At 70.5% G+C, this 57,671-nt stretch carries 45 protein-coding genes and 2 pseudogenes (1 of these 47 running past the window's edge); 28 read left to right on the forward strand and 19 right to left on the reverse strand.

The genetic code is table 11. From position 1 onward, the window contains the following. Nucleotides 1-206: 206 nt before the first annotated feature. Nucleotides 207-662, reverse strand: a complete 456-nt coding sequence (locus ACWDR4_RS35740) for an ATP-binding protein (protein WP_450414635.1) — start codon at nt 660-662, stop codon at nt 207-209. A gap of 261 nt (nt 663-923) precedes the next feature. Between ACWDR4_RS35740 and ACWDR4_RS35745 the strand changes: the two genes are divergently transcribed. Both ACWDR4_RS35745 and ACWDR4_RS35750 read left to right on the forward strand, forming a co-directional pair. Beyond that, nucleotides 924-1,754 carry an enoyl-CoA hydratase family protein gene (locus ACWDR4_RS35745; protein WP_450414637.1) on the forward strand — a complete coding sequence of 277 codons (831 nt, stop codon included), beginning with the start codon at nt 924-926 and terminating at the stop codon, nt 1,752-1,754. After that, complete coding sequence (locus tag ACWDR4_RS35750; RefSeq protein ID WP_450414639.1) at nt 1,751-4,123, forward strand: bifunctional salicylyl-CoA 5-hydroxylase/oxidoreductase; 2,373 nt, start codon at nt 1,751-1,753, stop codon at nt 4,121-4,123. Before ACWDR4_RS35745 ends, ACWDR4_RS35750 begins: the two co-directional genes overlap by 4 nt. On the opposite strand, the gene ACWDR4_RS35755 is transcribed toward ACWDR4_RS35750, so the two are convergent. From ACWDR4_RS35755 to ACWDR4_RS35775, 5 genes are all read right to left on the reverse strand, one after another. Continuing rightward, nucleotides 4,107-5,378 (reverse strand): sulfate adenylyltransferase subunit 1, encoded by a 1,272-nt coding sequence (locus ACWDR4_RS35755; protein WP_450414641.1) that lies wholly within the window; start codon nt 5,376-5,378, stop codon nt 4,107-4,109. The two genes, ACWDR4_RS35750 and ACWDR4_RS35755, sit on opposite strands and share 17 nt — an antisense overlap. A gap of 2 nt (nt 5,379-5,380) precedes the next feature. Beyond that, nucleotides 5,381-6,298 carry a sulfate adenylyltransferase subunit CysD gene (cysD, locus tag ACWDR4_RS35760; RefSeq protein WP_450414643.1) on the reverse strand — a complete coding sequence of 306 codons (918 nt, stop codon included), beginning with the start codon at nt 6,296-6,298 and terminating at the stop codon, nt 5,381-5,383. Next, nucleotides 6,295-6,864, reverse strand: coding sequence for an adenylyl-sulfate kinase (gene cysC / locus ACWDR4_RS35765; protein ID WP_450414645.1), 570 nt, complete (start codon nt 6,862-6,864; stop codon nt 6,295-6,297). The genes cysD and cysC overlap by 4 nt, the downstream gene beginning before the upstream one ends. 145 nt (nt 6,865-7,009) lie before the next feature. Beyond that, on the reverse strand, nt 7,010-7,825 hold the full coding sequence (locus ACWDR4_RS35770) for a PaaX family transcriptional regulator (protein WP_450414647.1): 816 nt from the start codon (nt 7,823-7,825) through the stop codon (nt 7,010-7,012). Nucleotides 7,826-7,905: 80 nt separating this feature from the next. Then, complete coding sequence (locus ACWDR4_RS35775) at nt 7,906-9,588, reverse strand: AMP-binding protein (RefSeq protein WP_450414648.1); 1,683 nt, start codon at nt 9,586-9,588, stop codon at nt 7,906-7,908. A gap of 154 nt (nt 9,589-9,742) precedes the next feature. Here ACWDR4_RS35775 and ACWDR4_RS35780 point away from each other — a divergent pair, with 154 nt between their 5' ends. Further along, on the forward strand, nt 9,743-10,882 hold the full coding sequence (locus ACWDR4_RS35780) for an acyl-CoA dehydrogenase family protein (RefSeq protein ID WP_450414650.1): 1,140 nt from the start codon (nt 9,743-9,745) through the stop codon (nt 10,880-10,882). After that, the gene (locus ACWDR4_RS35785; RefSeq protein ID WP_450414652.1) at nt 10,879-11,280 is read left to right on the forward strand and encodes a RidA family protein; all 402 of its coding nucleotides are present in this window, start codon (nt 10,879-10,881) and stop codon (nt 11,278-11,280) included. Before ACWDR4_RS35780 ends, ACWDR4_RS35785 begins: the two co-directional genes overlap by 4 nt. Nucleotides 11,281-11,318: 38 nt before the next feature. Here ACWDR4_RS35785 and ACWDR4_RS35790 read toward each other — a convergent pair whose 3' ends face one another. After that, nucleotides 11,319-11,507, reverse strand: a complete 189-nt coding sequence (locus tag ACWDR4_RS35790; RefSeq protein ID WP_105968663.1) for a DUF5999 family protein — start codon at nt 11,505-11,507, stop codon at nt 11,319-11,321. A gap of 299 nt (nt 11,508-11,806) precedes the next feature. Here ACWDR4_RS35790 and ACWDR4_RS35795 point away from each other — a divergent pair, with 299 nt between their 5' ends. Continuing rightward, on the forward strand, nt 11,807-12,247 hold the full coding sequence (locus ACWDR4_RS35795) for a DUF6299 family protein (RefSeq protein ID WP_450414654.1): 441 nt from the start codon (nt 11,807-11,809) through the stop codon (nt 12,245-12,247). Between the two features lie 39 nt (nt 12,248-12,286). On the opposite strand, the gene ACWDR4_RS35800 is transcribed toward ACWDR4_RS35795, so the two are convergent. Further along, entirely contained in the window at nt 12,287-13,654 is a 1,368-nt protein-coding gene (locus ACWDR4_RS35800) for an aminopeptidase P family protein (RefSeq protein ID WP_450414724.1), read from the reverse strand. Nucleotides 13,655-13,897: 243 nt separating this feature from the next. Between ACWDR4_RS35800 and ACWDR4_RS35805 the strand changes: the two genes are divergently transcribed. The 7 genes from ACWDR4_RS35805 to ACWDR4_RS35835 all read left to right on the forward strand — a co-directional run bounded on the left by ACWDR4_RS35805 (nt 13,898) and on the right by ACWDR4_RS35835 (nt 21,929). Then, on the forward strand, nt 13,898-15,094 hold the full coding sequence (locus tag ACWDR4_RS35805) for an NAD(P)/FAD-dependent oxidoreductase (RefSeq protein WP_450414656.1): 1,197 nt from the start codon (nt 13,898-13,900) through the stop codon (nt 15,092-15,094). After that, complete coding sequence (locus tag ACWDR4_RS35810) at nt 15,091-15,408, forward strand: (2Fe-2S)-binding protein (RefSeq protein WP_450414657.1); 318 nt, start codon at nt 15,091-15,093, stop codon at nt 15,406-15,408. The genes ACWDR4_RS35805 and ACWDR4_RS35810 overlap by 4 nt, the downstream gene beginning before the upstream one ends. Continuing rightward, entirely contained in the window at nt 15,389-16,909 is a 1,521-nt protein-coding gene (locus tag ACWDR4_RS35815) for an FAD-dependent oxidoreductase (RefSeq protein WP_450414659.1), read from the forward strand. Before ACWDR4_RS35810 ends, ACWDR4_RS35815 begins: the two co-directional genes overlap by 20 nt. Before the next feature lie 104 nt (nt 16,910-17,013). Further along, complete coding sequence (locus tag ACWDR4_RS35820; RefSeq protein ID WP_450414661.1) at nt 17,014-17,907, forward strand: dihydrodipicolinate synthase family protein; 894 nt, start codon at nt 17,014-17,016, stop codon at nt 17,905-17,907. Between the two features lie 33 nt (nt 17,908-17,940). Beyond that, nucleotides 17,941-18,942, forward strand: coding sequence for a proline racemase family protein (locus ACWDR4_RS35825; protein ID WP_450414663.1), 1,002 nt, complete (start codon nt 17,941-17,943; stop codon nt 18,940-18,942). A gap of 92 nt (nt 18,943-19,034) precedes the next feature. Beyond that, complete coding sequence (locus tag ACWDR4_RS35830) at nt 19,035-19,706, forward strand: GntR family transcriptional regulator (RefSeq protein ID WP_450414665.1); 672 nt, start codon at nt 19,035-19,037, stop codon at nt 19,704-19,706. A gap of 129 nt (nt 19,707-19,835) precedes the next feature. Beyond that, nucleotides 19,836-21,929: a SpoIIE family protein phosphatase gene (locus ACWDR4_RS35835; RefSeq protein ID WP_450414667.1), complete on the forward strand. Its 2,094-nt coding sequence runs from the start codon at nt 19,836-19,838 to the stop codon at nt 21,927-21,929. Nucleotides 21,930-21,945: 16 nt separating this feature from the next. On the opposite strand, the gene ACWDR4_RS35840 is transcribed toward ACWDR4_RS35835, so the two are convergent. Beyond that, a complete protein-coding gene (locus ACWDR4_RS35840; RefSeq protein WP_450414669.1) occupies nt 21,946-23,343 on the reverse strand; it encodes a lanthionine synthetase LanC family protein in 1,398 nt (465 codons plus the stop codon). 187 nt (nt 23,344-23,530) lie between these two features. On the opposite strand from ACWDR4_RS35840, the gene ACWDR4_RS35845 reads away from it, so the two are divergent. Next, complete coding sequence (locus ACWDR4_RS35845) at nt 23,531-23,863, forward strand: non-heme iron oxygenase ferredoxin subunit (protein ID WP_450414670.1); 333 nt, start codon at nt 23,531-23,533, stop codon at nt 23,861-23,863. Further along, complete coding sequence (locus ACWDR4_RS35850) at nt 23,860-24,447, forward strand: TetR/AcrR family transcriptional regulator (protein WP_450414671.1); 588 nt, start codon at nt 23,860-23,862, stop codon at nt 24,445-24,447. Before ACWDR4_RS35845 ends, ACWDR4_RS35850 begins: the two co-directional genes overlap by 4 nt. A 141-nt stretch (nt 24,448-24,588) precedes the next feature. On the opposite strand, the gene ACWDR4_RS35855 is transcribed toward ACWDR4_RS35850, so the two are convergent. Further along, nucleotides 24,589-24,882, reverse strand: coding sequence for a hypothetical protein (locus ACWDR4_RS35855; RefSeq protein ID WP_450414673.1), 294 nt, complete (start codon nt 24,880-24,882; stop codon nt 24,589-24,591). A gap of 35 nt (nt 24,883-24,917) precedes the next feature. On the opposite strand from ACWDR4_RS35855, the gene ACWDR4_RS35860 reads away from it, so the two are divergent. Beyond that, nucleotides 24,918-25,331 (forward strand): hypothetical protein, encoded by a 414-nt coding sequence (locus ACWDR4_RS35860; RefSeq protein ID WP_450414674.1) that lies wholly within the window; start codon nt 24,918-24,920, stop codon nt 25,329-25,331. A gap of 263 nt (nt 25,332-25,594) precedes the next feature. Here ACWDR4_RS35860 and ACWDR4_RS35865 read toward each other — a convergent pair whose 3' ends face one another. From ACWDR4_RS35865 to ACWDR4_RS35875, 3 genes are all read right to left on the reverse strand, one after another. Continuing rightward, nucleotides 25,595-27,124, reverse strand: coding sequence for a helix-turn-helix domain-containing protein (locus ACWDR4_RS35865; protein WP_450414676.1), 1,530 nt, complete (start codon nt 27,122-27,124; stop codon nt 25,595-25,597). Between the two features lie 91 nt (nt 27,125-27,215). Further along, nucleotides 27,216-27,413 carry a DUF4236 domain-containing protein gene (locus ACWDR4_RS35870; RefSeq protein WP_235474283.1) on the reverse strand — a complete coding sequence of 66 codons (198 nt, stop codon included), beginning with the start codon at nt 27,411-27,413 and terminating at the stop codon, nt 27,216-27,218. A 51-nt stretch (nt 27,414-27,464) separates the two neighbouring features. Continuing rightward, nucleotides 27,465-28,283, reverse strand: coding sequence for an SDR family NAD(P)-dependent oxidoreductase (locus ACWDR4_RS35875; protein ID WP_450414678.1), 819 nt, complete (start codon nt 28,281-28,283; stop codon nt 27,465-27,467). A 97-nt stretch (nt 28,284-28,380) separates the two neighbouring features. On the opposite strand from ACWDR4_RS35875, the gene ACWDR4_RS35880 reads away from it, so the two are divergent. From ACWDR4_RS35880 to acnA, 4 genes and pseudogenes are all read left to right on the forward strand, one after another. Continuing rightward, a complete protein-coding gene (locus ACWDR4_RS35880) occupies nt 28,381-29,232 on the forward strand; it encodes a helix-turn-helix transcriptional regulator (RefSeq protein WP_450414680.1) in 852 nt (283 codons plus the stop codon). Between the two features lie 89 nt (nt 29,233-29,321). Further along, nucleotides 29,322-30,680, forward strand: a pseudogene (locus ACWDR4_RS35885) (DprA-like winged helix domain-containing protein); the annotation flags it as partial. A 614-nt stretch (nt 30,681-31,294) separates the two neighbouring features. Beyond that, nucleotides 31,295-34,003 carry a hypothetical protein gene (locus tag ACWDR4_RS35890; RefSeq protein ID WP_450414682.1) on the forward strand — a complete coding sequence of 903 codons (2,709 nt, stop codon included), beginning with the start codon at nt 31,295-31,297 and terminating at the stop codon, nt 34,001-34,003. 261 nt (nt 34,004-34,264) lie between these two features. Next, nucleotides 34,265-36,979, forward strand: coding sequence for an aconitate hydratase AcnA (gene acnA / locus ACWDR4_RS35895; RefSeq protein ID WP_450414684.1), 2,715 nt, complete (start codon nt 34,265-34,267; stop codon nt 36,977-36,979). Nucleotides 36,980-37,048: 69 nt separating this feature from the next. Here acnA and ACWDR4_RS35900 read toward each other — a convergent pair whose 3' ends face one another. Then, complete coding sequence (locus ACWDR4_RS35900; RefSeq protein ID WP_450414685.1) at nt 37,049-38,050, reverse strand: helix-turn-helix transcriptional regulator; 1,002 nt, start codon at nt 38,048-38,050, stop codon at nt 37,049-37,051. Between the two features lie 109 nt (nt 38,051-38,159). Further along, nucleotides 38,160-41,834, reverse strand: a complete 3,675-nt coding sequence (locus ACWDR4_RS35905; protein ID WP_450414687.1) for a S8 family peptidase — start codon at nt 41,832-41,834, stop codon at nt 38,160-38,162. A gap of 241 nt (nt 41,835-42,075) precedes the next feature. Here ACWDR4_RS35905 and ACWDR4_RS35910 point away from each other — a divergent pair, with 241 nt between their 5' ends. The 3 genes from ACWDR4_RS35910 to ACWDR4_RS35920 all read left to right on the forward strand — a co-directional run bounded on the left by ACWDR4_RS35910 (nt 42,076) and on the right by ACWDR4_RS35920 (nt 44,672). Next, nucleotides 42,076-42,801, forward strand: a complete 726-nt coding sequence (locus ACWDR4_RS35910) for a response regulator transcription factor (RefSeq protein ID WP_450414688.1) — start codon at nt 42,076-42,078, stop codon at nt 42,799-42,801. Next, entirely contained in the window at nt 42,798-44,309 is a 1,512-nt protein-coding gene (locus ACWDR4_RS35915; RefSeq protein WP_450414689.1) for a sensor histidine kinase, read from the forward strand. Before ACWDR4_RS35910 ends, ACWDR4_RS35915 begins: the two co-directional genes overlap by 4 nt. Nucleotides 44,310-44,384: 75 nt before the next feature. Continuing rightward, the gene (locus tag ACWDR4_RS35920; protein ID WP_450414690.1) at nt 44,385-44,672 is read left to right on the forward strand and encodes a hypothetical protein; all 288 of its coding nucleotides are present in this window, start codon (nt 44,385-44,387) and stop codon (nt 44,670-44,672) included. A 187-nt stretch (nt 44,673-44,859) separates the two neighbouring features. On the opposite strand, the gene tnpA is transcribed toward ACWDR4_RS35920, so the two are convergent. Then, the gene (tnpA, locus tag ACWDR4_RS35925) at nt 44,860-45,288 is read right to left on the reverse strand and encodes an IS200/IS605 family transposase (protein ID WP_450414692.1); all 429 of its coding nucleotides are present in this window, start codon (nt 45,286-45,288) and stop codon (nt 44,860-44,862) included. Nucleotides 45,289-45,338: 50 nt separating this feature from the next. On the opposite strand from tnpA, the gene ACWDR4_RS35930 reads away from it, so the two are divergent. Together ACWDR4_RS35930 and ACWDR4_RS35935 are read left to right on the forward strand one after the other, a co-directional pair. Next, a complete protein-coding gene (locus ACWDR4_RS35930) occupies nt 45,339-46,553 on the forward strand; it encodes an RNA-guided endonuclease InsQ/TnpB family protein (RefSeq protein WP_450414726.1) in 1,215 nt (404 codons plus the stop codon). A 40-nt stretch (nt 46,554-46,593) separates the two neighbouring features. Further along, nucleotides 46,594-46,818, forward strand: a pseudogene (locus ACWDR4_RS35935) (FxLYD domain-containing protein); the annotation flags it as partial. Between the two features lie 348 nt (nt 46,819-47,166). On the opposite strand, the gene ACWDR4_RS35940 reads toward ACWDR4_RS35935, so the two are convergent. Both ACWDR4_RS35940 and ACWDR4_RS35945 read right to left on the reverse strand, forming a co-directional pair. Next, complete coding sequence (locus tag ACWDR4_RS35940; RefSeq protein WP_450414694.1) at nt 47,167-48,051, reverse strand: helix-turn-helix domain-containing protein; 885 nt, start codon at nt 48,049-48,051, stop codon at nt 47,167-47,169. Beyond that, complete coding sequence (locus ACWDR4_RS35945) at nt 48,048-48,230, reverse strand: hypothetical protein (protein ID WP_450414696.1); 183 nt, start codon at nt 48,228-48,230, stop codon at nt 48,048-48,050. The genes ACWDR4_RS35940 and ACWDR4_RS35945 overlap by 4 nt, the downstream gene beginning before the upstream one ends. A 748-nt stretch (nt 48,231-48,978) precedes the next feature. On the opposite strand from ACWDR4_RS35945, the gene ACWDR4_RS35950 reads away from it, so the two are divergent. The 4 genes from ACWDR4_RS35950 (at nt 48,979) to ACWDR4_RS35965 (ending at nt 54,516) form a co-directional block, all read left to right on the forward strand. After that, entirely contained in the window at nt 48,979-49,248 is a 270-nt protein-coding gene (locus ACWDR4_RS35950; RefSeq protein WP_450414697.1) for a recombinase family protein, read from the forward strand. A 37-nt stretch (nt 49,249-49,285) separates the two neighbouring features. Beyond that, a complete protein-coding gene (locus ACWDR4_RS35955) occupies nt 49,286-49,429 on the forward strand; it encodes a hypothetical protein (protein ID WP_450414699.1) in 144 nt (47 codons plus the stop codon). 306 nt (nt 49,430-49,735) lie between these two features. Next, on the forward strand, nt 49,736-50,845 hold the full coding sequence (locus ACWDR4_RS35960) for a lytic polysaccharide monooxygenase auxiliary activity family 9 protein (RefSeq protein ID WP_450414701.1): 1,110 nt from the start codon (nt 49,736-49,738) through the stop codon (nt 50,843-50,845). A gap of 359 nt (nt 50,846-51,204) precedes the next feature. Then, nucleotides 51,205-54,516 carry a GH92 family glycosyl hydrolase gene (locus tag ACWDR4_RS35965; RefSeq protein ID WP_450414703.1) on the forward strand — a complete coding sequence of 1,104 codons (3,312 nt, stop codon included), beginning with the start codon at nt 51,205-51,207 and terminating at the stop codon, nt 54,514-54,516. A 97-nt stretch (nt 54,517-54,613) separates the two neighbouring features. Here the strand turns inward: ACWDR4_RS35965 and ACWDR4_RS35970 are convergent, their stop codons facing one another. Further along, nucleotides 54,614-57,671: the 3' portion of a GH92 family glycosyl hydrolase gene (locus tag ACWDR4_RS35970; protein ID WP_450414705.1), read on the reverse strand. The gene runs 764 nt beyond the window's last position; 3,058 of the gene's 3,822 nt are visible here — the last part of the coding sequence; its start codon lies off the right edge, out of view — the gene reads right to left on this strand; its stop codon occupies nt 54,614-54,616.

Consider the following 57,671-nt stretch of genomic DNA (forward strand, 5'->3'; position numbering starts at 1 on the left):
CGTGGACCTGGTGGGCGGCCTCCCCGGGGAGTCAAACGCCGGACGGGCTGGGTGGTGCCGGCCGGGGCTTGATCTTTCAGCCCAGGCCCGCATTTTCAGCCCGTCCGGCGATTGAGGACGAGGCCGTTCAGGCCGAAGGGGGGTCTGGGGGCAGAGCCCCCAGGAACGGGATGGGACGGGTAGGGGCGGCGGGGGCGAAGAAAATCCTACGGTCGCCGACGCCACTGCGCCGGCACCACCGGCACCCTGAACCACACCGCCTTGCCCGACGCCGTCGTCCGGTGGCCGCACGACGAGCTGAGCGTGCGGATCAGCAGCAGCCCCCGGCCATGCTCCTGCCAGGGATCCGGCTCCTCCGACACCGGCCGCGTCAGATTCCCCGGCGGCGCCGGGTCGGGATCGTGCACCTCGACCTGGCAGCTGGTCGGCATCAGCTCCACCACCAGCTCTATCGGCGCGTCCCCGGCCGTGTGCTCCACGGCGTTCGCCACCAGCTCCGCGGTGAGCAGCTCCGCCGTGTCACAGTCCGCCGCCGCGTGTTCCAGCTCGGCCAGGGCCGTACGGACCAGCGCACGGGCGACGGGCACCGCCGCGGCGGTGTGCGGCAGGGCGATACGCCAGGAGGCGGGGGCGGAGGGTTCTTGCACGGCGGTTCCGTTCATGGAGCAGGCTGTCCTGCTTTCAACAAGAGGAATGGTACGGCGAGGTCCGGCAGAGGCAGGTGCCGGGCGCCGCACGGGACCTTCGGCCCCGCTCACCGTTCGGCTTACCCAGACCAACGGCCCGTCTCCCACAACCACTCCCACTGTTACCGCGCTATTGACACCTCGTGACGGGACCGGGTCACCGAAACAGGCCGCGTGACCAACCACCTCTATCGCGTACTCATGACGACAGTCACAGATGAGTGATAACTTCGAACGATGAGTCCCTTCACAGGCTCGACCCCCCGCACCTCCACCTGGCACCACCTCCGCCTCGACCTCGCCCCGACCGGCGTGGCCACGGTCACCCTCGCCCGCCCCGAGAAACTCAACGCCCTCACCTTCGGCGCCTACGCCGACCTCCGCGACCTGCTCGCCGAGCTGTCCCGGGAGCGGTCCGTACGGGCGCTGGTGCTGGCCGGAGAGGGCCGCGGCTTCTGCTCCGGCGGCGACGTCGACGAGATCATCGGCGCGACCCTGTCCATGGACACCGCCCAGCTGCTCGACTTCAACCGGATGACAGGGCAGGTCGTGCGGGCCGTACGGGAGTGCCCGTTCCCGGTGATCGCGGCGGTGCACGGGGTGGCGGCGGGCGCCGGAGCGGTCCTCGCGCTGGCCGCCGACTTCCGCGTCGCCGACCCCTCCGCGCGCTTCGCGTTCCTCTTCACCCGGGTCGGCCTCTCCGGCGGCGACATGGGCGCCGCCTATCTGCTGCCCCGCGTCGTCGGCCTCGGCCACGCGACCCGCCTCCTCATGCTCGGCGAACCGGTACGCGCCCCCGAGGCCGAGCGCATCGGCCTGATCAGCGAACTCACGGACGAGGGCCGCGCCGACGAGGCCGCCCAACTGCTCGCAAACCGCCTCGCCGAGGGCCCGGCCCTGGCATACGCCCAGACCAAGGCCCTCCTCACGGCCGAACTGGACATGCCCCTGGCCGCAGCAGTGGAACTCGACGCCACCACCCAGGCACTCCTGATGACCGGCGAGGACTACAAGGAATTCCACGAGGCGTTCACACAAAAACGCCCCCCGAAGTGGCGCGGCAAATGAAGCCGACTTCAGGGGCAGCCAACCCAGGGGCGCGGGGAACTGCGCGACCTGCCACAGCGCCGCCGCACCCGCCAACGACGATCAGCCACCCCCAACGCATCGCGATCATCGGCGGAGGCCCCGCAGGCCTCTACGCCGCAGCCCTACTGAAACGCCTCCGCCCCGACCGCAACATCACCCTCTGGGAACGCAACGCCCCCGACGACACCTTCGGCTTCGGAGTAGTCCTCTCCGACGAAACCCTCGGCGGCATAGAACACGCCGACCCAGCCGTCTACGAAGCCCTGCAACAACACTTCACCCGCTGGGACGACATAGACATCGTCCACCGCAACACCCGCCACACCTCCGGAGGACACGGCTTCGCCGCTCTAGGCAGACAACAGCTCCTGGAAATCCTGCACGCCCGCTGCCGCGAACTCGGCGTCGAGCTGCGCTTCCGTACAGAGGCGCCGTACCCGGCATGGCTGGCGGAGACATACGACCTGGTCATCGCCGCCGACGGAGTCCACAGCACCACCCGCGAGGCCTACGCCCAGGAGTTCCGGCCCCGGCTGACCACCCACCGCTGCCGCTACCTCTGGCTCGCCGCCGACTTCGCCTTCGACGCCTTCCGCTTCGAGATCGCGGAGACGGAGCACGGCGTGATGCAGCTCCACGGATACCCGTACGCCCCCGACGCCTCGACCGTGATCGTCGAGATGCGGGAGGAGGTCTGGCGGGCAGCAGGCTTCAACGAAAACGAGCCGGACACAACCTCCTCCGCCGACCGCTGCGCGAAAATCTTCGCCGACGCCCTCGGCGGACGCCCCCTACGCGCGAACAAGTCCACCTGGACCACCTTCCGTACGGTCGTCAACGACCGCTGGTCCCACGGCAACGTCGTCCTCCTCGGGGACGCCGCCCACACCGCCCACTTCTCCATCGGCTCCGGCACCAAGCTCGCCGTCGAGGACGCCCTCGCGCTCGCCGCCTGTCTGGAGGAGCACTCGACGCTCGCCGAGGCGCTGGCGGCGTACGAGGAGGAGCGGCGGCCTGTCGTCGAGTCCACCCAGCGGGCGGCCCGCGCCAGTCTGGAGTGGTTCGAGAACCTGCCCCTCTATCTGGACCAGCCGCCCCGGCAGTTCGCGTTCAACCTGCTCACCCGCAGCCGCCGCGTCACCCACGACAACCTGCGGCTGCGCGACCCGCACTTCACGGCCGCCGTGGAGCGGGAGTTCGGCTGCCCGCCCGCCACCCCGCCGATGTTCACGCCCTTCCGGCTGCGCGGACTGACCCTCCGCAACCGTGTCGTCGTGTCCCCCATGGACATGTACTCGGCCACCGACGGCGTCCCCGGCGACTTCCACCTCGTCCACCTGGGCGCCAGGGCGCTGGGCGGCGCCGGGCTGGTGATGACCGAGATGGTGTGCGTGAGCCCCGAGGGACGCATCACCCCGGGCTGCGCCGGCCTCTACAGCGACGCACAGGCCGAGGCCTGGCAGCGCATCGCCGGCTTCGTGCACTCCCAGGCCCCGGGCACCGCACTCGGCATCCAGCTCGGCCACTCCGGCCGCAAGGGCTCGACGAAGCTGATGTGGGAGGGCATGGACGAGCCGCTGGCCGGCGACGCCAACTGGCCGCTCGTCGCCGCCTCCCCGATCCCGTACCGGCCCGACAGTCAGACCCCGCACCAACTCACCCGCACCCAACTCGCCACCATCCGCGAGCAGTTCACCGCAGCTGCCCGCCGAGCAGTCGACGCGTCCTTCGATCTCCTCGAACTCCACTGCGCCCACGGCTACTTGCTCTCCGGTTTCCTCTCCCCGCTCACCAACCACCGCACGGACGCGTACGGCGGCCCGCTCGCCGCCCGGCTCCGCTTCCCCCTCGAAGTCTTCGACGCCGTACGGGAGGTGTGGCCGGAGGACCGTCCCATGACCGTGCGCATCTCGGCCACGGACTGGGCCGACGGCGGTACGACGGCCGAGGACGCGGTCGAGATCGCGCGCGCCTTCGTCGCCCACGGCGCCGACGCGATCGATGTGTCTACCGGGCAGGTGGTGGCCGACGAGCGTCCGGAGTACGGCCGTTCGTACCAGACCCCGTTCGCCGACCGGATCCGTCACGAGACCGGCGCCCCGGTGATCGCCGTCGGCGCGATCTCCTCCTGGGACGACGTCAACTCCCTGATCCTGGCGGGCCGTACGGACCTCTGCGCCCTCGCCCGCCCCCATCTCTACGACCCGAACTGGACCCTGCACGCGGCGGCCGAGCAGAAGTACGAGGGTCCGGGCGTCGTCTGGCCGGCGCCGTACCGGGCGGGCAGCCGACGCCCCCGCGCTGGACGTACGGATGCCCCCAAACCCCGGCTCACACTGAACAGTTGACCTCGGCCATGCCTGCCGTCAGGGTCGAGCCGTCCGCCGGGTCGACCAGCAGGAAGGCGCCCGTGCGGCGGGACACCGCGTAGTCGTCGAGGGCGAGCGGCTCGGCGGTGCGCAGGGTGACGCGGCCCAGGTCGTTCGCCGCCAACTCGGCAACCCCGCCAAGGTCCTTGACCACGGCCTTGACCGTACGGGTCGTGTGTTTCACCAGGACCCGGTCGCCGACGCGCAGCGGCCGGTCGGTGAGATGGCAGACGGACGCGCGGACGTCCTGCGTGAGCGCGGGCGCGTCCACCCCGGCGGTGAGCATGTCCCCGCGAGAGACGTCCCGTTGGTCGGCCAGACGGATGCTGATCGACTGGGGTGCGTGCGCCGCCCGGGCCGCCGTACCCAGCACATCGATGCCGGTGATCTCGGAGGTCTCCCCGGACGGGTGAACGGTCACCCGGTCGCCGACCCGCAGCGAGCCGGACACCAACTGCCCGGCGTAGTGGCGGACTTCGTCGTGCCGGATCACGTATTGGACGGGAAAGCGGGCCGGGGCGTCGGCGGGGTCGCCGCCCACCGGGACGTTCTCCAGGTGGTCGAGAAGCGCCGGGCCGCCGTACCAGTCCATGTGGGTGGAGGGGTCCACGACGTTGTCGCCGGCGAGCGCCGAGACAGGGATCGGGGTGAAGCCGCTCACCCCAGACTCGCCTCCCGACTCACCTCCCAACTCATCCGCGTACGAGGCGAATTCGGCGACGATCCGGTCGAACCGTGCCTCCTCGTACCCGACCAGGTCCATCTTGTTGACGGCCAGCACGATGTGCGGGACCCGCAGCAGGGCCGCCACGGCCGCGTGCCGCCGGGTCTGCTCGACCACGCCGTTGCGGGCGTCGACGAGGACGATCGCCAGGTCGGCCGTGGACGCGCCGGTGACCATGTTGCGGGTGTACTGCACATGCCCGGGGGTGTCGGCGAGGATGAACCGGCGCTTGGGCGTGGCGAAGTAGCGGTAGGCCACGTCGATGGTGATGCCCTGCTCGCGTTCGGCCCGCAGCCCGTCCGTGAGCAGCGCCAGGTCGGGAGCGTCCTGCCCACGGCTCGCCGAGACCCGCTCCACGGCCTCCAACTGGTCGGCGAGCACCGACTTGGAGTCGTGCAGCAGCCGCCCCACGAGGGTCGACTTGCCGTCGTCCACTGAACCGGCGGTCGCGAACCGCAGCGTGTCAACAGCCGTACCGGAGACGGAGGTTGCGCTGATCGTCGTACTCATGACTAGAAGTACCCCTCGCGCTTGCGGTCTTCCATCGCGGCCTCGGACACCTTGTCGTCGGCGCGGGTGGCACCCCGCTCGGTGAGCCGGGACGCGGCGATCTCCGCGATCACGGCATCGAGTGTGCCCGCGTCGGAGTCGACGGCACCGGTGCAGGACATGTCCCCGACGGTCCGGTACCGCACCCGGCGCTTCTCGACGGTCTCGTCGGCCCTCGGACCGCCCCACTCACCTGCGGTCAGCCACATACCGCCCCGCCGGAACACCTCGCGATAGTGGGCGAAGTAGATCTCGGGCAGCTCGATGCCCTCACGGGCGATGTACTGCCAGACGTCCAGCTCGGTCCAGTTGCTGAGCGGGAAGACGCGTACGTGCTCGCCTGGCGCGTGCCGCCCGTTGTACAGGTTCCACAACTCCGGGCGCTGCCTGCGCGGGTCCCACTGCGAGAACTCGTCCCGCAGGCTGAACACCCGCTCCTTCGCCCGCGCCTTCTCCTCATCGCGCCGACCGCCACCGAAGACCGCGTCGAACCGTTCGCTCTGGATCCTCTCCGTCAACGGCACGGTCTGGAGCGGATTCCGCGTCCCGTCCGGCCGCTCCCGCAGCACGCCCCGGTCGATGTAGTCCTGCACCGAGGCCACGTGCAGCCGCAGACCGTGGGCCGCCACCACCCGGTCCCGATACTCCAACACCTCGGCGAAGTTGTGCCCGGTGTCCACATGCAGCAGCGGGAACGGGACCGGGGCCGGAGTGAACGCCTTGAGCGCCAGATGCAGCATGACGATCGAGTCCTTGCCGCCGGAGAACAGGATCACCGGCCGCTCGAACTCCCCCGCCACCTCACGGAAGATGTGCACGGCCTCGGACTCCAACGCGTCCAGATGCGACAGCGCGAAGCCACCCGCACGAGTCCCGCTCACACGAGCCCCCGCTCCGCCAGCACCGCGTACACCGCGTCCGCCGACTCCGCCGGGGTCTGGTCCTGCGTCCGCAGGGTCAGCGCCGGGTCCTCCGGGGGCTCGTACGGGTCGTCGACGCCGGTCAGACCGGTCAGCCGGCCCGCCGCCTGCCGGGCGTACAGGCCCTTCACGTCCCGCTCGCTGCACACCTCGACCGGGGTCGCGACATGCACCTCGATGTACGGCGTCCCGCTCGCGTCGTGCCGCTTGTGCACGGCCTCGCGGCTGTCGGCGTACGGGGCGATCACCGGGACGACGGACAGGACGCCGTTGCGGGCGAGCACCTCGGAGACGAGGCCGATGCGCTGGACGTTGGTGTTGCGGTCCTCGCGGGAGAAGCCGAGGCCGGCGGAGAGGAAGCGGCGGATCTCGTCGCCGTCGAGGACCTCCACCCGGTGTCCCTCGCTGCGCAGCCGGTCGCCGAGCAACTGGGCGATCGTCGTCTTACCCGCGCTCGGCAGCCCGGTGAGCCAGACAGTGGCTCCCTGAGCCCTGGTGGGTCCCGTGGGCCTGGCCGTGGTGGTCATACGCAACAGTCCTCGTCTCTCTCCCGGCGTGCGGCCCCACGGACGGTAGGTAAGAAACTTGAGAAGAGTCGAAGAGGAAGCTGAGGGTTCCGTTAGTGACGCCTGATGTGGCTGAGGTCACACGCGACTGAACGCGCCCCTCGCCTCACAGCCCCACGAACCCCGCCCCCGCGTCCCGCAGCCGGGCGTGCAGTGCCTGGAAGACGGCCGCCGAGCGGACTCCCGGCCAGTCCGCCGGGAGGAGGTGGGCGGGCAGGCCGGGGTCGGCGTACGGCAGATGGCGCCAGGAGTCCAGGGCCAGCAGATAGTCGCGGTACGCCTCCTCGGGCGGGGTGTCCTCGCGCTTGTCCCAGCCGTGCAGCACGGGCGCGTGGCGGTCGAGGAACGCCTCGTGCTCCTTGGCGATCGCGGCCAGGTCCCACCAGCGGGACACCGCCTCGACTGTCGCCGCGAAGCCCAGATGCTCACCGCGGAAGAAGTCGACGTACGGGTCGAGGCGCAGCCGCTCCAGGGTGTGCCGGGTCTCCTCGTAGAGGCGGGCCGGGGCGATCCACACGCCCGGGGTCGCCGTGCCGAAGCCGAGTCCGGCCAGGCGGGAGCGGAGGACATGGCGCTTCTGGCGCTCCGACTCGGGGACGGAGAACACCGCGAGCACCCAGCCCTCGTCGTGCGGGGGAGGGGCGGCGGCGTACACGCGCCGGTCGCCGTCGTCGAGCAACTGGCGGGCGTCAGGCGAGAGTTCGTACCCGGCCGCGCCCTGTGCCGTACGGGCAGGCAGGAGCAGGCCGCGTCGCTTGAGCCGGGACACGGAGGACCGTACGGAGGGCGCGTCGACGCCGACCGCGGCGAGGAGCCGGATCAGCTCGGCGACGGGTACCGGGCCGGGCATGAAACGGCCGTACGCGCCGTAGAGCGTGACGATGAGAGACCGAGGGGCGTGCTGTTCGGACACGTTGATCATTTTAGGCCGCCGGGATCACTGCTTGTCGCCATTTCCGCTGGTCAACTACCCCTGGTGGTTGATTTCTGGTCAAGATCACTTCATGTGAGGGGCTGTGTGGGGTCGGTGCGCAGCCGGAAGCGCTGGAGCTTGCCGGTCGCCGTCCGGGGCAGGGCGTCCAGGAAGACGATCTCGCGCGGACACTTGTACGGTGTCAGCTCCTCCCTGACGAACGCGCGCAGCGCCTCCGCGTCCCGCCGCGCGCCCTCCTTGAGCACCGCGTACGCCACCACGACCTGCCCGCGTGTGTCGTCGGCCCGCCCCACCACGGCCGTCTCCACGACGTCCGGATGGCGCAGCAGCGCCTCCTCGACCTCCGGGCCCGCGATGTTGTACCCGGCCGAGATGATCATGTCGTCCGCCCGTGCCACGTACCGGAAGTACCCGTCGCCCTCCCGGACATACGTGTCCCCGGTGATGTTCCACCCGTCCCGCACATATGTGCCCTGGCGTGAATCGGCGAGATAGCGGCAGCCGACCGGACCGCGCACCGCGAGCAGTCCCGGCGTGCCGTCGGGCACCGGCTCGCCGTTCTCGTCCTGCACGCGCGCGTGCCATCCCGGTACCGGAATCCCGGTCGTGCCGGGCCTGATGTCCTGGTCGGCCGCCGAGATGAAGATGTGCAGCAGCTCGGTCGCGCCGATGCCGTTGATCAGCCGCAGCCCGGTGCGCTCGTACCAGGCCCGCCAGGTGGCCGCCGGCAGGTTCTCGCCCGCCGACACACACCGGCGCAGCGAGCCGGTGTCGTAGGTGTCCAGCCCGTCGAGCATCGCGCGGTACGCCGTCGGCGCGGTGAACAGCACCGACACACGGTGCTTGGCGATGGCGGGCAACAGCTGTTTGGGGCCCGCCTGTTCGAGCAGGAGGGCACTCGCCCCGGCCCGCATCGGGAAGACCACCAGACCGCCGAGCCCGAAGGTGAAGCCGAGCGGCGGACTGCCCGCGAACACGTCGTCCGCGGCCGGCTTCAGCACATGCCGCGAAAAGGTGTCGGCGATGGCGAGGACATCCCGGTGGAAGTGCATGCACCCTTTCGGGCGACCGGTGGTGCCGGACGTGAACGCGATCAGCGCCACGTCGTCGGCCGCGGTGTCCACGGCGGGGTACGGGGTGCCGGGCACCGGACGGTTCAGCAGGTCGTCGAGGCCGTCACCGCCGTACGGCACGATTCGCAGCCCCGGTATCCCGGCCTTGACGAGGTCGTCGACGGCCCGGATGTCGCACAGGGCGTGCCCTATCCGGGCCATCTCGCACATCGTGCTCAGCTCCTGCGGACGCTGCTGGGCCAGCACGGTGACCGCGACCGCCCCCGCCTTCAGCACCGCCAGCCAGCAGGCCGCGAGCCACGGTGTGGTGGGGCCGCGCAGGAGGACCCGGTTGCCGGGTACGACCCCGAGGTCCCGGGTGAGGACGTGCGCGACCCGGTCGACCCGGGTGCGCAGCTCGCCGTACGTCCACACCTCACCGGCGGCGGTACGGAACACCGGGCGCCCGGGGGCGGAGCCGTCGCCGTCCAGCAGCTCGGCCGCGCAGTTCAGCCGGTCGGGGTAGCGCAGCTCGGGCAGATCGAAGCGGAGGTGCGGCCACTGGTCCGGGGGCGGGAGGTGGTCGCGCGCGAAGGTGTCGACGTGGGCCGAGGGGACCCGCCGCGCGGGATCGGCGCGGTCCTCGGGAACCCTGCCGTACCCGGGCGGCCGGGGAGGCGTGGGGTGCGTGGGATCCATGGCGGGGCGCCCCCTTGCCGTGGTCGGCGTAGTGGTGGGCCGGGGTCTGGGCCTGTCCAGCACAAGGAGCGTATCGTGTTGGTGACGACAGTCAACGGTGCGCGATATCGTCGGGGAGGGGCCGTAGACGACGGCCTCGGAGGGAGGACCGGCGATGCCCGCATTCTCGCTCGAACCGGCACAGGCCGCCTGGTGTGCCGAGCTGCGTGCACTGGCCGCCGACCGGCTGCGCCCGCTCGCGGAGAAGGGCGAACCGGGCCGCGTCAACCGTCCCCTCGTCGCCGAACTCGGTCAACTCGGGCTGCTCTCCCGGCTGTTCACCTCCGGCGCGCTCGACCTGTGCCTGATGCGGGAGTCCCTCGCCCACGCCTGCACGGAGGCGGAGACCGCCCTCGCTCTCCAGGGCCTCGGCGCCCATCCGGTCCACGCCCATGGCACCCCGGCCCAGCGCGCCCGCTGGCTGCCCCGGGTGAGCGAGGGCAGCGCGGTGGCCGCGTTCGCGCTGAGCGAGCCCGGCGCGGGCTCCGACGCGGCGGCTCTGTCCCTCACGGCCACTCCCGACGGCTCCTCCGGCTGGCGCCTCACCGGCGAGAAGTGCTGGATCTCCAACGCCCCCGAGGCCGACTTCTACACCGTCTTCGCCCGTACGACAGCGGACGCCGGGGCCCGTGGAGTGACGGCCTTCCTGCTCCCCGCCGACCGGCCCGGCCTCACCGGCACCGCCCTCGACATGCTCTCCCCGCACCCCATCGGCGCCCTCGCCCTCGACGCCGTACCGGTCACTGTGGACGACGTCATCGGCGCACCCGACCGCGGCTTCCGGGTCGCCATGGGCACGCTCAATCTGTTCCGGCCGAGCGTCGGCGCCTTCGCGGTCGGCATGGCCCAGGCGGCGCTGGACGCGACCCTCGCCCACACCGCCCAACGGGACGCGTTCGGCGGCAAGTTGAAGGACCTCCAGGCCGTGGCCCACCAGGTCGCCGAGATGGCCCTGCGCACGGAGGCGGCCCGGCTGATGGTCTACGCGGCAGCGGCGGCGTACGACGAAGGTGCCCAAGGTGTCCCCGGGCGCGCCGCGATGGCGAAGCTGCTGGCCACCGAGACCGCGCAGTACGTCGTCGACGCGGCCGTCCAGCTGCACGGCGCGCGGGCGCTGCGGCGCGGCCATCTCCTCGAACACCTCTACCGGGAGGTGCGGGCGCCGCGTATCTACGAGGGTGCCAGCGAGGTCCAACGGACCGTCATCGCCAAGGAGTTGTACAAGGGCCTTGGTGCGGAGGTGGGCGCCGGATGAGTGGTGTCGAGCGCGTCAATCCGGCCGGGCTCTCCCCGCCCGCCGGCTTCTCGCACGCCGTCGTCGCCACCGGTTCCCGGCTGGTGTTCCTTGCGGGGCAGACCGCGCTCGACGCCGACGGGAAGGTCGTGGGGGACACACTGGCCGAGCAGTTCGAGCGGGCCCTCGGGAATCTGCTCGCCGCACTGCACGCGGCCGGCGGTACGCCCGCCGACCTGGCCAGGGTCACGGTGTACGCCACGGACGTCGCCGACTATCGCGCCCGGGCCCCTCAACTCGGCCGTGTCTGGAGGAGGTTGGCGGGGCGCGACTATCCGGCGATGGCGGTCGTCGGGATCGTACGGCTGTGGGACGAAGAGGCCCTGGTGGAGCTGGACGGCTTCGCGGTGCTGCCGTAGGAAGCCAGGGCCGGAGTGGCCGGGACGGCCGGGGTCGGTCAGGCCGCGGTCGTCAGGCGGTGCGGGGAGACCACGCTGCCGTCGGGCAGCAGCTCGCCGGTGTCGTCGAAGACGATCGCGCCGTTGCACAGGAGGTTCCAGCCCTGCTCGGGGTGGAAGGCGACGATGTGCGCGGCGTCGCGGTCGGGCCGGTCGGCCGAGGGGCACGCGGGCTGGTGTGAACACATGGTGTGCCTCCGGATCGGATGCTGGTGCTCGGTTGCGGTGCTTCCTTGACTCTGACTCCTTGCGGCCTTGCTTCTTGCCAGTTCTGACGATGCCCGTGCCGGGGGTCGGACGCCAAGTCGTGACGAGGAAGCGTGACAGCACGCGGACGTGCTGTGACACCACGCTGACAATTCCGCCGTTCCGAGAAGATCCGAAAAGCGGGGCAGTCGGCGTGCACGACTCGCCGACGATGGGGTGATGATCACGCGCGCGGGCGCGTGGGGCCAGTACCTGTGGAGTCCCCCAAGGAGGTTTCCCCATGACTGTTTCCTTCCGGTCCCTCTCCCATGCCGCTGCCGTCGCAGCCGGCGCCGTGCTGCTGACCGTGTCCCAGGCCGCTACCCCCGCAGCCGCCGACGAGGGCTTCGACCAGGTCACGGTCGAGTCCGGCAGCATCACGCCGGACGGCGAACTCACGCTCGCCGGCAGCTACCGCTGCCTCAGCACCGGCGGCTCCGTCCGTGTCGCCGCCGCGATCGAGCGCGGCGAGAACGTCTGGCACGGCCTGGACAGCATCCCCGCGAGCTGTGACGGCTCCTGGCACCAGTGGACGAACACCAAGGCCACCGAGCCGGGCGCGTACGAGCCCGGCCCGGCGCGGGTGAAGACCAGCCTGGTGGAGTTCCGCCGCTCGGGCTTCATCCCGCTGCCGACCGTCCACTCTGAGCAGATCCAGGAAGTCGTCCTCACCCAGGCCTGAGCCACCTGCCGCAGTAGTGCTGACGGGGGCCAGCCGGTGCTACGCGCCGGTCAGCCCCCGCATCCATTCCTCGACCTCGTCGGACGTACGGGGCAGCCCGGCCGACAGGTTCTCGTGGCCGTCCGCCGTCACCAGGATGTCGTCCTCGATCCGGACCCCGATGCCCCGGTACTCCGCGGGCACGGTCAGGTCGTCCGGCTGGAAGTACAGGCCCGGCTCGACCGTGAGGACCATGCCCGGTTCGAGGATGCCGTCGACATACAGCTCGGTCCGCGCCTTGGCGCAGTCGTGCACGTCCAGACCGAGCATGTGACCGGTGCCGGCCATGGTGAAGCGGCGCTGGAGGGCCAGCTCGTACACGTCGTCCGGGTCGCCCTCCAACAGGCCCCACTCGACGAGCTTCTCGGCCAGGTAGCGCTGGGCGGCGACATGGAAGTCCCGGTAGGCGGCACCGGGCTTGACCGTCCGGATGCCGGCTTCCTGGGCCTCGTACACCGCGTCGTAGATCTTGCGCTGGAGCGGGGTGAAGGTGCCGCTGATGGGGAGGGTGCGGGTGACGTCGGCGGTGTAGAGGGAGTTCGTCTCCACGCCCGCGTCGAGCAACAGCAGTTCGCCCGGGCGGACTTCGCCGTCGTTGCGCTGCCAGTGCATGATCGTGGCGTGCTCGCCGGCGGCGCAGATCGAGCCGTAGCCGATGTCGTTGCCCTCGAGTCGGGCCCGGCGGAAGAAGGTTCCCTCGATCCAGCGCTCCGAGGTGGCGATCGCCGTCGCCAACTCCCGTACGACGTCCACGAATCCGCGTACGGTCGAGTCGACCGCCTTGCGCATCTCGCCGATCTCCCAGTCGTCCTTCACCAGCCGCAGCTCGGACAGCACCGTCCTCAGCTCGGTGTCACGGTCCTCGTCCGTCTCCACGGCGGCTTCGAGTTCGGCGTCGTAGCCGCGCACGATCCGGGTGGGGACGGCGGGGGCCGCGCGCAGTTCGGCGGCGGCCTCGCGGACGTCACGGCAGGGCAGGCCGAGGACCTGTTCGGCCTCGGCGAGGGAGTGGCGGCGGCCCACCCACAGCTCGCCCTTGGCCGCGCCCTGCCAGAACTCGCCGCTCTCCCGGTCGGAACGGGGGAGGAGGTACGCGGTGGCGTCGTGGCCACCGTCCGGGTGGTCCCGCCGGGGTTCGAGGACGAGGAGGGCGTCCACGGTCTGGTCGCCCGTGAGGTGGACGTACTCGGTGGACGGGCGGAACGGGTAGTGCGTGTCGTTGGCGCGGACCTTGAGGTTGCCGGCCGGGACGATCAGACGCTCGCCGGGGAAGCGGGCGGAGAGGGCGGCGCGGCGCTCGGCGGCGTACGGGGCCTGCTCGATCGGGCGCAGGTCCCGCAGCTCGGTGTCGGCCCACCCCGTCGTCATCAGCTCGGCCAGCTGCGGGGAGACGGACGGGTAGAGGCGGTTCTTGCGGTCCTTGGTCTCAGCCGTCTCGGCGGTTTCGGCGGTCTCGGCGATTTCGGTCGAATCCGTGGACACCTGTGGGCACCTTCTTCGTCTTGAGGTGGGGTCGGCATCAGCAGCAGTGGCAGCAGCGCAGGCGGTAGCAGCAGCCAGTCGAGCCTAGGCGTCCTTGGCGAGAATAGGAACATGTGACATTGTACTGATGTGAGTAAGCGACTGACCTGCGATGTTGTGGTCATCGGCGCCGGAATGGTGGGCGCTGCATGTGCCCTTTACCTCGCCCGTGCGGGCCTCGGGACCCTCGTCCTCGACCGGGGTCCGGTGGCCGGCGGCACCACCGGCGCCGGTGAGGGCAACCTGCTCGTCTCCGACAAGGAACCGGGGCCCGAGCTGGACCTCGCGCTGCTCTCCGCCCGCCTCTGGCACGACCTCGCCGCCGAACCCGGTCTCGGCGGCGCCGTCGAGTTCGAGGCGAAGGGCGGGATCGTCGTCGCCTCCGACGCCGAAGGCATGGCCGCGCTGACCGGGTTCGCCGCCGGACAACGGGCGGCGGGCGTCGAGGCCGAGGTCGTCGACGCCGGGCAACTCGCCGACCTGGAACCGCACTTGGCCCCCGGCCTCGCGGGGGGTGTGCGGTACCCGCAGGACTGCCAGGTGATGCCCTCCCTCGCCGCCGCCCAGGTCGTCAGGGCGGCCCGGCGGGCCGGAGCCGAGCTGCGCACCGGCACGGCCGTCACGGACATCCTGCGCGCACCGGACGGCTCCGTGCGCGGCGTCCGGACGGCGGAGCACGGCGACATCCACGCCCCGGCCGTCGTCAACGCGGCCGGCACCTGGGGCGGCGAGGTCGCCGCGCTGGCCGGGGTGCGCCTGCCCGTGCTGCCCCGGCGCGGCTTCGTCCTGGTCACCGAACCGCTGCCGCCCGGCACCGTCCGGCACAAGGTGTACGCCGCCGACTATGTCGCCGACGTGGCCAGCGGCGACGCCGGGCTCCAGTCCTCGGCGGTCGTCGAGAGCACGGCTGCGGGGCCGGTGCTGATCGGGGCGAGCCGCGAACGGGTCGGCTTCGACCGGACGTTCTCACTCCCGGTCGTGCGGCGACTGGCCGCGCAGGCCACGGCGCTCTTCCCGGTGCTGGGGAGTGTGCACGCGATGCGCGGCTATCTGGGTTTCCGGCCGTACATGCCGGACCATCTACCGGCCATCGGGGCCGATCCCCGGGCGCCGGGGCTCTATCACGCGTGCGGGCATGAGGGGGCGGGGATCGGGTTGGCGGTCGGTACGGGGCATCTGATCGCGCAGTCGTTGTCGGGCAAGCGGCCCGACCTCGATCTGAGTCCGTTCCGTCCGGACAGGTTCGAGGACTTTGAGGACTTCAGCGAGAAGGAGGCGGGGGAGTGAGGAAGCGGACCCCTCTTGAGCTGGCCCAGGCCCGGCCCGGGCCCCCGTTCACCGTCACTGTCGACGGGGACGAGACCGCCGCGCTGCCCGGTCAGACCGTCGCCGCAGTGCTCTGGTCGGCGGGCATCACCTCCTGGCGGAGCACCCGGGGCAGCGGGGCGCTGCGCGGGATCTTCTGCGGCATCGGGGTCTGCTTCGACTGCCTCGTCACCGTCAACGACCGGCCCAACCAGCGGGCTTGCCTCGTCCCGGCACAACCGGGTGATGCGATCAGCACCCAGGAGGGCACGGGCCATGACCGACTCGGATCCTGAGCAGGACGGGCGAAGCCCGCTCCTGCAGGGGCGCGGGGCTGTATCGATCTGCGGCTCCGCCGCGGGGCGCGACCAGCCACGACGTAGCCGCAGCCGATCGACCAGCGCCTCGCTCGCAATTGTCGGCGCCGGTCCGGCCGGGCTCGCCGCCGCGCTGACCGCGGCCGACCTGGGCGTACGGGTCGTGCTGCTCGACTCGGGCGCGCAGGCGGGCGGGCAGTTCTACCGGCAGCCCGCGGCAGAGTTCAAGGCACGTCGGCCGCAGGCCCTGCACCATGCCTGGCGTACCTGGACGAAGCTGCGGGACCGGCTGGCGGCACATGTCGAAGCCGGTCGGATCACCCACCTGGCGGACCGTCATGTGTGGTTCGTCGAGGGGGAGTTCGACGGAGTCGGTCGCTTCGGCGTGCATGCCCTGCTCGGTCCCGCGCAGACCGAGTCGGAGACCGTCACCGCCGACGCCGTCCTCCTCGCCACCGGCGGCTACGAGAAGGTGCTGCCCTTCCCGGGCTGGACCCTCCCCGGTGTGGTCACCGCCGGTGGTGCCCAGGCGATGCTCAAGGGCGGGCTCGTCCTGCCGGGCCGTACGGCGGTCGTCGCCGGGACCGGGCCGCTGCTGATGCCGGTCGCGGCCGGGCTCGCCGCCGCGGGTGCCGAAGTCGCCGCGTACGTCGAGTCCACGCACCCCGCCGACTTCGTACGGCACACCGCGACACTCGCCGCCAACCCGGCGAAGATCGCCGAGGCCGCTCAGTACGCGGCCCAACTGCTGCGCCACAAGGTTCCGGTGACGGTACGTCACGCTGTTGTCGCGGCCCACGGCACCGACCGCGTCGAGGCCGTCACCGTCGCCGCCCTGGACCCTGAGGGCCGGGTACGGCCGGGCACCGAGCGGCGGATCGCCTGCGACACCCTGGCCGTCGGCCACGGCATGCTCGCGCACACCGACCTCGCCGAGACCCTCGGGTGCGCGATCGACGCCACCGGCGACCCCTTCGTCGTCACCGATGCCGAGCAGCGCACCGACGTCGACGGTGTCTGGGCTGCGGGCGAGGCCACCGGCATCGGGGGAGCGGTGCTGGCGCTCGCCGAGGGGGAGATCGCCGGGTACTCGATCGCCGCGCGGCTGGGGGGAGTTGAGCCTCGTCCTGCCGACTGGGCTCCGGCTGCCCGTACCCGTGCTCGGCTGCGGAGGTTCTTCGCTGCCGTCGACTCTGCCTATGCCCCGCCTGCGCACTGGGTGGAACAGGTCACCGATGACACCGTCGTCTGCCGCTGTGAGGAGGTGACGGCGGCGGAAGTCCGGGAGGCGGTCGAGGAGTTGGGGGCGACGGATTTGCGTACCGTCAAGCTGCTCACTCGGGCGGGTATGGGGTGGTGTCAGGGGCGGGTCTGTGCAGTCGGGGTTGCCGGAGTTGCTGGGTGTTCTGTCGGGTTGGCCAAGCGGCCGTTTGCTCGGCCTGTGCCGTTGGGGGTGTTGGCCGAGGAGCCCCGGTGCTGATGGTTGTGCCTTGGACGCGGGTCCGTCGTGGCTTGTCGCGCAGTTCCCCGCGCCCCTAAAAGAAGGGGCGCTTCTCCCCTGTATCTCGAAAACTGGAGGTTTCTATGAGTACCCACACCCCCGTCTGGCGCGGCGTTCTCGTTGCCACCGCGCTGCCGTTGAACGACGATCTGAGTGTCAACTACGCCGCCTACGCTGACCATTGCCGTTGGCTTGTCGCGAACGGGTGTGACGGTGTTGTGCCCAACGGTTCGCTCGGTGAGTATCAGGTGCTCACCTCCGAGGAGCGGGTGAGGGTCGTCGAGACCGCTGTCGCCGCGATCGGTGGGGACCGGGTCATGCCGGGCGTGGCCGCATACGGCTCCGCCGAGTCCGCTCGCTGGGCCGTGCAGGCCAAGCACGCCGGCTGCGCCGCCGTCATGCTGCTGCCGCCCAACGCCTACCGGGCCGACGAGCGTTCGGTGCTCGCGCACTACGCGGCCGTCGCCGAGGTCGGTATCGACATCGTGGCGTACAACAACCCCATCGACACCAAGGTCGACCTCACTCCCGAACTGCTGGCCAAGCTGCACGCGGCCGGACTGATCAAGGGCGTCAAGGAGTTCTCCGGGGACACCCGGCGCATCTACCAGATCCAGGAACTCGCCCCGGAACTCGATGTGTTGATCGGCGCCGACGACGTCCTGCTGGAGCTGGCCACGGCCGGGGCGGTGGGCTGGGTCGCCGGTTACCCCAACGCCCTGCCCCGGGCGACGGTCGAGCTGTACCGCGCCGCCGTGGCGGGCGACCTGGCCACCGCCCTGCCGCTCTACCAGCAGCTGCACGCACTCCACCGCTGGGACTCCAAGGTCGAGTTCGTGCAGGCGATCAAGCTGTCGATGGACATCGTGGGGCGGCATGGCGGTCCCGTCCGGCCGCCGCGCATGCCGTTGCTGCCGGAGCAGGAGAAGGCGGTCCGCGAGGCCACCGAGAAGGCCGTCGCCCTCGGCCTCGCCTGATTCGCAGACTTGTCGACCTGAGAGGATCGCCCCATGCGCAGCAAGCTCGTCCTGCACGCCGTCGACTCGCACACCGAGGGCATGCCGACCCGGGTCGTCACCGGCGGTATCGGCACCATCCCCGGCGACACGATGAACGAACGCCGGCTGTGGTTCCGCGAACACCGGGACGACGTACGGAACTTCCTCATGAACGAGCCACGCGGGCACGCCGCCATGAGCGGGGCGATCCTCCAGCCGCCGACCCGGCCCGACTGCGACTACGGCGTCGTCTACATCGAGGTCTCCGGCTATCTGCCGATGTGCGGCCACGGCACGATCGGTGTCGCGACCGTGCTCGTCGAGACCGGCATGGTCCCGGTCGTCGAGCCGGTCACCACCATCCGCCTCGACACCCCGGCCGGGCTGGTCGTCGCCGAGGTCGCCGTGGAGGGCGGAGCGGCGAAGGCGGTCACCATCCGCAACGTGCCTTCCTTCGCTGTGGAGTTGGAGCGGAAGGCGACCCTCGCCGACGGCCGTACGGTCACGTACGACCTCGCCTTCGGCGGGAACTTCTACGCCATCCTGCCCCTCGACGAGTTCGGCCTGCCCTTCGAGCGCGAGCGCAAGGACGACATCCTCGCCGCCGGACTCGCCCTGATGGACGCGATCAACGCCGACAGTCCCCCCGTACACCCCGAGAACCCGACCATCAACGGCGTCCACCACGTCTATCTGGCGGCCCCCGGCTCGAACGCGACCCGTTCCCGGCACGCGATGGCCATCCACCCCGGCTGGTTCGACCGCTCGCCGTGCGGCACCGGTACCTCCGCGCGCATGGCCCAGCTGCACGCGCGCGGTGAACTCCCGTTGCACCAGGACTTCTTGAACGAGTCCTTCATCGGTACGTCGTTCACCGGGCGGCTCGTCGAGAGCACCGAGGTCGCCGGGCGCCCCGCCGTGGTGCCCACGATCACCGGCCGTGCCTGGGTCACGGGCACCGCCCAGTACCTGCTGGACCCGGACGATCCGTTCCCGGCCGGCTTCGTACTCTGACATCCCCACATCCCCACATCCCCACGAATCAGCGAAACAGCAAGCAGCGACACACGAACCAGCGAGTTCCGAGATCCATCCAGGAGACACCCATGGCCGCTCAGCCCACCGGCCCCGCCCTGCCCAGTCTCGGCGGGCCGCGGCCCAGCTACCGGGCGAGCGTCGCTGACGCGCTGCGGGCCGCGCTCGTCGCCGGTGAGCTGCGGCCCGGCGAGGTCTACTCGGCGCCCTCGCTCGCCGCACGCTTCGGCGTCTCGGCGACCCCGGTGCGCGAGGCCATGCTCGACCTGGTGAAGGAGGGCATGGTCGATCCCGTGCCCAACAAGGGGTTCCGGGTCACCACGGTCTCCGAGCGGCAGCTCGACGAGTACACCCACATCCGGTCGCTGATCGAGATCCCGACCACTGTCGGCCTCGCCGCGACCGCCGACCCGGACGCCCTGGAGGCGCTGCGCACGTACGCGGAGGAGAGCGTGGCCGCGGCCGACAGCGGCGATCTCATCGCCCATGTCGAGGCCGACCGCCGCTTCCACCTCGGTCTGCTCGCCCTGGCCGGCAACGAGCATCTCGTCGAGGTTGTCGGTGACCTGCGCAAACGGTCCCGGCTGTACGGGCTGACCGCACTGGCCGAGCGCGGTCTGCTGAAGTCCACCGCCGAGGAGCACCTGGAGATCCTCGACGCGCTCCTCGCCCGCGACGCGGAACGCGTACGGACCGTGATGACCCGGCATCTCGGCCATGTCCGGGACGACTGGGCCCACTGAGCCCTCTGAGCCCTCTGAACATCCCCGCGCATCTCCGCGCCTCTTGCACGAATGGCGTACCCGAACTCACCGTGCGCGTTCGGACGTGTTCGGTTGTTGCCCTCCGGGCGGCGGGAGGACACTGAAACCATGGCCTCCGAGCACGCGGACGACGAACATCAGGACGGACCCGACCTGGTGGAACAGGTGTTCCGGCAGGCGTCGTACTCGATGTCCGTCTTCGACATCGAGCAGCGGTACCGGCGGCTCAACGACGTGGCCTGCCAGGTGATGGGTGTCGAGGAGGACGCGCTGCTCGGTCACGTCTTCCCGCACGGAGTGCCGGACGACGTGGACTGGAAGGGCACATTGCAAGCCCTGAAGGACGTGGCCGCGACGGGCAAGCCCGCGCACTACGAGAGCTTCACCCGGGCCCCCTCCGGCATCCGCGAACACGCCTGGAACCTGGAGCTGTGGCCCGTCCGGGACGCCTCCGGCGAGGTGTGCGCGGTCGGGATGGCCGGGTTCGACAGCAGCGAGCAGCACTGGGCGCGGCAGCGGCTGGCGGTGCTCGACGAGGCGGCCGTGTCGATCGGCACCAGCCTCGACCTCGACCGCACCGCCCAGGAACTCGCCGACCTGGTCGTCCCACGGTTCGCCGACTTCGCCAGCGTCGACCTGCTGGAGGCGGTCATGCGCGGCGACGAACCCGCCGAGGCCGGCCCGGACGCCGAGGTCGTGCTGCGCCGCCTCGCCCACGCCTCCGGCACGGAGTGGGTGCCCGGCGCGGTGCTGGGGCTGGGCGCCACGGACACGTATCCGCCGTACTCCCCGCCCGCACGGGCGCTGCGCACCGGACAGACGGTACTCAGCCACAGCGGCGCCCCCGACTTCGACGACTGGATGGCGAGCGCGCCCGAACGGGCCGAGAGCCTGGGCGGAACCGTCGTCACCTCGCTGGTCGCGGTGCCGCTCATCGCACGCGGTACGACGCTCGGGGTCGCCGTCCTGCTGCGCACCCGGGACGACGTCTTCAACGAGGACGACTTCGTGCTGGCGAAGGAGCTGGCGAGCCGCGCCGCCCTCTGCGTCGACAACGCCCGCCGCTACACCCGCGAGCGCTCCACCGCCCTCGCCCTCCAGGAGAGCCTGCTGCCGCGCGGCCCCTCCCGGCAGTCGGCGGTGGACGTCGCCTCCCGCTATCTCCCCACCGACTCCCGCGCCGGCGTCGGCGGCGACTGGTTCGACGTCATCCCCCTCTCGGGGGCGCGCGTCGGCCTGGTCGTCGGCGACGTGGTCGGCCACGGCATCCAGGCCTCGGCGACCATGGGCAGACTGCGTACGGCCGTCCAGACACTGGCCGACGTCGACCTGCCGCCCGACGAACTCCTGGCCCACCTCGACGACCTGGTCCTGCGCCTCGCCGCCGACGACGACAGTGACGCAAGCGACGCGCGGATCGGCGCCGGTGCCACCGGGGCGACCTGTCTGTACGCCGTCTACGACCCGGTCTCCCGCGAGCTGACCGTCGCCAGCGCCGGCCACCCGCCGCCCGTGCTGGTCCTGCCGGACGGTGACGCCCGGGTCGTGGACGTCGGCGTGGGGCCGGTGCTCGGGGTGGGCGGCCTGCCCTTCGAGACCACCGAGATCCGACTGCCGGAGGGCACCCTCGTCGCCCTGTTCACGGACGGGCTGGTGGAGGCCACCGAGCGTGACGCGGACCTCGGGATCGCCCTGCTCGCCCGGACCCTGGCCGACGGGGACGACACCCGCCCGCTGGAGGACCGCTGCGACCAGGTCCTGTCCGCCCTGCTGCCGACACACCCGAGCGACGACGTGGCCCTGGTGCTGGCCCGCACCCGCGCCCTGGACGCGGACCACGTCCGGGTCTGGGACCTGCCCGCCGACTTCGAGGTGGTCGCCGAGGCCCGCAGACGTGCCGTCGCACAGCTGACGGAGTGGGGGCTGGACGAGGCCGCGTTCGTCACCGAGCTGGTCGTCAGCGAACTGGTCACCAACGCGATCCGCTACGGCACCGACCCGATCCAGCTCCGGCTCATCCACGACCGCACGCTCATCTGCGAGGTCTCCGACGGCAGTTCCACCTCGCCGCATCTGCGCCGGGCCAGGATCTCCGACGAGGGCGGCCGGGGCCTCCTCCTCGTCGCCCAGCTCACCACCAGCTGGGGCACCCGGCACACCAGGAACGGCAAGACGATCTGGGCGGAGCAGGCGCTGACCTGACCGTTCCAGCCGAGGCTCAGGAGACGGCCGTGCCGCCCGTGGTCGTACGCAGCCGCTCCGGGACCGCCCACCACTGGTCCGGACGGTCCACGACCGCGGCCTCCGGTCCCGTCTCGACGAACCGGGCGAGCCGGAAGAGATACGCCGCGATGCCCGCCGCGCCCTGCATCCAGGCGCTGCCCGGGGGCAGCAGCGGATCCTCCTGACGGTGTTCGACGAAGCGCCAGCGGGCGCCCGCCCCGTCCCGGATCGCCCGCTCCACCAAGGCGTCGCCCATCACACGGGCCGCCCGGACGAGCGTCTGAGCGGTGTCGGTTTCCGGGGTGTCCTGTGCCGCGTCCAGGAGTACGTCGCCCACGCCCGCCGTGCCGCAGCAGCGGCCGTCGTTGTCCCAGAAGCCGGGGCGCAGCCGCTGCGGGACGCCCGAGGTGAGGATCGAGGTCAGACAGCGCTGCCGCAGCTCGCCGACGCCGAGGCCCGACACCTCCGCCACGCCCGCGTGGGCCAGCGCGGTGAACAGGTGCGAGGTGCCCGCCGGACCGTGGCACCAGGTGTACGTCACCGGCTCGACCTCCCGCTTCGACGGCGGGATCGTGTGCGGGACGACAAAGCCTCCGTCGTCCAACAGGCCCACGGACAGGACGTGTTGGGCTCCTTGTACGGCGGCGTCGACGAAGTCCTTGCGGCCGAGCGCCGCCCCCGCCACGGCCAGCGCCGAGGCCACTCCGGCGGTGCCGTGGGAGTAGTTCGGCGCCCGCCACTCCGTGGTCGCCCCGATGCCCCAGTCCAGGCCCGACTCCGTACGGTCCGCCACCCGCAGCAGGGCCTCGCAGCCCGTCGTCGCGATCGACTCCGCGTGCTCGCCGCCCGCCCAGACGGCGGTCAGGACCACGCCCGCGGTGCCCATGATGATGTCGTTGAGGGGCGCGTCGGAGCCCTTCTCGAAATCGACGGTGGTCTTCCAGCCGTCGGGGGCCGCCAGCTCGGCCAGCCGCCGCAGCGCGACCGACTCCGAGCCCGGTTCGAGCAACCTCAGCGCGGTGACGTCACCGGCCAGCCCCTCGTACAGCGACGGTTCTGTCCGGTCCCGGGCTTCTGCCGACAGTCGGTTGACGATCCCGGCCGCCAACGACCGCTCCCGCTCGGTCGGTTCGCGGTGCCGTGCGATCTCCGCCAGGACGGGGGCGAGGCCCGCGATGCCCGCGTACAGGGAGTCCCGGTCTTTCGCGGGGGAGAAGTCCGGACCGTCCTGGCCGTCCGGCGCCGTGCCCTCGGACACGGTCACCGTCTCCGGCAGCCAGGGTCCGTCGTCGTCGCGGATCTGGTCCAGCACCCACGACCAGGCGGCCTCGCCCAGTTCCCGGTAGCTGTCGTACGAGTCGCTTGAGCTGCTTGAACTGTTCTTCTCCGGCACCCGGTCACGCTACAGGCGCACGATCGCCGCTGGTAGGCGCCCACCGGCCAAGGAAGGGCAAGGAAGGTCCGGTACGGGGTGGCGGCGGAGGCCTAGGTCCATGGGCCGAGCCGGATCGGGACCGGGGGCGGGTGTCGGGCCGGGGCCGCGTCGTTAGCGTGGGCGATCGGCCACGGTGAGGAGAGCGATGCCCGGCAGCGGCTACACGTACGTCTGCGAGTTCGACGTGTTGAAGGAGGGCGTTCCCCGGCGGTTCGAGGTGGAGGGCGTTCCCGTCGCCCTCGTCCTGACCGGGCAGCAGCTGTTCGCCATCCACGACGTGTGCTCGCACAGTGCCGTCTCCCTCTCCGAGGGCGAGGTGGCCGGATTCACGGTCGAGTGCTGGCTGCACGCCTCCCGCTTCGACCTGCGCACCGGACAGCCCCTCGACCGGCCCGCGACACGTCCCGTCCCCGTGTACCCGGTGGAGGTCGAGGACGGAGGCGTGTACGCACACGTCGTACCGCGGACCGAACGGTGACGCGGACCCCGGACGACGCCACGGTGGAGCGCGCCGATGCCACCCGTAACCGCGCCCGGCTGCTGGAGGCGGCAGCCCTGCTCGTGGCCGACCGGGGCGCGGAGCATGTGACGATGCACGAGGTCGCGCGGGCGGCCGGGGTCGGAAAGGGCACGCTCTTCCGCCGGTTCGGCGACCGCGACGGGCTCCTGCTGGCCCTGCTGGACGAAGCCGAGGCGGAGTTCCAGGAGGCGTACACCTCCGGCCCCCCTCCGCTGGGACCGGGAGCACCGCCGAGAGAACGGCTGACGGCGTTCGGCTCCGCCCTGATCGAGCGCATCGCCGACGACGGGGACCTGGGTGCCGCGCTGGGCCGCCAGATCCTCTGCGAACGGCGCATCGCCTCGGACACCTCCCGTGCCTTCCAGCACCACGTCGAGTCCCTCCTGCGCGAAGCGGGGGCCGAGGGCGACCACGCCCTGCTCGCCCATGCCCTGCTCGCTTTCGTGAGCTTCGAGAGCGTGCGCCACCTGCGCGGCGAGCGCCAGGTCACCGGCGCGCGGCTGCGGGCCACCTGGGCGGACCTGGTACGGCGGATGACCTGAGCGGCGGGCGGCCGTTGACAGTTCGGCAGAGGGCGGGGAAGTCGGCGCGTACGGCGTTCACGGGGAAGACCGACGGGCGGGACGCGACTGCTCCGGCGGCCTGGTCCAGCCAGTACCTGGCGGCGCTGGAGGCGGCGGTGCTCATGCGTACTGGTGGTAGTGGGCGACCTGGACCTGCTCCAGCATGCCGATCGCGTCGTCGACGAGCACGGCCGCGGAGAAGTACGAGCTGACCAGGTGCGAGGCGACCGCCCGCCGGTCGAGGCCCATCGGCTCCACCGCGATGCCCGGGGCGTGTTCGTGGGGCAGCCGGTCCGGGCGCAGGGCCACGACTCCGCGGTTCTCCTCGCCGACCCGCAGCAGCAGGATGCTCGACGTGGACCCCACCGGATCGACCGGGATCTTGTCGCCGGGCACCAGCGGCACGCCGCGCATGCCTACGCCGATTCGATCCCGACATCCTGCCCGAGGTGTTCGACCGCACCGACCTCACACCTCGCGAACGACTCCTCGCCGCGTTCGACGTGCACTCGCCCCTGTGCCCATTCATCGCGGCGGCCGTCGAGATCCCCGACCCGGACCACCCGGCACGCGTACAGGCCCGCGACTACAAAAGAGCCTTTGCCGCCCGGCTCACCGATACCGCCCGCGAGGCCGGCGCCACCGACCCCGAACAGCTCGGCGAGCAACTGGCGCTGCTCCTGGACGGCGCCTCGGCCCGCGGTCGAGTCCTCAACACCGAAGCGTTCACCGCCGCCGCCATCGCAGCCGTCCTCGTCGACAACGCCATCCCCACGGCAGCGGCACCGGCACCGGCTGGCACAAGCGCTGTCGAGCAGCACGGCCAGGGCCGCATCCTTGACCGCATCACGGAGCAGATGTGATCGGAAAGCTTCACTGAGCCGACCAGCGCGCGCAGAGATCGCAGCGTCGACTGGCGCCGGCGATGATGCGCCACAGCACCGACGAAGCTTGCGTCCCGAACCCCGCCCCGACACGTCGGCCGGGGAGCGCCCTGGAACGACAGCCGCCGCCCGTGCATGGAACGAGCGCCACCCCCGTACGGGACGGCCGGCCGCGCCCCCTCTCCGTTATGCCGCTATGCGCACTTCTCCGGCGCCCGTGTGTGGGAGCCGGCCCTCGCCCCTCAGATGTCCCGGAAGATCTCGATCTGCGCCCCCACCGAGTTGAGCCGCTCCGCCAGATCCTCGTAGCCGCGGTTGATGACGTACACGTTCCGCAGTACGGACGTGCCGTCGGCCGCCATCATCGCCAGCAGGACCACCACCGCCGGTCGCAGTGCGGGCGGGCACATCATCTCGGCGGCTCGCCAGCGGGTCGGGCCCTCCACCAGGACCCGGTGCGGGTCGAGGAGTTGGAGGCGTCCGCCGAGGCGGTTCAGGTCGGTGAGGTAGATCGCGCGGTTGTCGTAGACCCAGTCGTGGATGAGGGTCTTGCCCTGGGCCGACGCCGCGATGGCCGCGAAGAACGGCACGTTGTCGATGTTCAGGCCGGGGAACGGCATCGGGTGGATCTTGTCGATCGGCGCCTCCAGCTTGGAGGGCCGGACCGTCAGGTCGACCAGGCGGGTGCGGCCGTTGTCGGCGACGTACTCGTCCGTACGGTCGTGGTCGAGCCCCATCTCCTCCAGGACCGCCAGCTCGATCTCCAGGAACTCGATCGGCACCCGGCACACGGTCAGCTCGGACTCGGTGACGACCGCCGCCGCCAGCAGGCTCATCGCCTCTACCGGGTCCTCGGAGGGCGAGTAGTCCACGTCGACGTCGATGGTCGGTACGCCGTGCACGGTGAGCGTCGTCGTGCCGATGCCCTCGACCCGTACGCCCAGCGCCTCCAGGAAGAAGCACAGGTCCTGGACCATGTAGTTGGAGGACGCGTTGCGGATGACGGTCGCGCCCTCGTGCCGGGCGGCGGCGAGCAGCGCGTTCTCGGTGACGGTGTCCCCGCGCTCGGTCAGCACGATCGGGCGGCCGGGGGAGACGGAACGGTCGACGCGGGCGTGGTAGAGCCCTTCGGTCGCCGCGATGTCCAGCCCGAACCGGCGCAGCGCGATCATGTGCGGCTCGATGGTCCTCGTACCGAGGTCGCAGCCGCCCGCGTACGGCAGCCTGAAGCTGTCCATGCGGTGCAGCAGCGGGCCGAGGAACATGATGATCGAGCGCGTACGGCGGGCCGCCTCGGCGTCGATGGCCTCCATGTCCAGCTGGGCCGGCGGCACGATCTCCAGGTCGACGCCGTCGTTGATCCAGCGGGTGCGTACGCCGATCGAGCCGAGTACCTCCAGGAGGCGGTACACCTCCTCGATGCGGGCGACCCGGCGCAGTACTGTGCGCCCCTTGTTGAGCAGCGAGGCGCACAGCAGCGCGACACACGCGTTCTTGCTGGTCTTGACGTCGATCGAGCCGGAGAGGCGGCGACCGCCGACCACCCGCAGGTGCATCGGACCCGCGTACCCCAGGGAGACGATCTCGCTGTCGAGCGCTTCACCGATTCGGGCGATCATCTCAAGGCTGATGTTTTGATTGCCGCGCTCGATGCGATTGACCGCGCTCTGGCTGGTGCCGAGTGCGTCGGCGAGCTGCGCCTGTGTCCAGCCCCGATGCTGCCTGGCGTCACGGATGAGCTTGCCGATACGTACGAGGTAGTCGTCTGCCATGAGGTTGAGGCTATCTCAGATATGAGATGGCGCCTCCTGGGGACTCCGTGCGGGTGACGTACCGTCAGTTACCGCTGTTGTCGGATGGCCGTCAGTGGCGCTTCTTGGTGCGCGTGCGGCGCCAGCCGAACGGTCCGGGCAGGTCCATCGATGTCGTACGGCGTCCCGTGCTGCTGTGGGTGCGCCGCGGCCCGTGTTCGCCGCCGGACGTGAACGACCAGGAGCGCCTGTTGATGTTCAGCCGGAGGCCCGGGAGGATGCGGAAGCTCTTGCGGAAAGTAAGAGGCATAGGGGTCGGTTACCCCGGATCGGCGCGGTAATGGCCACAACGCCCTCCCTTTCAGGCGCCCGCGCCGCCGTCGACCGGCACGAGCGCGCCCGTCACCATCGAGGCGCGGTCGCTGAGCAGCCACGCTGCGACCTCGGCCACCTCGCGGGGCTCGGCCATGCGACCGAGCGGGATCGACGTGATGATGTGCTCGACGATGCCCGGGGACGCCGCCTCCCACTCGTCGATCATCTCCGTGGTGGTGCCGCCGGGGGTGATGCCGTTCACCCTGATGCCCTGGCTGCCCCAGGACACGGCCGCGGTCTCGGTGATGCTGTTGAGCGCGCGCTTCATGGCGCCGTACGCGGGGAGGGCGGGGTTCGCGCGGCGGCTGCCGATGCTCGACGTGTTGACGATCGCCCCGCCACCGCCGCGTCGCATCAGTGCCGCCTCGGCGGTCATGGCCGTCCAGTGCGAGCGGAAGTTCACGGCGAACTGCTCGTCGATGTCCTCGTCGCTCGTGGTGTCGAGCGGGCCGGGATGCTGGATCGTCGCGCCGTTGTTGAAGGCGCCGTCGAGCCGTCCGTGCAGCTCCTCCACGCGGTCGACCGCCGCGCGGATGCTCGTACGGTCGGCGAGGTCCAGGGTGACGGCGTCGGCGGTGCCCCCGTCGGCGCGGATCTCGGTGACGAGGTCGTCGAGGGCCTTGGTGCTGCGGGCGGCGAGGACGACGACGGCGCCCTCGGCGGCGAAGAGCCGGGCCGCGGCTGCCCCGATGCCACGGCTGGCGCCGGTGACGAGGACGACCTTGCCGGTGAGCAGGCCGATGGGCGCGGAGGTGTTCGTGTCGTTGATGTCGTTGTTGATTTCGTTCTCGTTGTCGTTCGTCATGACGGCAGTGTCGGGTCGGGCGCCGGGCCGGAGGCAGGCACAGGCTGTACCAGGATCCGGCGCCGATCGGCGTGCGGACCTGGGGTATGGATGGGGTATGGACAAGCAGGAACTCGGGGCGTTCCTCCGTAGCCGTCGCGAGCGGCTGCGGCCGGAGGACGTCGGCCTCCCCTCCGGACCGCGACGCCGGACACCGGGGCTGCGCCGCGAGGAGGCGGCGGTCCTCGCGCACATCTCCACGGAGTACTACGTCCGCCTCGAACAGGGCCGGGCGCCGCGGCCGTCGGGCGAGGTCCTCGCCGGGATCGCGGGCGCGCTGCGGCTCACCGACACCGAGTCCGACCACCTCCACGTCCTCGCGGGCACCGCGCCGATCCGTTCCCGGCTGCACCGGCGCGACGTCCGCCCGAGCGTCCTCGCGCTCCTCGAACGGCTGCCGCAGACGGCCGGTTTCGTCATCTCCGCGGCGTTCGAGGTGCTCGCGTGGAACGACCTCGCCGCCGCGCTCATGGAGGACTTCGCCCCACTCGCCCCCGAGGACCGCAATCTCGCCCGCCGGGCATTCCTCGGGCCGAAGCGACCCGACACGACGCTGTACGGGATCTCCGACGCCGCCGAGTTTCGGCACCAGGTCGTGATGGAACTCCGTACCGCCCTCGCCCGCTATCCGACGGATCCCACGGTCACCGGCCTCGTCGACGAACTCCGCGACGCCAGCGCCGACTTCGCCCGGCTCTGGGAGCGGCACGACGTACAGGCCGCGCCGATGCTCACGAAGACCTTCCGCCACCCGGTCGTCGGGGAGGTCACCGTCGACTGCGACAAACTCACGCTCACGGACCGCGACCAGCACCTCGTGCTCTACAGCGCGCCGTCGGGATCGCCCGGCGCCGAGGCACTGGCTCTGCTGAACGTGCTGGGGGCCGACGCCGGTGACTACCGGCGATAGCGCCGCAGCCGGGCGGGGGAGAGAGGAGGAGGGGCTTCCCTGCGGCCGATGTCAGTGCTCGGCCGTAGCGTGTGCGCGTGACCCAACTCATGCAGACCTACTCCTACTTACGGCCCTCGGCCGTGCACGAATCCACGGCCGGACGCACCCTCGCGCTGGAGACCTCCGGCGGTGCCACCCCGGCCGGAGAGGCGGCCAACCCCCGGTTCTTCAGCGGGTTCCTGACCGCGCCGACCGCCGCGGCGACGGCGCTGCTCGCGGTCGCGGACGTCGCCGCCGCCCGCTACTACCGGCCGGGCGGCGGGGCCTCGCTCGACCCGGTGGTGACGGCCGACGGCGACCGGCTGCGCCTGGAGTCCTTCTCCGGCTGCTGCGGTGTGTACGCCCGCCTCGACATCCTCGCCCCCGGGCTTGACGGTGACGACGTCGGTCACGGCACGACGAACGTGGACATCAACGCGCCGCTGCGGCGGGCGCTGGCCGGGCTCGGTGGGCTCGACCCGCTCCATCTGGCCGTCGGGCCCGAGGAGTTGACGGTCAGGACCTTCGACGGCGAGTTCGTGGAGAAGAAGGTCCCGCTGCCGGAGCGCTGGCTGCGCGGCTTCGCCGAGGCCCAGGTGCTCGCGGAGGGCTTCGCCCTTCGCGCCGAGGTGCCCGCCGTGGAGGCGGCCTCCCTGCTGCGGGCGCTGCCCCGGCCCACCCAGCGGTCGGACGCCCGAACGAGCCGCTGGGTGGTGCCCACCGGCCGCTCTCTGCGTCCCACGACCAGGCCGGCGCCGGGTGCCGTGTGCCTGCCGGGCCCTGAGCGGCTGTTGACCCTCCAGACGGTCCTGCGGCACGCGACGACCGTACGGCTGTACGCGCCGACCGCCCCGGCCGCCGAGGACGGGGCCGCCGCCGTGGCCTGGGAGGTCGAACTGCCGGGCATGCGGCTGACGTTGATGCTCTCCCAGAGCGGCTCGCGCGGTTTCTCCGGCGAGGGCGGAGTGCTCCACGACCTCGCCACCGGGCCCTCGGCGGCGGACGCGGAACGGGTCGCCGAACTGCTGGCCTGGGAGCCGCGGATCGACGTCACCGAGCTGTCGGCGCAGACCGGTCTGCCCGCCGACCGTGTACGCGCCGCGCTGACCATGCTGGGCACGTCCGGCCAGATCGGCTACGACCTCGCCGAGGAGGCGTACTTCCACCGCCACCTGCCCTACCGCGCGGGCGCCGCCGAGACCCGCAATCCCCGGCTGCGTGGGGCACGGGCGCTCGTCGCGGAGGGCGCGGTACGACTCGACGGACCGCTGGCCCGGGTCGGCAAGGGCGACGACGCCCACGTGGTCCGCACCGACGACGAGTCGGGCCGACTGAGCTGCACCTGCTTCTGGTGGGCCAAGTACCGGGGCGGACGCGGCCCCTGCAAACACGTACTTGCGGCGGGCATCGCACGCGAGACGGCACGCGAGACGGCGGCGATCCCGCAAGCGGAACCGGAGGCTACCGCAGCAGCCCCGGCCACGGCTCCAGCACCAGCCCAAGCTTCAGCGGCAGCCCTGCCCGCAGCCGCAGCTGCAGTACCGCCCACAGCTACAGCCCCACCTGCAGCCGCAGTTGGAGCGCCGCCGACAGCCACAGCTCAAGCCGTAGCCCCGCTCGCAGCTGCCGAGACGGCCGTAGGCCCGCCAGCAGGGACAGCCGCTGAGGCAGCCGCAGTCGCAGTTGGAGCCCCGTCGGCAGCCACAGCTTCAGTCGCAGCCCCGCCTGCAGCCGCCGAGACGGCCGTAGCCCCGCCAGCAGGGACAGCCGCAGAGGCAACCCCAGCCGCAGAGGCCGCGCCAGTCCCAGCCGGAGCCCCGCCGACAGCCCCAGCTTCAGCGGCAGCCCCGCCCACAGCCCCAGCCGCAGAGAAAACCACAGGCCCAGCGGCAGCCACAGCCTCGCCCACGGCACCCACGGCACCCACGGCACCCACGGCACCCACGGCACCCACGGCACCCACGGCACCCACGGCACCAGCGACCCCCACGCCCCCTGCAACGCCCCCTGCAAAAACCCCCGCCCGATCGGAGACCGCACGATGAACCTGGTTCACCTCGCGGAAGCAGGCGATGTCGAGGCGGTGCTCCGGGAACTCGGGGCCCTGGCTCCGGACGAGCGGGCGGCGCAGGCCGAGGGGCTGGAAGCCCGGCGCGCGCCGTTGCGAGCCGGCTGGTATCACGTCCCCGAGGCGGAGAAGGCCGCCCAGCTCGCCGCCGAACTCGGCTGCCGGACCGACCCCGCAGCCGCGGCCGACTGGATCCTGCAGCCGGAGAACGGCAGCAATGTGGTCGTCCAGCCTCTCGGCGGCGCCTGGATGCTCGACGTCGTGAACCTCCACCCGGTCGCCTGGCGGGCCGAGTTGGTCGCACAGCTCGCCGATCGGTGGACGCCCGGGAAGTGCATCAGGTCCGACCTCGTCGAGCACCTCGTCCATGACACGGGCTGCCCCGTCCCGACCACCGACGGGTTCATCGACGGCTGGCTGCGCTGGCGCGACAGCACCTGGGAGCAGCCCGCGCACCTGCGCGGCGGGGCCCGGCCCGGTGCCACCTTCCTGGAGCGGCTGCGCGCGGACGAGCTGTCGCCGCTGATCCTCCCGCTGGTGCTGGAGCGACCGGGCGTGTACGTCGGCGCGGGCTCGTTCCACCACATGCTCACCCGCAGAGGCCTGCCGTACATCATGGAGGACACCCGGCTGGGCGTGTTCATCAGCCTCTCCAGGGAGGGCCTGGTGGACCGTGCCGCGCTGATCCGGCGCGTCTTCGCCGACCTGGCCACCGACGAGGGCTGGGGGTGGAACGCCGCGACCGCCTTGGCCCAACTCGCCCTGACCCCGGCGGAACACACCTCCGTCGCCCGCGAACGCGTCGCGCTCGCCGAGCCGTTGGTCGCCCGGCTGCTCCAGGACGGCACGCGCGACGAGACCGCGCCGGCGCTCGCCTACCTGCGCGCCCTCGCCCTCACCCCGGCCGAGAACGCGCCCGCCCTGAGAGACCATGTGGCGCTGCTCGACCTGTCGTTGCCGGTGGCCGCCTACGCCCAGGAGGTCCTGCTCGGCCTGGACGAGGCCGGGCTGCTGGAGTCCGACGTACTCACCGAGGTGTGCGAACGGGTCCTGCTCCGACCGGAGAAGAAGCTCGTCCGCGCCCAGCTCACCCGGCTCGACCGCGCGGCCCGCAAGGACCCCGCGCGCGCCGCCCGGACCGTGCTCGACGCGGCGACGGCCCTCGACCACCGGGAGGTCGACCTCCAGGAGCGTGCCCTCGACGTGATCGCCCGGCACCTCAAGGCCGCGGGCGACTCCGTACTGCCTGGGCTGCGCACCGCCGCCGCACGGATCAACCCCGCCCTCGCGGCCCGCGCCGCCGAACTCCTCGGCACCGCACCGGACCAACTCACCGAGCAGTACGCCGACATGCTGCCCGTCGTGACCGAACCCCGCCCGGTGCCGGGGCCCATCGAGACGGCCGTCGAGGTCGCCGAGGAGCTGGCGGTGGCCGTCGCGAACCCCAAGGACGTGGTGACGTTCGAGCGGGTCCTGGACGGACTCGTCCGGCACGCCCACCTCGACCGGGCCGCGCTGGACCGGGCGTTGAAGCCGGTCATGCGCAAGGAACCCCGTGACGCCGTCGACTTCACCCAGTCCGACGTGTACGACGTGGCCAGGGCGCTGCGCGGCGACGAGCCGAGGCAGCGCGGCCTCATCGCCCACCACAGGTTCATCCACACCTCCCCGGCCGGTGAGCTGCTGAGGGCGCGCCTGGTCGAGGCGATCGACATCATCGAGGCCGACGCCCAGCCCTTCCTGCTGGCCGTCCCGACCGACGCCACGGGCGCGCTGGACGCCGCCGAACTCGTACGGCGGATCTCGGTGCTCGACGGGCTCGGCATCACACCCGCACCGGTCGACCTCGCCCAGGCGCTGCTGCGTGTCACCCCGACCGCCGACGAGAAGGTGCTGGACGCGGCCGGGGAGCTGGGTTCCGACGCCGGGCGGCGGCTGGCCCGCTGGCTGCGCGAGGGCGGTCTGCCGCACTGGGGCACCGGCCACAAGGACGACACCGGCAGGCACCCGACGGAGCTGGTGAGCCACATCCACCCCGAGCCGGCCACTGGCCCCCCGCTGCTCCCGGCCGCCGAGACCCTGATCGGGCCGTACCGGAACGACGGGCTCTACGACCCGATGGTCCCCTTCTGGCTCGCCCAGCTGCCCCACCACCGCGAACTTGTCCTGGCCCGCGACTACTTCAGGTACCGCGTGTCCATGCGCGGCTGGGCCCACGCCCTGCCGTTCGCCGCCGAGTCCGGCGGCCCGGCGGGATTCGCGCTGCACCTGGCCGTGGCGTACACCCTCACCTACGACCAGCAGGGCGAACGCGACGCGGCGGTGGACACGCTCCTCGTGCTCGCCGGGCGCGGGCAGCTGGACACCGGCCTGCTCGGACGGCAGCTGGCCGACATGCTGCGCGCCAGGTGGATCGAGGCGAACCGGGTGACGGCCTCCCTGCGGACGGCGGCCGAGACGGGCGCGTACGCCACGATCTGGTCCGTGCTCGAGACCGCCCTGCCCCTCCTGCTGCGCGACCCAGTGGTCCGGGGCACCGGAGCACTGCTCGCCCTCGGCATCGACTGCGCCTCCCGCTGCGCGGCGAAGGGCGCGATACCCGAGGTCACGACGGCCGCCGCGCGCACCGGATCGAGCCAGGTGGTGAAGAACGCGCGGCTGCTGCGCGACGTACTGGGCTGACCGGCCCGGCTCCAAGAAGGACAGCACGACGCCCCGGCCGCCGTACGGTCGGCCACATCACACGGCGGCCGGGCATGACCATCCGGCACCCATGTACTAGAGTTATCTCGACATCGAGATATCTGCCGGGCGTACCGCGGTCCCACTCCGCTGCCGATCCAGCGGTAAGGCTTACCTAACTTAGCCTTACCTTAGCGGATTGGCCAAGCAGGCGTGGCGGCAGGATGCGGTGGAACGCGCACATCAATGAAGGAGACTGTCGTGTCGGCGAACAGCTTCGACGCCCGTAGCACGCTCAGCGTGGGCGACGAGTCGTACGAGATCTTCCGGCTGGACAAGGTGGAAGGCTCGGCTCGCCTTCCGTACAGCCTGAAGGTGCTGCTGGAGAACCTCCTCCGCACCGAGGACGGCGCGAACATCACCGCCGACCACATCCGGTCCATCGGCAACTGGGACTCCCAGGCGCAGCCCAGCCAGGAGATCCAGTTCACGCCCGCCCGCGTGATCATGCAGGACTTCACCGGCGTGCCCTGTGTCGTGGACCTCGCCACCATGCGTGAGGCCGTCAAGGAGCTGGGCGGCGACCCGGCGAAGATCAACCCCCTCGCCCCCGCCGAGCTGGTCATCGACCACTCCGTCATCGCCGACAAGTTCGGCACCCACGAGGCCTTCGCGCAGAACGTCGAGCTGGAGTACGGCCGCAACCGCGAGCGCTACCAGTTCCTGCGCTGGGGCCAGACCGCGTTCGACGAGTTCAAGGTCGTCCCGCCCGGCACCGGCATCGTCCACCAGGTCAACATCGAGCACCTGGCCCGTACGGTCATGGTCCGAGGAGGCCAGGCGTACCCCGACACCCTCGTCGGCACCGACTCCCACACCACCATGGTCAACGGCCTCGGTGTGCTCGGCTGGGGCGTCGGCGGTATCGAGGCCGAGGCCGCGATGCTGGGCCAGCCCGTCTCGATGCTCATCCCGCGCGTCGTCGGCTTCAAGCTCACCGGTGAGCTGACCCCGGGCACGACCGCCACCGACCTCGTGCTGACCATCACCGAGATGCTCCGCAAGCACGGTGTCGTCGGCAAGTTCGTCGAGTTCTACGGCGAGGGCGTGGCCGCCACCTCCCTCGCGAACCGCGCCACCATCGGCAACATGTCGCCGGAGTTCGGCTCCACCGCCGCGATCTTCCCGATCGACGGCGAGACCATCAAGTACCTGAAGCTGACGGGCCGCGACGCCCAGCAGCTCGCGCTCGTCGAGGCGTACGCCAAGGCGCAGGGCCTCTGGCTGGATCCGGCCGCCGAGCCCGACTTCTCCGAGAAGCTGGAGCTGGACCTCTCCACGGTCGTCCCGTCGATCGCCGGTCCGAAGCGCCCGCAGGACCGTATCGTCCTCGCGAACGCCGCCGAGCAGTTCAAGTCGGACGTACGCAACTACGTCGCCGACGACGACGAGGCGGGCAAGGAGTCCTTCCCGGCCTCCGACTCCCCGGCCACCAGCAACGGCGTACCGACCAACCCGGTCACGGTCACGGCCGCCGACGGTTCGACCTACGAGATCGACCACGGCGCGGTGACGGTCGCGGCCATCACCTCCTGCACCAACACCTCGAACCCGTACGTCATGGTCGCCGCCGCGCTGGTGGCCAAGAAGGCGGTCGAGAAGGGGCTCACCCGCAAGCCGTGGGTCAAGACCACCCTCGCCCCGGGCTCCAAGGTCGTCACCGACTACTTCGACAAGGCGGGGCTCACCCCCTACCTCGACAAGGTCGGCTTCAACCTCGTCGGCTACGGCTGCACCACCTGCATCGGCAACTCCGGCCCGCTGCCGGAGGAGGTCTCCAAGGCCGTCAACGACCACGACCTGGCCGTGACGTCGGTGCTCTCCGGCAACCGTAACTTCGAGGGCCGGATCAACCCCGACGTCAAGATGAACTACCTGGCCTCCCCGCCGCTGGTCGTCGCGTACGCCCTCGCGGGTTCCATGAAGGTGGACATCACCAAGGACGCGCTGGGCGTCGACCAGGACGGCAAGCCCGTCTACCTGGAAGACATCTGGCCGACCGAGGCCGAGGTCAACGACGTCGTGGCGAACGCCATCGGCGAGGACATGTTCAACAAGTCCTACCAGGACGTCTTCGCGGGCGACGCCCAGTGGCAGGCGCTGCCGATCCCGAGCGGCAACACCTTCGAGTGGGACGCGCAGTCGACGTACGTCCGCAAGCCCCCGTACTTCGAGGGCATGACGATGGAGACCACCCCGGTCTCGGACATCGCCGGCGCCCGCGTCCTCGCCAAGCTCGGCGACTCGGTCACCACCGACCACATCTCCCCGGCCGGCGCGATCAAGGCTGACACCCCCGGTGGCAAGTACCTCACCGAGCACGGTGTCGAGCGTCGTGACTTCAACAGCTACGGCTCGCGCCGCGGCAACCACGAAGTCATGATCCGCGGTACGTTCGCCAACATCCGCCTGCGCAACCAGATCGCGCCGGGCACCGAGGGCGGCTACACCCGCGACTTCACCGTCGACGGCGGGCCGGTCTCCTTCATCTACGACGCCTCGCGCAACTACATCGAGCAGGGCGTCCCGCTGGTCATCCTGGCCGGCAAGGAGTACGGCTCCGGCTCGTCCCGCGACTGGGCCGCCAAGGGCACCGCGCTCCTCGGCGTCAAGGCCGTCGTCGCCGAGTCGTACGAGCGCATCCACCGCTCGAACCTCATCGGCATGGGCGTCATCCCGCTGCAGTACCCGGCGGGCCAGTCCGCCGAGTCCCTCGGGCTGACCGGCGAGGAGACGTTCTCCATCGCCGGCATCACCGAGCTGAACGACGGCACCACCCCCGCCACGGTCAAGGTCACCACCGACACCGGTGTGGAGTTCGACGCGGTCGTCCGCATCGACACCCCCGGTGAGGCCGACTACTACCGCAACGGCGGCATCCTGCAGTACGTGCTGCGCAGCCTGATCGCCAAGTAGACGGTCCGGTACGGCAGTCGAGGGCCGCATCCCCGGTGACGGGGGTGCGGCCCTCCGCGTGTCCCGCCGCTACACCCAGCCCCGCTGCGCCGCCCGCACCCCCAGCTGGAACCGGCTCGCCGCCCCCAGCCGGTCCTGCAGCTCGCTCACCCGGCGCCGCAGGGTCCTGAGACTCACCCCCAGATGGCGGGCCACCGCCTCGTCCTTCATGCCGGCGGCCAGCAGCCGGGTCAACGTCCGTTCGCCCTCGGAGAGTTCACCCTCGCCGACCCCCTGGCCGAGTGGTGTCGCCTGCTGCCAGGCCAGGTCGAAGAGCTTCTGCAGGGCCTCGGTCACCGCCGAGTGCCGGATGACCGCCGCGCAGTAGCCGCCCGAGTCGGACGCGGTCAGCGGAAGCATCGCCTGACGCCCGTCCACCACGAGCATCTTGACCGGCACCGAGGGCAACACCCTGGCCTGCTCGCCGAGTTCGACCATCTTCCAGGCGTGGAAGAGGACGTCCGGATCCTCCAGGGCGGTCGCCGCGTACACCGTGCGGTACACGATCCCCCGGCTGAGCAGATCGGACTGGAGGTCCAACTGCGGGGTGCGCGGGGCCAGATACGGGGGAGTGTCGAAGACGCACACCTCGTGCTCGGCGCGCGCGTACAGCTCCTCGAGGCGGGCCGCGTTGGCGCCCTCCCCGGAGACCACCTCGACCAGCCGGGACGGCTCCTCCCGCAGCAGCCCCGCCTCGTACGACGTCGCCATCTCCTCGGCGGTGGCGGCGAGCAGTTCGGACTCCGTCTCCCGCTGCCGGATCAGCGCGCGGATCGCCACCCGGGGGTCGACCGCGCGTAACCCGCCCATGGAGTCCGGCGGTTGGAGCAGACCGAGCGCGAGCAGCCGGTTGCAGGACTCGCGGACCCGGGTCGGAGAGGCGCCGGTGAAGAGCGCCCAGCCGGCCGCGCCCGCATCCGGTTGATGGAGGACGGCCTGGTAGACCAGCTCGTCGAAGGCGGAGACCCCCACCGCGGACCATGGGCTCGCGGCAGGGGTCTGTCTTGCCGTGTCATATGCCGTGTTCACCATGACTCGGCACGCTAGAGGATCCTTGTTAAGGCTGAGGCACAGGTTGCGTGCGTCACCTACTTCACCGGCTTCACCTACTACACCGGTTCCCCTGCTTCAGCTGCTTCACCTACTTCAGGCCGAACGCCCGCAGCACGGTCTGGTCGATCCCGTTGCCGTGCCGGTCGGTGGCCCGCACCCGCAGCGACACCGACTCTGCGTCCTTCACGGCCTTGAACCTAGCCTTGCCGCTCTTGACCCTCACTTCCTTCCAGGAGGTGCCGTCGTCGTAGGAGACCCAGGCCTTCAGACTGCTCGCCTTCACACTCCCCAGCTGGTCGGAGACCGGCAGCGCGACCTCCAACTCCCGCTTGCGCTCAGCCCGGTTGAGAAGGTCGAGGCCCTTCGGAGCGATACCGACGGTGAGCAGCGGCAGCGCCGTGGAGGCGTCGGTGCGCGCCGAGGCGAAGGTCCACTCGGAGTGCGTGCTGGTGGAGTACTTGGCCCAGTCCGCCCGGCGCTGCACATCCAGCTCGAAGCGGTAAGAGGCCTTGTCCGCCGGGACGTCGAAGATGCCGTACCCGCCGAACGTCGAGTCGCCGACCAGCTGCCCGTCCGCGTAGAGCCTGCCCTTCGCGGTGTTGTCGGTGCCGTCGATGTACCCGTAGTGGCCCGGCGTGGAGTCGGTCAACTCCGCCACCGACATGGTGAGTTTGTCGCCGGTGCGCTCGGAGAGCCCGTACTCCTCGCTGGTTCCGGGGCGGACGACCTGGCGCAGCCAGTTCTCCGGCGCCTTCTCCGTGCCCGACTTGTCGAAGGTCCGCAGCGGGCTCCACTGGCCCCTGAACGTCTCCCAGTTCGGGTAGACGACGTGCCAGGTACGGGTGTCGGGGTCGACGTAGTAGTACTCGTCGCGTTCCGTGCCCAGTTGCACGTACTTGCTGTTCTCGATGCTGAAGAACTGCCAGGGGCGGAAGGTGTACACGGTGTCCGCGCCGATCTCGCCGGCCGTGGCTCCGTGGTAACGGGCCGTCTGCTTCACCGTGTTGGACTTGTCCAGGTCGTATGTCTGGTCTTCGGAGATGCCACCGCTCTGCGCGGCGAGCAGGTTGTAGACGTACGGACTGACCGGCGTGCCGCCCAGCTTCAGCGTGACCTTCCTGCCGGTCTGCAGCAGGCCGGTGAGCTTCGCGCCCTCCTCGCCGGTGGCGATCATCACCGGGACGGTGGTCGCGCGGTCCACGGCCTCGATCCAGAAACCGGGGGTCTTGCGGTACACGATGAGGTAACCGGCGCCGGCCTTGGTCGCGTTGTCCAGAGCGCTCTGTGCCCGCTCCGTGGCGCCGACCCCGACCACCGCCACCTTGCCCTTGACGTCGAGCCCCGCGAAGTCGGCCTCGGTACCGCCGCCCGCGTCCACCGCCTGGACCTTGCGGTCACCGCTGATCTTCAACGGGAAGTCGTTGTACGTCTGGGAGTAGTAGAGCGAGGACAGCTCGGTCTTCTCCGGGCTGGTGACGCTCGCCGTCAACTCCTTGGCGTACAGCCGGAACTTGGCGGAGAACTCCAGGGTTCCCTCGGTGACCTGCTGGGTCGGCGCGACATAGACGTGGTCCGTCCACCAGCCCTGGCTGTAGGTGAGCCCCCAGGCGCTGCCCGGCCCCTCGCGGTGCCAGTTGGTGCTGAAGCCCTGGAACTCGGAGTCCTGCTTCGTCTTCGGCTTGATCTCCACCGCCTTGCGGGCGTCGAGGACGACCTCGGTGTCCCCGTCGACCTTGATCTCGGGGTTGCCGACGATCGAGGTGCCGACGGCCACCCCGCCCCCGTCCCGGTCAGGGATCCAGGTCGACATGGAGTAGGTGCCGGCCGGCACCTGCCAGGTCCAGCCGGTGCCGAGGAAGCCGTACTCGTCGGGGTAGGCGCCGTTCAGCTCCTGGAGGGTGTAGATCGACCCCCCGGTGGACGGCTTGCCGTCGCGGCCCAGGAGGGAGACCTTGAGGTCGAACGTCTTCGGTGCCTTCTCGAAGCCGACGCCCGTGGTGACCTGGACGCCGTCGGCGGTCGCCGTGATGTGGCCCGTGTACCGGCCCTGCGCCTGTGCCGCCGGGTCGACCGTGACCGGGACCGTGGCGGTGCCCTTGGCGGGGACGGTCACCGTACCGGCGCCCGGGGCGGCTGCGGCGAGGGTGGACGAGATCGTCAACTCCACCGCCTTGTCAGTGGTGTTGGTGTACGTGATGTCCTTGCCGACGGCCCCGGTGTCACCGTCCTCGAACCTGCCGAAGCTCAGCGTCGAGGTCGCGAACACGCCCTGCTCGGTCGCCCGTACGGCATCGACCCGGCCGTCGCCCTGCTCGAACACGGAGTTGACGTCGTTCGTCTTCGCCGTGCTGGCCAGGGACTGCTTGATCTGCTCGCCCGTCCAGTCCGGATGGGCCTGCGCGACCAGCGCCGCCGCACCCGCGACATGCGGGGTCGCCATCGACGTACCGTTCGCCGTCGTGTAGTCGGCGTCGACCGGCGTGCCCATGGTGGTGCCCGCCGCACGGGCCGCCGTGATGCTCACACCCGGCGCGGTGATCTCCGGCTTGACCGCGGAGTCACCGAGGCGCGGGCCACGGCTGGAGAACGCCGCGAGGTTGTCGGACTTGTCGACCGCGCCCACCGTCAGCGCCGAGTCGGCGATGCCCGGGGTGCCGACCGACTGCTCGTAGGGGCCCGCGTTGCCCGACGCGACCACGAAGAGGGCGCCGGTGGACGCGGACAGCTCGTCGACGGTCTCACTGAGCACGTCGGACGCGCCGGACGCCGTACCGCCCAGCGACATGGAGACGATCTTCGCACCGGAGTGCGCCGCCCACTCCATGCCCGCGATGATCCAGGAGGACTGGCCCCGGCCGTCGTTGCCCAGCACCTTGCCGACCAGCAGTTCCGCGCCCGGGGCAACGCCCTTGAGCCTGCCGTCCGAGGCCGCGCCCGAACCGACGATCGTGGACGCCACATGGGTGCCGTGGCCATGACCGTCCTGCACCGCCTGGTCGGGCACGAAGCTGGTCGACTCGGCGATCTTCCCGGCCAGATCCGGGTGCCCGGCGTCCACGCCCGTGTCCAGGACGGCGACCTTGACGCCCTTGCCGTCGTAGCCCGCCTGCCACACCTCGGGCGCGCCGATCTGCGGGACACTCACATCGAGGGACGCCTTCACCTGGGCGTCCAGCCAGAGCTTGTCGATGCCCTCGCCGAGCTGCTTCGCGGCCTTCGCGGTGGGCTCGGTACCGAGGGCCGGGGCGATGTCCGTCCAGAAGGCGCTGGACTTCCTCGCGCTCAGCGCGGCGCCGTCGATCCCGGGCAGCGCGAGCGTCCGACGCGCACCCTCGGGGGTCGCGCTGCCCTTGCTGTAGGTCGCGATGACAGGGGTGGCGCCGGTCTTCGCGTCCGAGTAGCCCTGCTTGACCAGTTGGGTGACGTTGAACAGGGCCGGGTCGAGGCGGCCCGCCTGGATCAGCGGGATCGCGTCCGCCGGCAGGACGCTGACCTCGCCGTTCTTCTCGCTGGACAGGAAGGTGGCGGCCTCGCGGCCGGTGCCGCGCCGGACGTCGACGGCGTTCTTGCCGTCCGCTCCCGTGGTGAGGGAGACGGTGTCGCCGGTGATGAGGGTGACGGTCTGCGCCGGAACAGCAGCGGTGCCGGGGCTCCTGGGGGTGGTGGTGACCGGGGACACGGGACCGGCCGCCGCGGGCGCGATAGCACCCGCGACCAGTCCGGCCGCGCCTGCCACGGCCCAGAGGGCATGGAGTCTTCGCATGGGTGGAGGTCCTCCCCTGAACGCTCGAACTCTGAGAACGCTTCCGGCCTGGTGAGCGGAAGCCATGATCAGAGTGGGCGCCGCACGGAATGGGACTCAAGGGATTCCTGTGGCCGGGGAGTGCCAATGCCGCCTTCGGTCACGGCAGTTGACCGCATCCGAGGCCACCGGGAGGGCGTCCCACGGCCGTCGCCCAGGTTGAACACAGGATTCCCCCAGGAAACCGGGACACGATCAGGACATGTCTGGCACTTCAGGGGTTCGCGGCGGTCATGTCCGTGTGCTGGTCGTCGACGACGAACCGGCGCTCACGGAACTGCTGTGCGTCGCCGTCACCGAGGCGGGCTGGCGGCCCTACCCGGCCCTCGACGGCGAGAGCGCGCTGCGCATCGCCCGCTCCTCGGCCCCGCACGCCGTCGTCCTCGACGGCATGCTGCCCGACCTCGACGGCCTCCAGGTGCTGCGCAGGCTGCGGTACGAGAGCCCACGGCTGCCCGTCCTCATGCTCACCGCCCGCGACGCCCTCGAACACCGGCTCGACGGACTGGAGGCGGGCGCCGACGACTACGTCACCAAGCCGTTCTCCCTGGAGGAGGTCGTGCTGCGGCTGCGCGGACTGCTGCGCCGCTGCGGCGCCGAACAGACCCGCACCGACGACTCCGTACGCGTCCTCGGCGACCTCGTGATCACCGAGGAGACCCGCGAGGTGCACCGCGACGGCACGCCCGTCCAGCTCACCGCCAAGGAGTTCGACCTGCTCAGCCTGCTGATGGGCCATCCGCGCCAGGTACTCAGCAAGGGCCAGATCCTCGACCATGTGTGGACCAGCTGCTTCGACAGCGGCGACAACCTGGTCGAGGTGTACATCTCCAGCCTGCGCCGCAAGATCGACAAGGGGCGGGCCCCGATGATCCACACCGTGCGCGGACTCGGGTACGCGATCCGGGCGGGGGCGGACGGGAGATGACCGTACGACTGCGCGGGCGCTCACTGCGGACCCGCCTGCTGCTCTTCATCGGGGTCACCCTGGCCGTCGTGTGCGCCGCCATGGCGGTCACCACCATCTTCGCCCAGCACAAGTACCTGCTCGGCAGCCTCGACGACCGCGTCGCCAACGCCGTCGCCCGCAGCCAGGGCGGCGCCGCGCTCCACCCCGAGCTGGACTCCAACCTCGGCTTCCTCAACGAGAGCGGCCAGCCCGCCGGAACCCTGGCCGCCCGGCTCGGCGCCGACGGCAGACTGCTCACCGCCCAGGTCGTCACCCAGGACGCGGCGCCCCAGGACCTGACCGCCGCCCAGCGGTCGGCCCTCGCGGGCATCAGGGCCGACGGCACGATGCACACCCGTACCGTGCCGGGCCTCGGCACCTACCGGATCACGGCGATCGGCGGCACCTCGGGCAACGGCGTCCGGGTGCTGACCGGGCTGCCCATGGACGACGTCCAGAACATGATCCGGGGCCTGGTCGTCGTCGAGGCCGTGGTGGCCGCCGTCGGACTGACGATCGCGGGCTGCCTCTGCGCGGTCGTCATACGGCGCCAACTGCGGCCCCTCGGCCGGGTCGCCGCCACCGCCGTCGAGGTCTCGCGGGCGCCGCTGGGCCGGGGCGCGGTCGTCGGCCTCACCCGCGTCCCGGAACGCGACACCGACCCGGGCAGCGAGGCAGGCCAGGTCGGCGCCGCCCTCAACCGGATGATCGACCACGTCGAGTCGTCCCTCGCCGAACGCCAGGCCGGCGAGGAACGCATGCGGCGCTTCCTGGCCGACGCCAGCCATGAACTCCGTACCCCGCTCGCCTCGATCGCCGGATACGCCGAACTCATGAACCGGGGTACGCAGCGCATCGAGCCCGCGATGGCCTGGCGGCGCGTGTCGGCGGAGTCGGCGCGGATGACGGGCCTGGTGGAGGACCTGCTGCTGCTCGCCCGGCTCGACGAGGGGCGGCCGTTGCAGTCGGCCGAGGTGGATCTCGCGGCGGTGGTCGCCGAGTCGGTGTGGGACGCGCGGGCCGCCGGCGAGAACCACAACTGGCAACTGGCGCTGCTCCTCGACTCCCCGGCGCTGGTCGCGGGCGACGAGGCCCGGCTGCACCAGGTGGTGGCCAACCTGCTCGCCAACGCACGCGTGCACACACCCGCCGGGACGACGGTGGTGGCCTCGGTCGAGGTCGTGGACGAGCGATGCGTCATCCGCGTACGCGACGACGGCCCCGGCATCCCGCCCCACCTCCTCCCGTCGGTCTTCGAACGCTTCACCCGCGCCGACGTCTCCCGCTCCCGCACGGGCCCCCAGGACGGCGGTTCGGGCCTGGGCCTCGCCATCGTGACGGCGATCGTGGCAGCGCACGGAGGCAGCATCGACGTCGAGAGCGTCCCCGGGCACACCGAGTTCACGATCGACCTGCCGACCGCGACACCGGCGGTGGGGCCTGTGACGAACTCCCGCCCTGATCTCCGTACAACCATTCGGAGTTGATCGCTGTCGTGTCTCGGGGGACCCGGGTGTCCCTCCGACAACAGCAGACACGACAGATGGGGGACGGGCATGCCGGTGGCACGCAGACTGTTTCTGGGGAGCTTCACCGCGGGCGCGGTGACCGTCGCGACGGCCGCCGCGACGGGTACGGCCTCGGCGGCGGGGGAGAACGGCGCGACGACGACGTTCGACGGACCGGTGGCCGCCGAGAGATTCAGTGCCGACACGACACTGGAGGCCGCGTTCCTCAAAACGACCTCGGAGACGAACCACGCGGCGACCGTCTACCAGGCCGGTACGGCCGGCAGCGGCGCCGCGCTGAACGTGGTCTCCGACAACCCGGGTACCTCGGCCATCCTCTGATCTTCGCAGGGAATCCTGGCGTTTGCGCCTGGAGGGAATGCGATCCCAGGACCGGAGGCACGCAGCGCCGGAGTTCTCTGCGAATGCGGGGTGAGGGTCAGTAGTCCGGAGGTCGAACCCCACCCTGTTGGCCTGTAAATCGAAGGCGGATCGGGGTTCTCGACCTTGGACGCGATCTGTTAACGAATCAGGCGGGCCGCTTCTGGTTATCGATGTAGTCCTTGACGGCCTGGAGCGGCGCGCCGCCGCAGGATCCTGCGAAGTACGAAGGTGCCCAGAGGCGGTCCTCTGTGATCGCCCGGTTCATCGTGCCGGTGTACTCCTGCCGCAGGTACCGGGAGGAGACCCCTTTGAGGCTGTTGACGAGCTTGGACAGGGCGACCTTCGGCGGGTAGTGCACAAGCAGGTGCACGTGATCGCCTTCGCCGTTGAATTCCCGCAGCTCTGCTTCGAAGCTCTCGCAGACGTCCCGCATGATCTCTTCGCAGCGCGTCAGCATCTCGTCGTTGAAGACGCCGCGCCGGTACTTCGTGACGAAGACCAGGTGGACATGGAGGGTGTAGATGACGTGACGGCCCCGGCGAAGTTCAGGGTTTGGCTCCCAGCGTGGTGACATAGACCAAGTGTAGTATGATCTGGCGGCTGACCGGGAAGGGGGTGGGCTGGATGATCCGTGCGTACAAGTTCCTCATGCGGCCCACCGTGGGCCAGACGGCTGCGCTCACTGAGATGCTGCGGGATCACTGCTCGCTCTACAACGGCGCGTTGCAGGAGCGCCGGGACGCCTACCGGCACGCCTCGAAGACGAGCGTCAAGTACGGGCAGCAGTCCGTGCAGCTCAAGGAGATCCGCTCGTTCGACCCGGAGCGTCAGGGCCGTTGGTCGTTCTCGTCGCAGCAGGCGACGTTGCGCCGTCTCGACAAGGCGTTCGCCGCGTTCTTCCGCCGGGTCAAGTCCGGTGAGACACCCGGTTACCCGCGTTTCCGCGGGGTGAATTGGTTCGACACGGTGGACTTCCCCAAGGACGGGGACGGCTGTCGCTGGGACTCCACCCCGCACGACCCCGTGACCCGTGTCCGCTTCCAAGGTGTCGGGCACGTCAAGGTCAACCAACACCGTGCCGTAGTCGGCAAGGTCAAGACCGTCAGCGTCAAGCGCGAGGGACGCAAGTGGTTCGTCGTGCTGACCGCCGAGCAGGACCAGCCCGATCCGCTGCCGCCCACCGGCAGCATGGTCGGCATCGACCTGGGCATAGCCAACTTCCTCGCCGACTCGGGCGGCGGCTTCGTGGAGAATCCGCGCCACGGCCGCAGGGCCGCCGCGAAGCTCGAAGTTGCACAGCAAGCCCTCTCCCGGTTCCCGCGCCGCAAGGCCAGTGACCGCACTAAGAACCACCAGCGCGCTGTGGAGAAGGTCGCCAAACTGCACGGCAAGGTCCGCCGCCAACGGCTCGACCACGCACACAAGACTGTGCTCGGCTTGGTCCGTGAGCACGACCTCATCGCGCACGAAGAGCTCAAGATCCGAAACATGAGCAAGGCTCCCGCGCCGAAGCCCGATCCGGAGACGCCAGGCACCTTCCTGCCGAACGGGGCTGGCTCGAAGGCGGGTCTGGACCGCTCGATCGCTGATGCTGGATGGGGGGTGTTCCTCGCGATCCTGAACGCAAAGGCTGAGAGTGCCGGGCGGGAAGTGATGGCTGTGGACCCCCGCAACACCTCACGGCGGTGCCCCGAATGCGGGCACACCGCCAAGGGGAACCGGCCCACACAGGAGAAGTTCCACTGTCAGGCGTGCGGCTACACCGCGCACGCGGACACGGTGGGCGCGATCAACGTTCTACGGGCCGGGCTGGTCCGTCGCGACGCCCAACCGGCATAGCGAGAAGCCCCCTCGTTCACGAGGGGGAGGAGTCACGTACCTCTCCGGCACCGAGACCACGAACCGGTCGTCGAAGACGTCGAACTACATGGTGAGCGTGGAGTTCGTGGACGCCTCGGGGAAGCGGCTCGGGGACGCGTTCACGGCGGCCAACAACCGCGCGCCGGGCCAGAAAACGGAGGAGACGGCGCAGGGCCTGGACACGATCAACGTGAAGATCGTGGCATCTCATCTGTACCGATATGCCGCCCTCTTGTCTGAGTGATCAACGCTTCTGATCGTCCGTCCAGTCTTGCCACAGGGTGGCCCAGATCGCTGCGGAGGATTCCACCGATCACACCACAGGGGCTAGCAGCGGCATGGCCGTTCCTCGTCTCCCCGTGCGTCGCGGGCACCACGTTTGTGAATCAGTTCAGAGCGTGATGACGCCCATCACGACGAGCGCCAGCAGGGAGTATGACCGAGATGCGTGCTTAGGGGGCCGCGGGATGATTTTGAAGCCCAGTGGAATGCCGCTAACGAACGGCATCCCACGTCCCCTGTGGCTCCTCCGAGATGTCCGGTTGGGGTAGGCAGAGGGTTATGGAGGCGCCGCTTGCCTCCAGCGGCAGGCTCAGCTGGCTCGCGTCATTCGCTCCGCGTGGGTTCGATGCCAGGCATCCAGCCACCGGGTGCGCGCCTCGGGCTTCACTCCGCATGCGTCCAGGAACGCCGTGAACGCATCGATATCGGGTGGCATGCGACCGGTCAGAATACGCCGGGCCGTTTGGGGGTCCAGTCTGCTCCCTGTACGCATCTTCATCTGCAATGTGCGTGGGGAGCCGACCGACTCATACAACCTGATCAGGAAGTTCGGTATCTGGCCCGCAGTGAAGATCGAGTTGGGCGACCAGGAACGCAGGTCCGGCAGCGAAGCCGGACCGCTATTTTGTACCCGGTGCCACGCTTGCACCCAGAGGCCCCGTCGAGCGGGTTTCCGTACCTCGACCGCGTCGAGGTACGCCTCGAATTGGGCCAGGGTGGCCGGCACGGTCTCACCGTTGGCGATGCGGTACGCCGTGGAGGGCGGGAGCTTGCCATGACGTCCCCCCGCACGGTCATGCATCTCCGCCATGGTGGGCGCGCCATCCTTCTCGTACAGTTCGACCAGCGCGGCTCTCATGCCGAACTTGTCGCGTACCAGCTCGGGCGGGGGCCCTGGTGTGCGCGGCTTATCCACCATGCGTTGGTGGTACCGGGCCTGCTTCCACAAGTGGATGGCGCGCTCGGTCGGCCCGCCGCACGCGGTGATCGCGGCGAGCAGCACCTTTCGGGGGGGTACGCAGGTGCCCGAGGCGGCCCTGCGCAGAGTGGTTGCCGACTTGTCGGTGGCCTTGGCGAGGCGGTCATACGACAGCCCCGCCTTGTGCCTCGTCTCTCGCTGGAAGTCGGCCAGCGTCCCGACCTCAGCAATGTCCCGCACGACCGGGTTCTCGCTCCGTCCCAAGGCCGTGCTCACTCGTCCTCGACCAGCTTGCTGACCTTCTTGGCCAGGGCGCGCGCGGAAACCCTTCCGTTGTCCACCGCCACCACGAATGCGGCGATCAGCCCCGTGACGACCAGTAGTACGAGCTCCTCGTCCAGGGGTGTGCCGACCAGGCGCAGCAGTACGGCTGCGGCGAAGACAACCGTGACCATGGCCACGGGCCCCCGCCCGGACACCTTCGGAAAGGACGAATGCGACGTGGCGCAGGCTGAGGATGTGGTGTGGGGTGGCTGCATGTCGCGCGGGCACGTCAAGGCCGCTTGGCGATGCTGACTCATTGTTACCTCGATCAGTGTGCGGCCGACCAGCAAGATGCTGACCGGCCGATGTCCTGGCTCCAACCGGTTCCGAGCACGGGCGCTTGGCGTCGCCTCGGTGTGCCCGGAAGCTGTCGCCATCTTGTCAGCCATCTGGCCCATCGCCCCAGCCAGCGGGTACCGCTGATGTCGATTCCGCCATAGGTGTCCAAGGTTCCAGGTTGACAACTCGCGCGGAGGCCGGCGGCCGTTGGTCGCTGCAGTCCGTCACGCCACGAGAGGCGACCAAGATGCACACGCGGTCGCAGTCCACGATCAGGGAGCCGATTCCGCCACACGTGAACCAACTTCGCTCGGTCACCCCGGTCTGCCTTGCTACTCACCCGCGCGGGCGGCAATCCTGGGCAGGAATGCGATGAGATACCTCCAAGGTGTCCCTCGGCGTCACCCTGACTGCTGGCTCCAACCACAGGACTGGGACGCACCATGCAGGTCCCGTGTTGGCGCACGGCCTGCGGAACAAGCCGGTGCCGCACTCTGCGGGCACCGGCTTTCCGCATCTCAGTGAGCCCGTCGTCCCAGTCCACATACGAGCAGCGCGGCAAGCTTCCAGAGGTTTCACGAGGTTGGGGATCAGCCGAGGTTGGACTTCGCCCGCACCTTCAAGAAGGCCGTTCCCCATCAGTTGGTCGTTCTCACCGTCCATGATATGAAGCGCCTCGGACGCGGCTCCGCGGAACTGCTGTCCATCGCCGACGACCTGCGCACCAACGCCATCGAACTCGAACTCCTCACCGGGCCATCCAAGGGGGCTACGCCCTCTCCGGGCACGGCGCCGCCCTCTTCGTGTTTCTTCACAGGCATGGCCGAGTTCGAACGCGAGTACTCCCGGGAGGAGTTCGCACCGGCCTGACGCGGAGGAGGAAACCGCGCAACTGACCCCCGAAGAGTTGGTCTCGGAGTTCCACGAGGCGGTGATGGAGCTGTACTTCGCCAGAAAACGGATCGTGGCGTTGGAGGCGGAAAACGCCGAACTGAGGGTACGGCTTGCCACTGCGCCCCCCACCACGGCCGCGCAGGAGTCGGAGGACTGACCTCGACTCCCGCCCGTGGACCAGTTGTCATCGCGAGAGCCGCACCCACCCGGGTGGAGCTCTCGTGCGTCAGCCGTTTACAACGACACCGCACGGCGCTAGCTTCAAAAGGGAGTGAGGTGGGAGCGCTCCCACACCGAGCGGACCGGAACCCGCACAACCGGGAACCGCTCCCACCCCACCACCCCCCACGCGTCGCACCTCTCGCGCGCCCCCAGTCGGGCGCGCCCCTTCACCCGCACGTTCCGTACGTACCGCACGACGTACGGCGTACCGCGTACGACTGAAGGAGATCATGACATGGCCATGACATCAGCATCGCTACCCCCACCCTCCCCACCGTCCTCCCGCACCCGACCCCGCTTACTCCTCCCCACCCGAGGCAGAGCCCTCCTCCTGGTCCTCCTGGCCCTGCTCACCGCGATCCCGGCGCTCGGCCTGGTCGTCACGGCGGGCGGTGACGCCGAGGCGCACGGCACCCCGATGAAACCCGGCAGCCGTACCTTCCTGTGCTGGCAGGACGCCCTCACCGACACCGGCGAGATCAAGGCGGTCAACCCGGCCTGCAAGACGGCCCAACAGGTCAGCGGCACCACGCCGTTCTACAACTGGTTCTCGGTGCTGCGCTCGGACGGCGCCGGCCGCACCCGGGGCTTCGTCCCGGACGGCGAGCTGTGCAGCGGCGGCAACACCAACTTCACCGGGTTCAACACCCCCAGCGCCGACTGGCCGTTGACCCATCTCACCTCGGGCGCCACCGTCGACTTCTCGTACAACGCGTGGGCGGCGCACCCGGGTTGGTTCTACGTCTACATCACCAAGGACGGCTTCGACCCCACCAGGACGCTCACCTGGGACGCGATCGAGTCCCAGCCGTTCCTGAGCGTCGACCATCCGCCGCTCAACGGCACCCCGGGCAACGTCGAGGCCAACTACTCCTGGAGCGGCCAGCTTCCGGCGAACAAGTCCGGCCGCCACCTCATCTACATGGTGTGGCAGCGCTCCGACAGCGCGGAGACCTTCTACTCCTGCTCCGACATCGTCTTCGACGGCGGCAACGGCGAGGTGACCGGCATCAAGGACCCGGGCAACCCACCCACCGAGCCCCCGCCCGGCGCGTGCACCGCCAGCCGCCGTACGACGGGCAGTTGGAGCGGCGGCTACCAGTCCGAGGTGACCGTCACCAACTCCGGCACCGTGCCGATGCTCGGCTGGATGGTCGACTGGACCCTCCCGGCCGGCCAGTCGGTCGCCAGCCTCTGGAACGGCACCCCGACCTACAACGGCCAGGCGGTGATGGTCCACAACGCCAACTGGAACGGCTCGCTCAGTCCGGGCCAGAGCGCCACGTTCGGATACGTCGTCCAGGGCTCCGGCGGTGATACGGCAACCACCCTGCCCTGCCGGGTCGGTTAGGCCTGTCGGGCTACTGGCTGCGGTCTGCTCAGGGCGGACCCGGTGGTCGATACCCACCGGGTCCGCGAGCCGGGCCGGCACGGGGGATGAGGCCCGGGTGGAGCAGTTCTCGGAGTGGGGCCAAGTGCTGGAGACAACGTTGTCCAGCGGCCCAAAGATCACTCTATCGCCCCAATGGACAACATCGTCAACCTGGTTGCCTCCCTGGCAGGAGCCTCAGGGTCCCCCGGAAGCATGACCGGCTCGCGTGTTGCCGCAGAGGCGCCCGCCCGCCCGTGGTACCGCTGGCGGACGTCACTGTCCCCGCGGCTTGTGCGACCTGTGGTGCGCGACCCGTCCGAAGGAGGAGGGTCCGCGTCATGCGTGTCCGCCCCACGTCCCTGCTGCTCGCCGCCGCTTTGGCGCTGGGCGCCCCCACTCCGGCGGACGCGTCCGCGATCCCCCTGGTCGAGGACCCCACCCCGTACGTCGATCCGCTCATCGGCACCAGCAACGGCGGCGATGTCTTCCCGGGCGCGGTCGTCCCCTTCGGCATGCTCTCCTGGAGCCCGGAGAACACCCGGGGCGACGCCACCCTCCCCCACTCTCGGCTTCGCTCGAGCGGGGGGACCCCCATGGCGGCCCCCGGTGGCTACCACTACGACGCCACCCGCATCCGGGGCTTCAGCCTCACCCACATGTCCGGCACGGGCTGCGCGGGCGGCAGCGGCGACATCCCGTTCTTCCCGTACGCCGGACAGGTCACGTCCTCCCCGGCGAGCGACACCCAGGACGCCGTGTACGCGGCAGACTTCAGCCACGCCGACGAGACGGCGGAGCCGGGCCACTACAAGGTCGGCATGGCATCCGGGGTCACCGCCGACCTCACGGCGACCACCCGCACCGGCTCGGCCCGCTTCACCTACCCGGCGGACAAGCCGGCCTCGTTGCTGATCCGTACCGCCAACTCCGAGGTGGGCTCGACGGATTCGACGGTCACGATCGATCCCGCCGCCCGCACGGTCTCCGGCTCGGTCACCTCCGGCAACTTCTGCGGCCACCTCGACCCGGAAGGCCGACGCCCTTACTACACCCTCCACTTCACGGCCCGCTTCGACCGCGCCTTCAAGTCGACGGGCACGTGGCAGGACGACCGACTGAGCCCGGGGTCGACGTCCACGTCCGGCGGCACGGGCGGCTTCACCGCCGACAGCGGCCGTCCGGTGAGGGGGAAAGGGGCAGGCGGATATGTGGAGTTCGAGCCCGGCACGGGCCCGGTGGGCGTCAAGGTCGGTATCTCGTACGTCAGCAGGGCAGGCGCCGAGGCCAACCTGGCGGCCGAGAACCCACCGACCCGCACCTTCACCTCGATCCGGTCGGCAGCCCAACTCGCCTGGCGGGAAAGGCTGGCCGCGATCAGGACAGGCGGCGGCACGGACGCTGAACGCACCACCTTCTACACCGCGCTCTACCACTCCCTCCTCCACCCGAACGTCATCAGCGACGCCGACCGCCGCTACCGGGGCGCCGACGGCAAGGTCCACCGGGTCCGCGCGAGCCACGACCACCAGTACGGCACCTTCTCCGGCTGGGACGTCTACCGCTCCCAGGTCCAGCTGCTCACCCTCCTCGACCCCGACACCGGCTCGGACATCGCCCAGTCCCTCTACGAACTCGCCCGCCAGAACGGCGGGTTGTGGGACCGCTGGCTGCACGGCGCGAGCGGCACCCACGTCATGAACGGCGACCCGTCGCCCGCCGCCCTCGCCGGCATCCGTGCCTTCGGCGGGACGCGCTTCGACCTACGAGGCGCGCTGGACTCCCTCGTCCGGGCGGCGAGGACACCGACGCGGCAGGACCTGTCCCCGGCGGGCAGACCGGTCCTCTCGGTCGGCCAACGCCCCTCCCTGGACAAGTACTTGAGGCATCACTACATGCCGTCGGTGTCCAACGCGTGGGGCGGCGCGGCGGAGACGCTGGAGATGTCGGGCGCGGACTTCGCACTGTCCCAACTGGCGGACGCGGCAGGGCAGAAGAGCACGGCGGCCGAGTTCATGAGTCGCGCCCAGTGGTGGCAGAACAACTTCAACATCGCCGCCCACCGCACCGGCGGCTACATCACCGACCGCAAGGCGGACGGCAGTTGGGCCCCCGGCTTCACCCCGGCCACCGGCAGGGGCTTCGTCGAGGGTACGGCGGCCCAGTACACCTGGATGGTCCCGCACAACCCGGCGGGCCTGTTCGCGGCAATGGGCGGCACCGCAAAGGCGGTCGACCGCCTGGACGCCTTCTTCCACCACGCCGACGGCAGCTGGGCGCTCACCGGCAGCGGCGGCGAGAAGTCCGAGCTGGACAACGAACCCTCGGTCAACGTGCCCTACCTGTACGCCTACGCGGGCGCCCCGCACAGAACGCAGGAGACGGTCCGCGCGGCGATGACGAGCCTCTGGTCGACCCGCCCCGGCGGCATCCCCGGCAACGACGACCTGGGTGCGATGTCCTCCTGGTACGTCTTCGCCGCCCTCGGCATGTACCCCCAGGTACCGTCCCGAGCCGAACTGGTCCTGGCCTCACCCCTGTTCCCGAGGATCGAGATCACCCGACCGTACGGCAACGACATCTCGATCCACGCCCGGGGAGCGGCGGCGAACTCCCCGTACGTCCACTCCCTCACGGTCAACGGCCGCACGAGCACGCGCCCTTGGCTCCCGGCGTCCTTCGTCCGGCATGGCGGCACCCTGGACTACACCCTCGCCGCCACCCCGCACCCCACCTGGGGCACGGCTCGACCGGACGCTCCACCGTCCTTCCGTTCGGGCGAGCAGCCGTACCAGATCGGCGTAGGCCCGACCACGGCGACGCTCGCACCGGGCGGCAGCGCGGTGGTGGACATCCGCGCACTGTCCCTGACGGGCGGCGCCGACAAGGACCCGGAGGTGCGCTTCGAGGTGGAGACCCCGCCGGGGGTAACGGCAACGCCGGCGTCCGGCAGGGTGGCCAACGGCACCCAGCGCATCACGCTCGCCGCACCGGCCACGACCGACCAGGGCTTCTACGAGGCGAGGATCAAGGTCACGTCGACGGACACGGCGTACGAGCAGCCGATCTCCCTCACGGTGGCGGCCCCCGGCTCCCTCCTCGCCGCCTACAACAACACGGGCACCTCAGACGACACCGGCGACCACACCGAGGCCGACTACGACGGCGGCGGCTGGAGCTACTCCCGCCAGGCCCTGGCAGCGGCGGGCCTGTCCCCGGGCACCCAGACCACCCTGCCGACGGGCCTGACCTTCAGCTGGCCGACCTCTCCACCGGGCCGCCCGGACAACGCCTCGTCGACGGCCCAGACGATCCAACTAGCCACTCCAGCAACCCGATTGTCGTTCATCGGCAGCGGAGTCTTCGGCAACCAGCGAACACAGGTGACCGTCACCTACACCGACGGCACCACCGCCACGACCGACCTGGCCCTCACCGACTGGACCCTCGGCGGCGGCACGGGAACCGTCCAGTACGGCAACGAGGTCGTGGCGAGGACGGCGTACCGGAACGTCTCGGGAGCGGGCCGGGACCCGATCCCGACGTACGTCTTCGCGACCAGCCCGTTCAAGGCCCCGGCGGGCCGAAGCATCGCGAGCGTACGTCTCCCGGCCAATGCCAACGTGCACGTCTTCACCCTCGCGACCGGCTGACAGTTCCCCAGGTGCTCCCCCCGCCCTGAACAGCGAAGCGGGCCCGGAGTAAAACCCCCGAGCCCGCTCCACCACACACCGAGAGCCGATCAGCCGCTCAGCTCAGCAACTCCACCTCCGCCAACGTCGGCTCACCGTCGAACACCAGCCGGTACCGCGCATACGACCCCGCGAACGTCACCGAGAACGCCCGGGTCTGCCTGTCCCACTGGAACGACTCACCCGAACGCCGGTCCAGCGTCCGCCAGTTGGTGCCGTCCGAGGAGCCCTGCAACACCCAGCCCGTCGGGGCCGCGGTCCGGTCCGCCGATGTCAGCGTGTACTGGACGGCCTTCGTGCGACCGGCGAGCGGCAGGTTCACGGACGACGTCACCGTCGCGTTCGTCGCCGACGTGTTGTCGAACAGCGCCCCCTCACCCACCACCGCATCCGTCCGAGGCGTCGGCACCTTGTCGTCCTGGGCGATCGACACCGGGGCCGCGTTCTTGGAGGTTCCCCATGTCGAGGGCTCGGGGCCCATGTCGAACTCCAGGGTGCCGCCCCGGGAGACGACCGAGTGGGGGAGTGAAGTCGACGTCCAGGACTTGCCGTTGACCTTCAAGCCTTGGACGTACACGTTCCGTGCGCTGTTCTTCGGGGCCTTGACCACCAGGTCCCGGCCGTTCTCCAGATGGACCGTCGCCTTCGTGAACAGCGGGGAGCCGATGGCGTATTCGCCGCTGCCCATGACCAACGGGTAGAAGCCCAGCGCCGAGAACAGGTACCAGGCCGACTGCTCGCCGTTGTCCTCGTCACCGTGGTAGCCCTGGCCGATCTCGCTGCCCGTGTAGAGGCGGGACAACACCTCGCGGACGTTCTTCTGCGTCTTCCAGGGCTGGCCCGCCGCGTCGTACATGTAGTTGACGTGGTGGGCCACCTGGTTGGAGTGGCCGTACATGCCCATCCGGACGTCCCGGGCCTCCGTCATCTCGTGGATGACCCCGCCGTACGAGCCCACGAACTCCGGCGAGGCCGTCTCCGGTGTCGCGAAGTACTCGTCGAGCTTGTCCGCCAGGCCCGACCGGCCGCCGTACAGATTCGCCAGGCCCCGGCTGTCCTGCGGAGCGGTGAAGGCGTAACCCCAGCCGTTGGTCTCCGTGTAGTCGTATCCCCAGACGCGCGGGTCGTACGCCGACGACTCCACCCGCCAGTCGCCCTGGGCGTTCCTGCCCTGGAAGAAACCGGCCTGCTTGTCGAACAACCGCACATAGTCCTGGGCCCGGTTGAGGAAGTACTCGGACTCCTCCTTGTACCGCCGCTGCCCCGTCTCGCGGTACAGCTGCTGGCCCATCCGGGCGATGCCGTAGTCGTTGAGGTAGCCCTCCAGCGCCCACGACAGGCCCTCGTGCGTGTCCGTGCTCGTGTAGCCGAGGAACGGGGAGGTCGCCATGCCCTTGCGGCCCACGCCCGCCGACGGGGGTACGACGGTCGCGTTCTTCACGGCCGCGTCGTACGCCGACTTCGCGTCGAAACCGACCCCCTTCACATAGGCGTCCGCGAACGCCACGTCCGACGACGTGCCCGTCATCAGGTCGGCGTACCCGGGGGAGGACCAGCGCGAGGTCCAGCCGCCGTCCTTGTACTGCTGCACGAACCCGTCGACCATCTCACCCGCCTGACGAGGCGTCAGGAGAGAGTAAGCGGGCCAAGTAGTCCGATACGTGTCCCAGAAGCCGTTGTTGACGTACACCTTGCCGTCCACGATCTTCGCCCCGGTGTGCGTCGGGGTGTCGGGACCCGGCATCGGGGAGAACGGCGACGCGTACTGGTACTTCGAACCGACCTTCTCGAAGCCGGAGTTGGGGTACAGGTACAGCCGGTACAGGCTGGAGTACAGCGTCGTCAGCTGGTCCGACGTCGCCCCCTCGACCTCGACCTTCCCGAGCAGCCCGTCCCACTGCCGCTGCGCACCGGCCTTCACCGCCTCGAAGGACGTGCCGTCCGGGATCTCCTGGCGCAGGTTGTCCTTGGCCTGGTCGATGCTGATGAGGGAGGTCGCGATGCGCAGGGTGACCGTCCGGTCCTCGCCTGCGTCGAAGCGCAGATAGCCCTTGACCCCGCTCGACGAGCCCTCCGCCACCGGCGCGTCGAACACCCCGTACACGAACAGCCGGGTCGCCCCCGTCGACAGCCCCGACTTCACGTCGGAGTAGCCGGTGAAGGTGCCGGTCGCCTTGTCGAGGGTCAGGCCCGCCTGGTCCGTCACGTTGTCGAACAGGACGCTCGCGTCGTCGCCCGGGTAGGTGAAGCGCAGGGCTGCCGCGTGGTCCGTCGGCGCGATCTCCGACTTCATGCCGTTCTCGAAGGTCACCCCGTAGTAATACGGCCGCGCGGTCTCGTTCTCGTGCCGGAAGGCCAGCGCCCGTGCCGTACGCCCGGTGTCCGGGGTACCTGCGGCGGCCGACGGCATCACCTGGAAGGTCTGCCGGTCGCCCATCCAGGGGCTCGGCTCATGACTCGCGCTGAACGCCTGGATCGTCGGCAGGTTGTCGGCGTTGTTGGCCCGCGCGTAGTCGTACAGCCAGCTCAACGAGCCCGCGTTGGTCACCGGCGTCCAGAAGTTGAAGCCGTGCGGCACGGCCGTCGCCGGGAAGTTGTTGCCCCGCGAGAACCCGCCACTGGAGTTGGTGCCCCGGGTCGTCACCGCATAGTCGGACAGATGTTCGCGGGGCGGCTCGGGGGCGACGGTCCGGAGCGACACGTCGTCGATCCAGCCCCGGAACTTCGCGGGCCCGGCCGGCGAGTCGTACGCCACCAGCACCCGGTCGACGGTCTTCCCCCGCGCCACCGCGCCGATCCGCGAGGCCACATGGTTCCACTGGTTGACGTACAGCACCTTGGCCGCGCCCTGCCCCCGAGGCGTCAGCGCGAAGCCGTGCTGGTCGACCGCCGAGAGTTCACTCAGAAGAGTGCCGTCCGTGAAGGCGAGGTCCACCGACACGTTCGTGGCGTCGTAGTCGAGATCGCCGTCCGCCATCGACGGGAAGACCCGGTACGACAGCTCGGTGTCCCGCCCGACGGCCACGTTCACGTCGAACACCTTGTTGTACGAGTACGCCCGCCCGTCCGCCAGATGCGTACCGGCGTACCGCAGCGCCCGTTTGCCCGTGAAACCG

The sequence above is a fragment of the Streptomyces sp. NPDC000878 genome (assembly GCF_053599695.1).

What these genes read in the sequence shown, in the direction of transcription:
- ACWDR4_RS35785 (WP_450414652.1), top strand. Translation starts at nt 10,879, where the DNA reads ATGAGTGGTGTCGAGCGCGTCAATCCGGCCGGGCTCTCCCCGCCCGCC.
- ACWDR4_RS35930 (WP_450414726.1), top strand. Translation starts at nt 45,339, where the DNA reads ATGATCCGTGCGTACAAGTTCCTCATGCGGCCCACCGTGGGCCAGACG.
- ACWDR4_RS35865 (WP_450414676.1), bottom strand. Translation starts at nt 27,124, where the DNA reads ATGGCAGACGACTACCTCGTACGTATCGGCAAGCTCATCCGTGACGCC.
- ACWDR4_RS35790 (WP_105968663.1), bottom strand. Translation starts at nt 11,507, where the DNA reads ATGTGTTCACACCAGCCCGCGTGCCCCTCGGCCGACCGGCCCGACCGC.
- ACWDR4_RS35800 (WP_450414724.1), bottom strand. Translation starts at nt 13,654, where the DNA reads ATGACGACGGGGTGGGCCGACACCGAGCTGCGGGACCTGCGCCCGATC.
- ACWDR4_RS35820 (WP_450414661.1), top strand. Translation starts at nt 17,014, where the DNA reads ATGAGTACCCACACCCCCGTCTGGCGCGGCGTTCTCGTTGCCACCGCG.
- ACWDR4_RS35875 (WP_450414678.1), bottom strand. Translation starts at nt 28,283, where the DNA reads ATGACGAACGACAACGAGAACGAAATCAACAACGACATCAACGACACG.
- ACWDR4_RS35740 (WP_450414635.1), bottom strand. Translation starts at nt 662, where the DNA reads ATGAACGGAACCGCCGTGCAAGAACCCTCCGCCCCCGCCTCCTGGCGT.
- ACWDR4_RS35745 (WP_450414637.1), top strand. Translation starts at nt 924, where the DNA reads ATGAGTCCCTTCACAGGCTCGACCCCCCGCACCTCCACCTGGCACCAC.
- ACWDR4_RS35880 (WP_450414680.1), top strand. Translation starts at nt 28,381, where the DNA reads ATGGACAAGCAGGAACTCGGGGCGTTCCTCCGTAGCCGTCGCGAGCGG.
- ACWDR4_RS35890 (WP_450414682.1), top strand. Translation starts at nt 31,295, where the DNA reads ATGAACCTGGTTCACCTCGCGGAAGCAGGCGATGTCGAGGCGGTGCTC.
- ACWDR4_RS35965 (WP_450414703.1), top strand. Translation starts at nt 51,205, where the DNA reads ATGCGTGTCCGCCCCACGTCCCTGCTGCTCGCCGCCGCTTTGGCGCTG.
- ACWDR4_RS35770 (WP_450414647.1), bottom strand. Translation starts at nt 7,825, where the DNA reads ATGATCAACGTGTCCGAACAGCACGCCCCTCGGTCTCTCATCGTCACG.
- ACWDR4_RS35910 (WP_450414688.1), top strand. Translation starts at nt 42,076, where the DNA reads ATGTCTGGCACTTCAGGGGTTCGCGGCGGTCATGTCCGTGTGCTGGTC.
- ACWDR4_RS35755 (WP_450414641.1), bottom strand. Translation starts at nt 5,378, where the DNA reads ATGAGTACGACGATCAGCGCAACCTCCGTCTCCGGTACGGCTGTTGAC.
- ACWDR4_RS35780 (WP_450414650.1), top strand. Translation starts at nt 9,743, where the DNA reads ATGCCCGCATTCTCGCTCGAACCGGCACAGGCCGCCTGGTGTGCCGAG.
- ACWDR4_RS35815 (WP_450414659.1), top strand. Translation starts at nt 15,389, where the DNA reads ATGACCGACTCGGATCCTGAGCAGGACGGGCGAAGCCCGCTCCTGCAG.
- ACWDR4_RS35945 (WP_450414696.1), bottom strand. Translation starts at nt 48,230, where the DNA reads ATGGTCACGGTTGTCTTCGCCGCAGCCGTACTGCTGCGCCTGGTCGGC.
- ACWDR4_RS35750 (WP_450414639.1), top strand. Translation starts at nt 1,751, where the DNA reads ATGAAGCCGACTTCAGGGGCAGCCAACCCAGGGGCGCGGGGAACTGCG.
- ACWDR4_RS35845 (WP_450414670.1), top strand. Translation starts at nt 23,531, where the DNA reads ATGCCCGGCAGCGGCTACACGTACGTCTGCGAGTTCGACGTGTTGAAG.
- ACWDR4_RS35775 (WP_450414648.1), bottom strand. Translation starts at nt 9,588, where the DNA reads ATGGATCCCACGCACCCCACGCCTCCCCGGCCGCCCGGGTACGGCAGG.
- tnpA (WP_450414692.1), bottom strand. Translation starts at nt 45,288, where the DNA reads ATGTCACCACGCTGGGAGCCAAACCCTGAACTTCGCCGGGGCCGTCAC.
- ACWDR4_RS35870 (WP_235474283.1), bottom strand. Translation starts at nt 27,413, where the DNA reads ATGCCTCTTACTTTCCGCAAGAGCTTCCGCATCCTCCCGGGCCTCCGG.
- ACWDR4_RS35915 (WP_450414689.1), top strand. Translation starts at nt 42,798, where the DNA reads ATGACCGTACGACTGCGCGGGCGCTCACTGCGGACCCGCCTGCTGCTC.
- ACWDR4_RS35960 (WP_450414701.1), top strand. Translation starts at nt 49,736, where the DNA reads ATGACATCAGCATCGCTACCCCCACCCTCCCCACCGTCCTCCCGCACC.
- ACWDR4_RS35835 (WP_450414667.1), top strand. Translation starts at nt 19,836, where the DNA reads ATGGCCTCCGAGCACGCGGACGACGAACATCAGGACGGACCCGACCTG.
- ACWDR4_RS35855 (WP_450414673.1), bottom strand. Translation starts at nt 24,882, where the DNA reads ATGCGCGGCGTGCCGCTGGTGCCCGGCGACAAGATCCCGGTCGATCCG.
- ACWDR4_RS35830 (WP_450414665.1), top strand. Translation starts at nt 19,035, where the DNA reads ATGGCCGCTCAGCCCACCGGCCCCGCCCTGCCCAGTCTCGGCGGGCCG.
- ACWDR4_RS35905 (WP_450414687.1), bottom strand. Translation starts at nt 41,834, where the DNA reads ATGCGAAGACTCCATGCCCTCTGGGCCGTGGCAGGCGCGGCCGGACTG.
- ACWDR4_RS35795 (WP_450414654.1), top strand. Translation starts at nt 11,807, where the DNA reads ATGACTGTTTCCTTCCGGTCCCTCTCCCATGCCGCTGCCGTCGCAGCC.
- cysC (WP_450414645.1), bottom strand. Translation starts at nt 6,864, where the DNA reads ATGACCACCACGGCCAGGCCCACGGGACCCACCAGGGCTCAGGGAGCC.
- ACWDR4_RS35900 (WP_450414685.1), bottom strand. Translation starts at nt 38,050, where the DNA reads ATGGTGAACACGGCATATGACACGGCAAGACAGACCCCTGCCGCGAGC.
- ACWDR4_RS35825 (WP_450414663.1), top strand. Translation starts at nt 17,941, where the DNA reads ATGCGCAGCAAGCTCGTCCTGCACGCCGTCGACTCGCACACCGAGGGC.